A 54,218-nucleotide genomic window follows, 5' to 3' on the forward strand; every position below is an offset into this window, starting at 1 on the left:
TAGTCGAAGCGACGGTCCACCTGCAGGCGAAGCTCGTGAATGTGGGTGCGCAGCGCGCCGCTGTCCGGTGGCGCATCGCCCCAGACCAGGTATTCCATTTCCTGCTTGCGCACCACGGCCGGGGCCGCGCGCACCAGCGATACCAGCAGCTTGTGCGCGGTGGGTGTGAGGCTTATGGCCTCGCCCTTCCGCCAAGCCTGTGGCGACCGCGTATCCACCTTCAGTTCCTGCCAGGTGATGACGGTCTCTACCTGGCGGCCCTGCGCACGGCGCACCAGTGCCTTGATACGGGCATCCAGCTCAACCAGTGAAAACGGCTTGACCAGATAATCATCGGCGCCGTTGGCCAGCCCTTGCACACGGTCCTCCACCTGGTCGCGTGCGGTCAGCATCAGAATAGGCACCGGGTTCTGGAATTCCTGCCGCAGCTTCTGGCACAGCGCCATGCCATCCAGCCGCGGCAGCATCAGGTCCAGCAGAATCGCGTCGTAGTCGTTCTCTGCAGCACGGCGCAGCCCGGTGGCTCCGTTGCGTGCATCATCCAGCACATACCCCAGCGGCTCGAAGAACGCATAGAGATTTGCCACCAGATCAGGGTTGTCTTCAATGATGAGCAGGCGTGTCATGGCATGCACGGGGAATCACGAAGCCCGAACTGTGGCCGATCACCCGCCATTTGCCAAGGCGGTGGGGCATCGCCAGCAGGGCTTGGCCCCAACACGCACTTCGCAGCCGCCGTCGCCGCCAGTCACTGAACCTCGCGGGCCGTGCCGCGGTCCAGCGCCCGCTCATAATCCGCGGCAATGGCCGTGGGCAGCATCATGTGCCCCGCCAGCGAGCGCCAGAACAGCGACTCGTCGTAGGCCTCGAAATCCGTGCGCACAATGATGGGCGAGGGCAGGCCATGCTGCCGCAACCCCTGGCGGATGCGCGACACTTCCTGCGTGCAGCCCGTACCGAACAGCACCAGCTGCGCCTGCGCATCGCGCAGCACGAAGGTCTGCTCCAGGCGCTGGGCCAGCCCCTGCAGCAGGAAGGTGCCGACCAGATCGTAGGTGCGCCATTCCAGCACCGACAGGCCGCCCTCCACGCTGTAGACCGATTCGGTCCGTATCAGCCCGCGCCGTCCAATGGTGCGGGCAATCCTTTGCCGGACAGCATCCTGCCCGCCCATGATGAGCATCCTGAGCAAACCGCAATTCCTTCTGGGGGATCCAGAAGAAATGGTCGGGCGCGCACGGCGCGGGTGAAATCAGACAGTTCCGAAACATCTGCACATCTGCACATCTGCGCTACCCTCGCCGGGTATCGACCACCTACGGAGTTCGGATGGACCTGCCCTCTGGCCGTTATCGCATCCTGGCCTACCGCGATTTCCACGATGTGCCCCGGTTGATGCACGTGGCCGACGGCGCAGCGCGGCACTGGATTCTCGATTGCCCCTTTGATGATGCGCGCGACGCGTACCCAGAGGCGTACCGCGTCTACCCCGTGTACGCAGACGCCGAAGGCACCGTGCACGCCCTGGAACAGCACACGCTGGAACGGCTGCCCGCGAGCGGCAGCCTGCCCGTGGACAGGCTGCTGTTCGACCCAACACGCCGCGCGTGGTTCGACCTGCCCTGACCAACCGTAGCGCCGGGCCAGCTCGACGGCGCCGCTGCGACGCCTACCCTGTTCACCTCACCCCTGGCCATGCCGCCGCGCGCCCGCCAGGCAGCGCTGCTCATCCGGTACCGACCCGGTAGACGCGTGCAGCCGTACTTCAAGCCACGTAGGCTCACTGCGCGACACCAGCATCCAGGGCGCCGCGCGGCCGTAATCCAGCCGCTGCTGCAGGCCCAAACGCAGGTGCCGGATACCCGGCGCCCGCCACAGCGCATCGGCAGGCATGCGAATGACCAAACGCGTGGGGCCGCTTTCCACATGCATTACCCGAACGCCCTTGCAGAGCACCTCGAACGCCGGGCCTTCGCCATGCCACTGGTGCAGTGCCAACCCCTGGCTGGCATTGGCAGCCACATAGCCCTGCGCATCGCCCAGCAGCCGCTGGTAGCCCTCGCCGGGCAGTGCCTCGTAAGCCCATACGCGGTCGCTGGCGGTGTTGGGCCAGCACAGCCACACCACCCCGGCCAACATGGCGCACAACGCCACACTGGCGGCAATACGTTTCTTCATTGCCTCACCCCCGTACACCGGAACACAACAGACCCACAGGCGTAGCGTCAGCCCAGCGGGCGCACCCGTTCCTGGATGAACGCGGTAAGCGCCAGGGAAGCCATGGCCAGGCCTTCCATCACCCGTTCGCCTACGAACTGGTCGGGGTCACCGTTCTGGCGCGCGCGTTCGGCCGCCAGCAGGATTTCCTGCACGATGCGCTGGCCCGTCAGGGCGCAATCGGCATCGGCCAGGGCCATCTGCCGGCTGCGCAGGTGCTGGCGTTCCGGCCAGGGCTGGCCATCGGACGCAGCCCCGCCGCCGATGCTGTGCAGGATGGCGATGAGGCTGTTGGGATCCAGCGCGGGGGCGGGAGAGGGCGCTTCCTGGATGGGGCGCGGGGGAGGGGAATGCGGCTTGGTCATGGCTGGCTCCTTGCGTGCAGGCAGAAGCCGCCACCGATAAAGGTGGCGGACGATGCGTGGCTCGAAAACCGGATCACTGATATGGCCGGCGGGTACAAGACCCCCACGCACCGCCCGCCATAGCCGGCAGACGGATTGCCAGCCGGCACCACGCAGGGTGGTACCGGCTGGCAAGCGTAAACAACATCAGTGAATCGGGTTTTCGACGCCCGGCCACCCGTTGTCGGTGGCGATGCCAGAGTTGCCTGATGTTGTTAGGAGTGACAAGAGATTAGGGGCAATGCCGTCACAACCCAATGCTTTTTCGTATTTTTCTTATGGGGTGCGGAGTGAGCAGCCCACTGGTAGGCAGGGGGTTTGGCGCTTTTGCGACGAGTGCCGTAGATTGCCGATTGGGACGGCAGGATGTGGCAGATGCGACACGGCAATGGAGAAGGAAGGCCTCGGCGAACAGCATTCCTGAGCGGGATTGGGGCTGACTGCTTCTGGCCGTTAGCGGACGCAGTCTCCAACACCAGTTTCTGGCAAGCCGCCGCCTGGGTACCTCGCCTATGCAGTAACGGCGGGCCCGCGTTGATCGGCAGCACAGCCGCTGAGCATCAAGTGCCTGTAGCCCCAGCCGCGCGGGCCAACGCAGCCGCAACCTCGTCACCTTTGCGTTCGCTGTACCGGTCCACCAGGTAGTCTGAACGCCCTCGCGTCAGCAGAGTGAACTTCACCAGCTCCTCAACTACGTCCACTACACGGTCGTAGTACGGAGAAGGTTTCATTCGCCCATCGTCATCGAACTCCTGCCAGGCCTTCGCCACCGATGACTGGTTGGGAATGGTCAACATGCGCATCCAGCGGCCGAGCACCCGCAGGGTGTTGACCGTATTGAACGATTGGGAGCCACCGCTCACCTGCATCACCGCCAGCGTCCGGCCCTGCGTGGGGCGCACACTGCCATCCTCCAACGGCAACCAGTCGATCTGGTTCTTGAACACGCCAGTGACGGTTCCATGTCGCTCTGGCGAAACCCAGACCTGTCCCTCGGACCACAGTGACCATTCCCGCAGCCGCTGAACTTCGGGGTGGCTCTTGTCCACGCTGTCCAGCATAGGCAGCCCATGGGCATCGAACACACGGGTGTCGCAGCCCATGTGGCGCAGAAGCCGCTCGGCTTCCAGGGCCAGCTTTCGGCTGAACGACTGCGGCCTCAGCGAGCCGTATAGCAGCAGGATCCTGGGCGGGCCCTGGTCTGCGGCAGCAAGAAGACGGTGGTCGGGCCGGGGTAGCGAGGCCGCCGCCAGGTTCGGTAGTTCGGCACTTGTGATTGGCTCTTTCATTCGATTATTCTAGAAATATGGAAACATCAAATGCAATCTCTGCTCTGACCGCCTTGGGTCATACCACTAGGCTGGCCGCCTTCCGTCTGCTGGTGGAAGCTGGAACAGCGGGGCGCATGGCTGGCGACATCGCTACGGCCCTGCAGGTACCGCCGGCAACACTGAGCTTCCACTTGAAAGAGTTGGTACAGGCCGGCCTGGTGGAGAGCGAGAGCCAAGGTCGGAATGTTTGCTACCGCGCCAACTTTGCTGCCATGACTGGCTTGATCGAGTACCTCACGCACAACTGCTGTGCAGGCTCGCCGAGCGAGCACTGCGTACCGACTGTTCCCGAGTGCAACTGCTGAAACCGCACGTTCCCTTCTTACCAAAGCGATTGCGCGATGAAACGTAACGTCTTGTTTCTCTGTACAGGCAATAGTGCGCGAAGCGTCCTTGCTGAAGCCACGCTACGCGCGTGGGGCGGCCAGGAGTTCAGCGCGTTCAGCGCCGGCAGCCATCCTACGGGCTGCATCAATCAGTTTGCCCTCGCACAGCTGCAGGCCGAGGGGATACCCGTCGATGGTCTGCGCAGCAAGTCATGGGATGAGTTCGTGGATACCGCGCCAATGGACCTGGTGATCACTGTATGCGATTCAGCTGCAGCAGAATCCTGCCCTGTAGCCTTCGGGGATTTCATCCGCAGCCACTGGGGCTTGCAGGATCCGGCTGCGGTAGAAGGCAGTGATAGTGAGAAGGCTGCAGCGTTTGCACGGGCTCACACCATCGTGAAGATTCGCCTGCGTGCTCTACTCGCGTTGCCAGAAACGCTATGGAAGGATCGCTTGGCGCTTCAAGGCGCGCTGGACCAGATCGGCCAGTTGCAGCCGGTAAACGCCTCACCGTGAAGCCGTCTCCAGCCATGGGCCTGTTCGAGCGCTACCTGACTCTGTGGGTGGCGCTGTGCATTGCGGCCGGGACCTTGCTTGGACATTTCCTGCCTGGCGCCTTTGCCACGCTTGCATCGGCGGAGGTGGCCGAGGTCAACCTGCCGATCGCGGTGCTGATCTGGTTGATGATCATCCCGATGCTGCTGAGGGTGGATTTCGGTGCGATGCGCCAGCTGCAGCAGCATTGGAAAGGTATCGGGGTTACGTTGTTCATCAACTGGGCTGTTAAGCCCTTTTCGATGGCACTGCTGGGGTGGGTGTTTCTTCGCTACGTCTTCGCAGATTGGTTGCCTGCTGGGCAGACTGACAGCTACATCGCTGGCCTGATCCTGCTGGCAGCTGCGCCTTGCACTGCGATGGTGTTCGTGTGGAGTAATCTCTGCCGCGGCGATGCGAATTTTACGCTGAGTCAGGTTGCGCTGAACGACGCGATCATGGTCGTTGCCTATGCACCCGTAGTTGCGTTGCTGTTGGGGATTTCCGCGATCACTGTGCCATGGGATACGCTGCTGCTGTCTGTCGGCATGTACATTGTCGCGCCTGTAGTGGTGGCTGCGCTGCTACGGCAGTGGATGCTCTCGCGCAGCGGGGACACTGGTCTGCAGGTTGTGCTGCACCGGCTCGGGCCAGCTTCGCTGTCTGCCCTGCTGCTTACCCTGGTGCTGCTGTTCGGCTTCCAAGGGCAGCAGATCGTCAAACAGCCCCTGGTTATCGCACTGATCGCTGTCCCCATCCTGATCCAGGTTTACTTCACCTCGGGCCTGGCCTATCTCCTCAACCGTCGCCTGGGTGTAGCTCACTGCGTTGCTGGACCATCCGCACTGATTGGAGCGAGCAACTTCTTTGAGCTGGCGGTGGCGACGGCCGTGGGACTTTTCGGAGTGCATTCCGGAGCCGCACTGGCTACGATGGTGGGCGTATTGATCGAGGTGCCGGTAATGCTCTCGGTGGTTCGCATCGTCAACCGGACTCAAGACTGGTATGAGGCTCGGAACGGGATCTGACAGAACAACACTCTCAATGCAACGTCCGCTTCTGGCCGGAAGCGGACACTGCGCCAGTGGTCGATTTCCTGCCACCAGGAAGATGACGTTGCGGATGAATTCTCACGGGTCTAGATCCGCATATTTAGTCCCATCGGATACAACGTGGAAGTCTTGATCAGTTGCCTTTCGATCATTTTGGCTGAGGCCTCAGGGATCCCATAAGCCGAGATGTCGTGCACACAGATCACGTTCTGGCCCTGCATCCCCCGCATAGCCTCGTGAAAGCGGCGGTTCGAGTTCTTTTCCAGCGCTTCTTCAACGTGCTCCATGTATCTTTGCTGCCACGAGCGCCGAGATCGGCCGACATAGCTCATGCCTTTGATCGTCTCGTAGCCGATACGGCTTTTGGTGAAAACAAACGCCTTAACTTGCTCTTCTGCAGTTCCACTCTTTTTAATTCTCTCAAGCTCTTCTTGAGTGAACAGTGGCCGTTTGTAGGTATGCCGATAGACGATGTGATCACCGGTAGGTGTGTACTCCGTCGAGCAGTAAAGCAGGGGCACGCACACCAGTGTGCTGCCTCCGAACAAGCGATGTTTGCTTTCAGCGAAAAAACTGACCCCGCTCATATGACCGGGCTCCAGCATCAAAGTGAAAATCGAAGACCCGGTGTCCACGTCGTGATGGCCGATAAGCCGGATACCCGTGTGCGGGACACCTGTGGTCGCTGAATCACGAAGTTCGCCTTTGAGGACATTCACGCCTTGGTACCGCATGACCGCGTCCATGGCGACATCCACGTCGAAATGGGGGCCGAAGAAGAGACGCAGAACGTCAGGGTTGAGAAAGCTCGACATGTGCGAGTGAGAAGGTTACTGAGGTGAATCAAGTATGCCTGTTGCCAAATAGTATCTGTAGTATGCCTTGTCGAAAATACGTGCCTTCGAACCGAGACACTCCGAAGTGCTCAATTAACGTCCAATCATGTGACGTCACATGGATCGGAATGGGTACGAAGCGGATCCCGCCTCAGCGAACCATGGAAGCAAGGTTCTATTCGGAGTGCGGCGGATGACTCCTTGTCGTATGCACGCCAGAAGCCTTTTGTGTCGATTCCGCAACTTCCGGTAGCGCGGGCAACCAGTCTCTGTACTGATCGAACGCTTCCTTGAAATTTGCCCTGTTCTCTTCTGCCTCGATTCCGTAGATGCTGAAGAGTGCAATGGTTCCTACTGGAACACCCTTGGGAGCTCGGCCGGCTTTACGCATGTTCTCTTCGTGGAGCACGGCACGCAGGGACTCTTTGTGATCAGTCCGCAGGTAGTTCGCCAAGTTCGAGATCTCTTGGTAGACCTTGCCTGCGTAATCGAATGCTTCGCCTGTCGTTGGAATCTCGCCTTTGTGGAGCGCCGCGTTCCGGGCAGTAGCCAGTTTCTTGTCGAACTCGTAGGGCTTTCCGGTCGCAGCAAGATAGAGAAACAAGAAAGCACCGAACTGCCGCTCAGACTGCGAGGCCACCTCCTTCCACGAAGCCTCGAAGTTGCCCGGATCAACACCGCTGGACCGGGCGAAGACACGGATCGCAAGCTCGAAAAGTCGCTCGCGCGACGCAGCCAGGCATGCCACAGCTTGAAGCGTCTGATCATGGATCAATGCGTCTGCGGCAGCGGTCAGCAGCGTTTCGAACTTTGGGTTCTGGACGATGGAGAATGCTGCGTGGCCGAGCGGACATGTGGCCTCGACCGTGTGTCCATCGTAGTAGTCGCCTACAAACAGGTACGGTTGGACGCTGCTCGACTTGGTGCACTCAACGCACTGCAACAACGATTTCATCCAGGAACCTACCTCGTAGCAGAACTGATCGACACTAATTTGGGTGATCGAATCGCGTGAGCGTGCTTAGTCAAGTACACCGGCCCGGCCGATCTCGATCAGCTCGTCCGCGTCCGCTCGGTCGGCATGATGATGCCATACGATTGCTTGGAGTTCCCCCTAGAGTCTGCTTCTGGCCGAAAGCGGACGCGCCGACGCAGGAGGGTGCCACCACGGGTGCTGGCGTCTACTCTCGACCCCACCAAGCCACTCACGAAGAGCTACGAACAACTGCCCATGACCTGTTTCAGGCTCCTCGTCGGCGTCCGTGAGACTGGCGCGTACGCTGCCAAGCTGGACCCATACCACAGCATGACGGTCCTGCTCGAAGCCTTACTTTGGTCAGTGCATAAGCGGCTGGTTGATTCCCAGTCGATGAAGTGCTAAAAATGTGACGCCCATTCAGTTTTCTGCGAATGGGGCAGTGCTTAGCACGCCAGGAGAGCGACCGCAGCATGCTGCGACCGCCACCCGGACGAGGTGAGCGACAAGGCTCGACATCAGTTCGACCGCAATCGTGACCATAAGTTCCTCCGAAACGTGGCTACACAACAATCTTGTGTCTATGCGGTTAAGCGCGGTTACCGGCCGCGTGGGTAGGGTCTCCATAGATGGAACCTGTGCAGTACCAATCAGGGGGGGTAAAGGTCGCCGCAGCCTGCCTCGCCCTGTAGAAAACAGGTCAGTTCAGCATGGGTAAGGAAATCCCAAAGTCAGCTCTCGAAGCTGCATATGTGCACAGGAAGTACGTGCACTTCGACACCCCTCTCTCTCGCCTAGCGTGCAAGCAGCTTGTGTGTGACCCGGAGGCAGTTAGGCAACACTCTTTTTATCCCTTTATCCGCCATGACAATGTCAGGAACAAGTTCAAGCGGATCGGACCCGGTTTAGTAAAGAAAAGCAAGAAGGTCCGGGAGATAAGGTACGCGGCTCATGCGGATGCCGCGATTTACGCCTACTACAACTTTCTGTTGACGGAGCGCCTAGAGGTTGAGCTGAAGGCTCGAGGCCTCAGCGAGAACGTCATCGCCTTTCGTGCACTCAAGAAGTCCAATGTCGATTTCGCCCAAGAAGCGTTTGAGTGGATCGATTGCCATCGCCCGTGTACCGCGCTCGGATTTGACGTCAGGGACTTTTTTGGGTCATTGAATCACCGGCTGCTTCGGGATCAGTGGGCATCTTTGATGGGCTTCCAAAGCCTGCCCGGTGACCACTTTGCGGTGTTCAAGTCCTTAACTAGGCACGCCTCAGTCGAGCTTATAGCCGCAAGACGGGCGCTTGACTTGAGTCGCACAAGCCTAGGGCGTCTTGACCGGCTATGTGACGCTACCGCATTCCGAAATGCTATCCGTGGTGGAAATCTGATCGAAGTGAACGCGAAAGATCGAGGAATACCTCAAGGGTCGCCAATCAGTGCTGCCCTATCCAATATCTACATGCTCCCCTTCGACGAAAAGGTGAAAGCGGTGATCGAAGGTCTTGGAGGGTTGTACCGAAGGTATTGCGACGACATCTTGGTAATTGTGCCGGGCGCGGATGTTGAAGCTATTTGTAAGCTGGTTGAATCAGAGTTGGCTGCACTGGCGCTTACAATTCAAGACACTAAGACGGTCAAAAGTCATTTCGATGCAGGAAAAGGGCCGGTGCCGCTCCCGTATCTAGGCCTCACCTATGACGGCGCTCAAGTTTTTCTGCGAGCCTCAGGCATCTCCCGCTTCTATGTCAAGATGCGAAGAGGGGTTAAACAGTTTCGGGATGCCAAGAGAACCGACGGAGGCGTCGCTCTACTCGTGCAGCGGCGCAAGAATCTCTTAAATCGTTATTCCGAGCACGCGCCCAAGAATGGCCGAAGCTTCCTTAAATACGCAAAAATGGCGGCGCGCAGGACAGGATCGAACGTCATTGGCAGCCAACTGAGAGCACATCGCAAGCGCCTGAAGTCGCTGATTGAGCATTGATTCAGCTGCCGAGTGCCAGAGGCTTGGTCCAGGTCCGCAAGCGTCGGTTCGCTGAGACGCGCTGGTCCGGGCCTGCCGCCTGCATGCTTTCGCCCAAGGCAGGCGCGCGCGCACTCCTGGCAGTGGGCGCATCCTAGCGTACAGTTGGGATGCCCAATGAATTCACGCAGGCACGGCCGCTTCTGGCCGTAAACGGACACCCCAGTAGCAAGCGCAGCAAGTCTACGGAAACGGGCCCCAAACACCTCCATCGTGGAGGGCAGCTACTCCGGCAACTGCATGCGCCGACTGGCCATCATCCGTGCCATATCCTGCGACGGCGGCAATCCAAACGCGCGTGCATATTCCCGGCTGAACTGTGTGGGACTCTCATAGCCGACTTCCATCGCTGTCGTCGTAACGCCTTTGCCATGGGTCGCCAGCATCTGACGCGCTCGCAGCAGGCGCAGTTGCTTCTGGTACTGCAGAGGGCTGAGCGCCGTCGCAGCCTTGAAGTGCCGGTGGAATGCCGATTCACTCATTGCTACCTGCTGGGCGAGTGAGGCAACGCGCAACGGCTTTGAAAAGTCGTGGCGGATGCGCTGGATGGCACTGCTGATGCGGGCCAGTGCGGAGTCTGGCGTCGCCAACTGCCGCAACATGCAGCCATGCGGCCCCTGCAATACGCGATAGAGGATCTCCCGCTCGTATACCGGAGCCAGCGCCGGAATGTCGGAGCGTTGCTCCATCAGGCGCAGCATCCTCACCCATGCGTCCATCAGCTCGGGGGTTACCGCAGCGACATTGAAAGCCTCGGTCTGCGATGAAGGCACGCCGCGTCCACTGGCCTCATCGGTGGTGTCGCAGAGGAGAGTGGAAATGATGTCTGCATCCAGGGTGAGACTCACCGCCAGGTAAGGCTCCCCCGTAGGCGCCGGGTGCACCGCGCCGACGGCTGGCAGGTCCAGCGACATGATGAAGTAGGTCGCCGGGTCGTAGTGGAGGGTCTTCTCGCCCACCGTCATCGACTTGCTGCCCTGCAGGATCAGGTTGATCATCGGCTCATACACGGCGGCCAGCGCATGCTCGGGGATCTCGCCCTGAACCATGGCCACGCGGGGAATCCCGGTTTCAGTCCGGCGATTCTCGGCCTTTGCCGCCAAGCGGCGAAGCTCTTGCAGGGCGCTATCCATGCCGGCATTGGACACCCCGGGGATTGACCTTGCAAGGCAGAAAGCAGGAATAGGCAAGAATCGGGGAGGATCAGAACTGCGCCACCCGGCGCACCGGCCTAGCCTGTGCATCAACATTCATCGCACAGGATCGCTGCATGAAACACGTACTGATCACCGGCGGCAGCCGTGGCATCGGCGCCAGCGCGGCCCTCAACTGCGCGCAGCAAGGCATGGGCGTCGTGCTCACCTACAACGCCCAGCCGGACGCTGCCCAACAGCTTGTAACGCGCGTACGGGAAAACGGCGGCAGCGCCGTCGCCCTGCACCTGGATGTGGGCAAGACCGACAGCTTCGCGGCATTCGCTGCGCAGCTGGCGCAGACGCTGCAGGATACCTGGGGCGCAACCACACTTTCGGGTCTGGTCAACAACGCCGGCTTCGGTGTGTTCAATCCAATCGAGACGGTGAGTGAGGACCAGTTCGACAGCCTGTACAACGTGCATCTGAAAGGGCCGTTCTTTCTCACCCAGGCCTTGCTGCCGCTGCTGGCCACAGGTGCCAGCATCGTCAACATCACCAGCGCCACCACGCGTGTGGCAACCGCTGGGGTGGCGCCGTACGCCGCCTTCAAGGGCGGGCTGGAAGTGCTTACCCGCTACATGGCCAAGGAGTTTGGCGAAAGACGCATTCGCGTGAATGCGGTGGCACCGGGCGCGATCCGTACCGAGCTGGGCGGCGGCCTGAACGACGAATTCGAAGCATTGCTGGCTTCACAGACTGCATTGGGCAGGGTGGGTGAGCCGGACGATGTTGGTCGCGTCGTGGCCGGGCTTCTGGGTGATGGGTACGGCTGGGTAAATGCACAGACGCTGGAAGTGGCCGGTGGCTACAACATCTGACCTTCAACGGGAGACAGACATGCTGGACCATCTCTTTCTGACGGTGACAGACACCACACGGTCGGTCGCCTTCTACACTGCCGCGTTGGCGCCGTTGGGCATCGTCAACCGGCTCGACTACGACGGCCACCAGGGTCCGCCTGGTCACCCTGACCTGAAAGGCTTCGGTGGGCGTGGGCGCGTGTTCTTCTGGCTGAGGCAGGGAGTGGCCGCAGCGCAGGCCGTGCACGTCGGCTTCGTTGCCGACTCGACTGCCATGGTCGATGCCGCCTACGCCGCAGCCATCGCTGCAGGTGCTACCGAAATTCATCCCCCAGGCGCGCAGCTGCATTACGATCCACGCTACTACGCCGCGCAGGTACGTGATCCGGACGGCTACAGCCTCGAGTTCGTCTACAAGAGCTGGCAGCACGGCCATGAGTAAGGCTTCGGAGCTGCTGCCGTTGGAAGCCACCGTGAAAGCCCTCATTGTCGCGACCAATGCTTTCGATGTGGAGGCGGGCCTCGCGTTGTTCAGCGTAAACGCCGTGATCGATGACCCCTCGACCGGTCACACGTTCCGCGGACGCGCCGGCGTGCGGGACTACCTGGAACGCTACTTCGTCGGCTACCACACGGTCACCCGTCTGCTCTCGGTAACGGCATTGGGAAGGACCGGCATCCGCGCCCGCGTCGACTTCACCGGTGACTTCGGGCATGAGATCGGCCGGCTTGACCTTGCCGTGGATACGCACGGCAGGATTTCCCGCATTGATGCCGCACTTGAGTAGGGCGGCGAGGAACACACCATGAGCAGACTGATGATCTACGGTGCCGCCGGCTACACCGGGCGCATGGCAGCGGCACGCGCGAAGGCGGCCGGGCTGGACGTGGTCCTGGCGGGCCGCGACGAGGTACCGTTACGTGCCTTGGCGACCGTGCTGGGCGTCGAGTACCGCGTATTTCCCCTGGATATCGTGACCGATGTGGAGCGTGGGCTGCACGGAGTTACCGTGCTGCTCAACTGTGCCGGCCCGTTTGTGCATACAGCTGCGCCCTTGTTGGCGGCATGCCTGCGCACCGGTACCCACTATCTCGATATCGCCGCCGAGCTGGTCAGCTATGAGCTCGCTGCAGCGTTGGACCCGGATGCAGTGAAAGCAGGCGTGATGTTGATGCCGGGAAGCGGGGGCAGCGTGGCGATGCTGGGCAGCCTTGCCACGCGCGCGATGAAACAGATTGAGCGGCCGAGATCGCTTCGCATCGCGCTGCACGTCACCGGTGCGATGTCCCGGGGTTCGGCAACCAGTGCCAGCGAGCAGATCACCGCGCACTGCCTGATGCGCAGGGGCGGCGAGCTTGTTGGTCGTGACCCACGCGAGCTGCGCGATTTTGATTTTGGCAACGGTGCATCCAGCTGTTTCCCCGTGACCCTGCCTGATCTGATCACTATTGCCCGCCAAAGCGGCGTGGCCGATATCGAAACCTACGTGCACGTGTCCGGAATCGCATTCCCCGACGGGGGAAGTGAAGCATTGCCAGACGGCCCCACCGACCAGGAACGCGCCGAAAACCGCTACCACGCCGCAGTCGAAGTCATGGATGCCGACGGTTCGACCGCCTATGCCGTGCTGGATACCGTGAACGGATACAGCTTCACCCCTCTGGCCGCGATAGAGGCCGCGCGCCGTGTGCTGGCGGGTGAGGTGCGTGCGGGATTCCAGACACCGGTCGACATCTTTGGCAGTGGCTTTGCCGAATCCATCGCCGACACCCGTATCACTCTGCAGGGCGCGCGAGTGGCCACACACTCTAAGGAATCTTGAAATGTCAGTTCCCAGCACTACCGAGCATCTCGCCAGCGACAAGCAATCCGTTCTGGAGGCTCTTTACCGTTTTGCCGCAGGCATCGACCTGCGCGATCGCGCTCTGCTCGCGTCTGCGTTCGCCGAGAACGCGATCTCCGATTTCCGCCCAGCGGCCGCCAAAGCCGGATTCGAGTACCCGATCCTGCAAGGCCGGGACATCATCGTTGAAGCACTGGCGAGCTCGCTCAGCCAGGTTGATACAACCCACTCCATCAGCAACCCTCGCGTGATGATTGATGGGGACGGTGCCAGCGTAGACATGCTGGTGGAGGCCCAGCATGTGTCCCGCGACGACCCAGGCAGCCACTACCTGATGAAGAATCGCTACGACGTTGCGCTTTCCCGGAGGGGCGATGTGTGGGTGATCGAGCAGGTGACTGTAGACAACGTCTGGCGTACCGGGAACCCGCGCGCACTCGGGTTGGTCTGATGTGAGACTGCCTTGCGGCTGCGAATGGGCTCGGTTGGTCAGCCGTGGGCAATACGATGCAGTAAGTAGCTTCACACGGGGCGGTGGCGCGATGTCCGCTTCTGGCCGATGGCGGCGCCATCATCAACATCGCCACCAGCCTGACCCGGCATGCGGCAGCGAGCAGCCTTGCGTACGCGGCAATGAAGAGCGCGCTGGAGACGGCGACCCGCTATCTCGCGCTGGAGCTGAGGCCGAGGGGCATCGCGGTGAACTCCATGGCGCCTGGCGCCACCGAGACCGATTTCTTCGGCGATGCTGTGCGCGACGATGCATCTGTGAACCAATACGTGGCACAGCACACGGCGATGGGACGTACGGGGTGCCCCCACGACATCGGCAAGGCCGTGGCAATCCTGCTGGCAGGAAGTGGTCGTTGGATCACCGGCCAGCGCACGCCTGGGCTTGGAAGTTGGGCGTGATGCGACCTGAGGCGGACATCTGGAATACACCGAATATATCTTCCAGGTTCCCAGTCATGCGCGGTATCTGTTTGCTGCTGGGTACAGGTGGGCGCAGTCATCATCCGCGATTACGCAGTCTTGGTCGCCTCCTTCAACGCCGAACCTACTGCTTGGGGGCAGCAGCCACGTCGCGAAGAAGACTGCTGCAGTCAGCGCGCCCTGGCCGAGCTGTCGGCCTTGATGGAACGCTAGTCAAAACGCAGCGGATCGCTAAGGTTACTCAGGTGACGCGACAAAAAGCCTATACGGCTTCTCCCGTTCTCATTCCGAAGCCGAGCCCACCATGCCGCAATTGCTAAAGCCTGCCAAGCAGCTCAGGCCTTGGCATCACGCGGCCTGCGCTTGACCTTCGCCAGCTCGAGGCCGTGAGATCGGACTAGCCTCCGACCGGGTGACGACCCGCAATCGCTCCCATTGTGAAGGCGTATCCAGCGTCTTCCAGCATTGATCGCAGCCGCATTTCTGCTCGCCGCGGCATGGGAAGACCACGTGACGCATACAGCACATAGACAACATGACCGTCCGGGCCATGTTCCCTGCGCACGCTGCAGGTATTCGTCTCGGCGGCATCTGACCAAACGGCCTTCAGCGTCTCTGGACCGATGGACTGCCCATTCCGCAGGCGAAAGCTAAGCCAACGTACGCTTACCGGGTCGTACTTTTCTAGGTCAGCCATTGGGCACCTTCAATACGGCGATGGAGATCGTCCAACACAACCGGTTCTATCCGTGGATGCTCGTCAACACAGGACATGGGCAGATCAATCCGAGTTGATCGCCTAACCAAGGCCGGAGAAGCGCATGACAAGTCAATCCACCACCCTTCGGGAAGGCGCAAGCCCCTCCCGTTTCTGTCGTAGATGCTGATGAAGAAAGGCATATGGACGACCGAATCCCTGTAGAAGGTCAGCCATGCCCAGTCGGGGCGACGCGACTGGCGCACAGGAAGACCTGAGCCTCGTCTTGCTGAACCTTCAAGAACGAATCAAGCCAACGGACAGCGGCACCGCGATTCTCGATGATCCTTCCGAGCTCTTCAGTAAGGCAGCGTGCGCACTCCATTCCACCAGGGCTCGGGGAATGACAAGAACGGCAAAGCCCCATGGTCGTCGTAATCGCTGGGCGAGACTGATACATGATCTTGGTCATCAAACCAACCGCTTTCTCATGCAATGCCATGATCTCTGATTCCTGCTGAGCCAGAAGAAAGCCGCGCTACGCGCGGCTCCTCGTTATGCCCTAGCGGCGAGCGTTTTGCTGTTCACCTTGCTTTTCCTTGTCACTTCCCTGTTTGCCGCCCTCCTGGCTGCTCTGCTGCTGCTTCTGCGGATCCTTCTCGCCCTTTCCATCGGGGCCGCCACCGAGCTCCTCGCCATTCACTTGGCCCTGTTGTCCCTGCTGCCCAGCTCGCTTGGCATCGCTGCTGTCGTTGGCACGCGGATCCTGACCCTGATTGACATTGTTCATACGTTACTCCACTGCAGCTAAGTGCTGCCCACTCACAGTCCTCTCTCCGCCGTTACGAAGGCGTACTGCAGCGTCCCATTTATGAACGAGGGCGCAAACAGCAGAGTGACTAAGCGAGTAGAGTCGGAGCCCCGAAAGGAGAACTGCCATGGAAAGCCCAAGAAACAAAGACTACGTCGATATAGACAGAGAACTTGCTCACTGGGAATTGGCATTCAATGCCGGGGCTCTTCCTGCGCTGAACTTTCGTCACGAGGTTGCGCCCGTAATTCGACTGGCCTGCGACATATACACCAGAAATCCACATGGCACCCAGGTTGCCTGGCTACACGACCTTCAGGAGCGTTTGGCAAAGCGGCCTAGCCTGCGAGGAAATCCCGGCGCTGAAGAGATCGCCGAAGGCTGCTGGAAGCTCATTTCCGTTTCCCCATTGTAGGATAGCGAATACGTCAGCAACCTCGAGCAGGCGCGAGGGACTATCGAACATGGTCGCACTTTGCTGCACACGCCAGAAGTGATAACGAGAGAGTCGTTGGCACAGCTCGGCTTGATGCGTCCTTCATCGGATTGACGATACGATGATGGTTCCTGGCTCTTCTCCGGCGCGAAATTGTTCGCTCCCGTGTCCAGCCCTCATATGGCCGGACCCCATGACCATGTCAATGTCGTTGCGGATCCTCAGGATCCAAGCTCTGTTGCGCATCAACGGCAGCCTCAAGAGCATCGAGACTGTCATCTGCAGTTGTCGGCTCTGCGGCAGAGAGTGCCGACTGTCGGCAGGCCGGGGGCTTGAAGAAGTTCCAACCGGCGTTCAGCTCACGTGTCCGACGTGCCACAACTCTGGGGACGTGCCAACAGCGCAGTTCTCGGCACAATGGGAAGAACAGTTGCGGCGTGATCGCATTCTGATCCGAGCAGGGATCAACCCTGACGATCTATATGGCCCCTGGATCTGATATCTCGGCGCCTGATGATCGTAACTGGCAGCGGGGAGCCGGCCACCAGCGACCTCGCGGCCGCTCGTTGTGTTCAGCCAAGCCGCCTGAGATTGACCAGCTGCCAACACGTCCTCTGGTGCGAAGGTCTCCTGCCTTCCATGCAGGGCCTCGCCAGGGGCAAGCGAGGCCTCCTTCCAGCGGCTGTACCCGCGTAACCTCCCTCGCGGACGCTTCTGGCATACGCTTTCGCCACCATACGCCTCGCCTGCTGCGAGCACCCACGCAGCACCAGCTCTGTCCCTATTGCCGACCGTGCTAGCGTTGCCTTCTCGTACCCAGTAGACGGAGAGCCGCCTGTCCATGCCGACCGTAACCACCAGCTCCGGAGACGTGGAAGCAGAGGTTTCCACACACTTGGGCTGGATCAAAGCGCTCGGGTTGGGGCTGCACGCGGCAATCGCTGCGCTCCCTGCCGCGAATGTGCTATCGCTCCTTTGGGAGCAGATGCTGCCGGAGACCTCGGACTGTCACGCTTCAACTGGGCACGCTCACTTCAACACTGCTCTTCAATTTGGACTTGGGCCAGCTGGAGCGCACATCAACGAAGCAGCCTTGGGCGCGCCCAGTGATCCTGCGAGTAACTCGAAGACACGAATCTCGTTCGCAACGCTTACCTCAGCAGAGCGTACTTGACGCCCGCTTCTGGCCGGTAGCGGACTTCGGCCGGGCAGGAGATTGAGCCAACACGCACTAACCCTTTCATGCCAGGTTCTTTCGACTTTTCAAGCCGGTTGGTATAACACGTCCTTCCAGCCGATGCTGCTGCGCGGCATGGCTCAACTCAGGCGTTGGCCCCCAGGAAGGTTTCATGTCGAGCTTTGGAAGCTGCTGCAGCGATATGAGCAATGCAATGACATCTCCGCCAGAGAAGTTGCTGCGTGTTGAGGACAACGGCGTTCTGTACTTGGCAGTCGGATATATCCACACAGAACAAGGTGTCGGATGGTTTGATCAAGCTGTCATGTACTGCCCGTTCTGTGGCGCAGCGATTCAGTCACGCACGGAGATACAACGCCAGACCGACCCGCTCTTGTCGCTGTAGATGAACACTTCCGGGAAATCCAGATCCTCGAAGCTGCCAAGCAGCAATGCCTTCTTTCCATCCTTGGAAACGTGCATGGACTGGATGTCGAACGATGGTCCTTGCGGTCCACGCTCTGGCGGATGCGATCGGTTACCTGGTTGGTGAGCAGCGTCATCGGGGGTCCTTGTTCGTGAACTGCGAGGCGGTAGCGCGCCAGTCTAGCAACGAAGCGTGGCCGCTCTGCGGGCAGCTTTCATGGAATACCACCACCTGGTGCCGTCCAGCCACCCGCACATCTCACCGCGGCCGAAGATGATCCTCATCCAGCGTGATGATTCCCCGCTGCAACGACAGCGTGACTGCATGCGTGCGGTCACGCGCGCCCAGCTTGGCCATGGAATTCTTCATGTGCGCCTTCACCGTCTGCTCGGAAATGCCCAGCTGGTCGCCAATGCGCTTGTTGGAACAGCCGGCGGCAACAAACTTCAGTATCTCGATCTCACGCGGTGACAGCGCATCCAGGGTGACATGCGCGGCGATGTTGGTCGCTACCTCGGCCGGCAACGGAACGCGCTTGCCGGAATGCACCAGGCGGATGGTCGACAGCAGGTCGTGGCGCAGCATGTCCTTCAGCAGGTAGGCGCTGGCCCCGGCATGCAGGGCCTTCACCGCTTTCGCATCACCGCTGTAGGTGGTGAGCACGATGATGCGGGCGTCGGGTTCGGTTGCGCGGATGCGGGCAATCGCTTCGATGCCATCCATGCGGGGCATCTGCAGGTCCATCAGCACGACATCCGGGCGGTGTTCCAGGTAGGCGCTGACGGCCTGCACGCCATCGCCGGCTTCGGCCACCAGGTGCATGTCCGGGCTGCTCTGCAGCAGGGCGAGCAGGCCCTCGCGCAGCAGCGGGTGGTCATCCACCACCAGGATGCGGATGGGGGTGTTCATGTCAGCGCCTCGGCCATGGCAGCCGGCGCCACCAGGGCGCGGTGGCCCGGGCGGGGGTCAAGCGGTGGGTGGGGATGGACAGCGCGACCTCGGTGCCCAGGCCGGGGCGGGACCAGATCTTCAGGTCCGCGCCCAGGCGCAGGGCGCGTTCGCGCATGCCCTGCAGCCCCCAGTGGCCTTCGCGCACCCGGTCGGGCTCCATGCCCTGGCCATCGTCGCGGATGTGCAGCCGCAGGGTTGCGCCGTAAGCAATCTCCACTTCGATGGCCGATGCGCCTGAATGCTCGATGGCGTTGCGGATGGCTTCGCGCCCGATCAGGTAGATCTCTTCCAGTGCATCGGTGCCGATGCGCGGTGGCTCACCTTCCACGGTGATGCGAAGACGGCGGTCATCCGGCTGCGTGTCCTGGCTGAAGACTTCCGACAGGGCGGCGGCAAGATCGGCGCGGTTGTCGGCTTCCTGGCGCAGCGCGGTGACGCGGTCGCGGCCTTCGCGCAGGCTGTCCTCGGCGGCCTGCATGGCCGATTCCAGGCGTTCCTGGGCACCGGGTGGAAGGGCGGGCATCACGCTGATGGCATGCAGCCGCAGCAACAGGCCCTGGCTGCCCTGCAGCAGGGTGTCGTGCAGGTCGCGGGCGATGCGCTCGCGTTCCTGCAGGCGTTCTTCGTAGCGCGCCTTCACCAGCGCGGTGATGTTCCTGGCGCGCATGCGCGCGGCGGCGGCAATCAGCAGGATGATGGCAATGGCCACCAGGCTGCGGAACCAGAATGTCTGCGTCAGCAGCGGTTCGATGGTGAAGCTGGCGGAGGTAGGCGCGGTGCCCCATACGCCGTCTTCGCTGGCGGCGATGACATCGAAGGTGTAGGTGCCCGGGCCCAGGTTGGTGTAGTACGCCGTGGTGGCGCTGCCGGCGTCGCGCCAGTCTGCATCGACACGGGACAGCCGGTAGCGGTAGCGATTGCGCTCGGGCCGGGCCAGCGACTGGGCGATGAAATCGATCTGCAGCTGGGTGATGCCGGCGGGGAGCGTGGCGCCGTTGGCCAGCGGTTCCTGTGCATCGCCATAGTGGATGTTGCCGATGCGGGTGACCGGCGCTGCACGGCTGCGGTTGGGCTTGCGCGTATCCAGCCAGGCCAGGCCCTGGTTGGTGCCCAGCCAGAGCAGGCCATCGCGGGAAAGCTGTGCGGTGGGCAGGGGCCCGCTCTGCAGGGCAACGCCGGGCATGCCGTCGACATCATCGAACAGGCGCGGCGAAACCACGCTGCCCTGCGTGGCGCTTGCGATGGCGGTGGCCAGATCGAGGCGGACCAGGCCGCGCCCACCATTGAGCCAGAGCTGCCGCGACGGGTCGACCACGATGCCGGTGATGCCTTCCAGCGCACCGGCAATATCGACCTTCACTTCGCCGAAGGCATCTGCACCACGGCGGATGGCCAGGCCTTTTTCGCCGGCCACCAGCAGCAGGTCACCCTGGGCCAGGATGGCGGTGATCGGCCCGACGTTCAGGCCATCGGCTTTTCCCAGGGCGTGCAGTTGCCCGTTGTTGTAGAGCGCCAGCGCGCCATCGGCAAAGCCCGCAATGAGCCCGCCCTTGCCATCGGGCGCCAGTGCAATGCAGTTGTTGCGCTGCAGATCCACGGGGCTGCGCCAGGCACCATCGAGGTAATGGCTGAGGAAGGTGCCCTGCACGCAGGCCCAGGCTTCACGTGCACTGGGAAAATACAGGGCCTGCGGCTGCAGGCCTTCGGCCGCGCCCGGGAACGCGATGCGCTGCAGTTCGTGGCCGCGGCGCTGCACCAGGTTGGTCCATTCGAACTGCCAGAGCGGTGTGCGGTTGGCCAGGCCGGCGGCCTGCATCCGCGCACGCGGCAGGCCCAGTGTCTGCCGCTGCAGGGCGTAGGGCACGGTATCTTCGCCATAGCCGAACAGGTCGCCGGCCGCGTTGTGGCCCATGATGCGGTAAGGGTCGTAGGGCCCCTCGGTAAGCGTGCGTACGCTCTGGGCGCGGAAGCGGCTGAGGCCCAGGTTGGTGCCGATCCAGATGTTGCCTTCGCGATCCTCGAACACGGGCACTGCCGCTGCGGAGGTCAGCCCCTGGGCGACGTTGAAGGTTTCCACCAACACGGCGGTCTTGCCGTCGAACACCACCCGGGCCACGCCGCCGCCGCCATCCATGCCCCGCATCGGCGCCCACATCACCCCATCGGCGGTGAAGTGCATGCGGCTGGCGATGATGCCGGGCAGGCGGCGGGCCTCGCGTTCGGCTTCGGGCAGCATGCCGTGCGCATCGGCAATGGGCAGGGTGCCGCGGCCACGGTCGGCCAGCCAGATTTCGCCGGAGGGGCTTTCGGCCAGGGTGGACATCTGGGCGACGCCGATGCCGGTGGGGATGAACGTGGAGCCGCCCTTGGGGATGTACCAGACCTGCTGGCCTACCAGTGCCCAGAAGGTGCCGCGCGAATCATTCAGCAGCCAGTGGCCGCGCCGCTCGGGCACGCCCATGGAGGCCGGCAGTTTTTCCCAGCGGCCATTCCTGAAGCGGCGAAGCCCTTGTTCCACTGCGGCCCACAGCACGCCGTCGTTGTCGTAGGCGAAGCTGGCAACCACGCCGGCAGGTACGCCTTCGCTGCGCTGGTAGCTCTTGAGGGTCCTGCCGTTGGCCAGATGGCCGATGCCGGCGTGGAAGTAGCCGACCCACATGCTGCCGGGGCGATCGGCGAACAGGGTGACCATGTTCAGCGAAGGCGCATCCGTGCCTGCTCCGGCTTCCTGGCGCTGGAAGCGCTGGCCATCGAAGGTGTAGAGGCCCGAACCGGTTGCCAGCCAGAGCGTGCCGGCTTCGTCCTGCTGGATATCCCAGATATCGCCGGGTGCGCCCTGGCCTGCGCGCCAGGCGGTGTGGTTGTAACCGGTGAAACCCACATGGACCGGTGGATGCTGCCCGGCATGGCCCGTGCTGCAGACAGCCAGAAGCGCAGCCAGGAAGAGCCCCTGGAGCAAGCGGCTGATGAACGCGGGGCAGAGAGTCATGCGGGGATACGGCAGGTGGGGGACCAGACCCAGTGGGGCGTGCAGCAGCCAGCCAGCAAGGTGCGCGGCGAGCTTAGCACCCGCCTTTGCGGGGCGACCATAACGCATTGGGCGTACGCGGGCCGGGCGGGGCAGGGGTCTTCTACTACCCGAACGGGGCAGGTCGAACGCGATTTCATCGGCTACTAATGATGTCCGTAGCTCAGGGGGAGCGATCTTGCAGCGGCTATACGTGATGTTCCCTGACCGGGCCCCCGGCATCGGGCTGCTGTGGATGCGGCTGTGCCTTGCCGCCTCGCTGTGCCTGTCGATCGGCAGCGACCCGTGGCACACCGCAGGTTCGCTGGTGGTTGCGGCTCTGGTGGCGGCGGGCTGGCTGACCCTGCCGGCCGTGCTTCTGGCCACGGCCATCATGCTCTGGACCGGGCCGCTGACCGCGCTGGTGGTGCTGCCGCTGGGCCTGCTGCTGCTGGGCCCGGGGGCCTATTCGCTGGATGCGTGCTCTTTCGGGCGCCGCGTGGTCGATCTGGTGGGTGTGGGACGTAACCCTAAAGAGTAGGCCTGCAGGTCAACCAACAGGGCTACGAGGGCGCGCGCGGCACGGTCAAGCTGTGCTGCCCCCCAAGGACCATGCTGCCGATGGCCCATCGCTTGCCGCCCGACCACGTGCACCCTGCACCGGGATCCTGCCGGAGCGCGGCGTTGGACCGCGCCGTGCGCTACATCGCACGCAACCTGGACAAGCCGGTGCGGATAGAGGACGTGGCGTCCGCTGCCTGCGTCAGCCGCTTTCATCTGGCACGCCTGTTCCGGGCCGGGTTCGGCACCACCCCCAGCCGCTATATCCGCCGCACGCGCGTGCAGCAGGCCAGCCTGGAACTGCGGCACGGCCACACGCCCATGGCGCATATCGCAGCGCAGTTCGGCTTCTTCGACCAGAGCCATTTCGTGCGGTGTTTCCGCCAGGAAATGGGCTGCACCCCCACGCTTTACACCGCACGACGCACCTGAAACCCCCAAGGACACAGACATGACCCACGCTACCGCCACGCCCGCCAAGGGCCTGCTTTCGCCCACCGACCACGCCTTGGTGCTGATCGACTTCCAGTCGCAGATGGCGTTTGCCACCCACACCATCGATATCTCGGCGCTGCGTAACAACGTGTCGCTCATCAGCAAGGGTGCCAAGGGTTTCAACGTGCCGGTGGTGCTGACCACCGTGGCTGAGAAGTCCTTCTCCGGCCCGATGTTCCCGGAACTGCCGCAGATCTTCCCCGGCCAGGCCGTGTTCGATCGCACCTCGATGAACACCTGGGAAGACCAGCCGGTGATCGATGAGATCAACCGCATCGGGAAGCAGCGCCTGGTGTTGGCGGGGCTGTGGACCAGCGTGTGCATCGTCGGCCCGACCCTGTCGGCGCTGGAGCAGGGCTTCGAGGTGTATGTGATCACCGATGCCTGCGGCGATGTGAGCGAAGAGGCGCACGAGCGCGCGATCACCCGCATGGTGCAGGCCGGCGCCAAGCCGATCACCAGCGTGCAGTACCTGCTGGAGCTGCAGCGCGACTGGGCCCGCGGCGAAACCTATGGCCTGACCACCGGCATCGCCCGCGACCACGCCGGCGGCTACGGCATTGGCATCCAGTACGCCAAGACCATGTTCGGTGCGCAGGAAGGCGGCCACTGATGAAGAAGGCCGCAGAAGTGAACCTTCAACAGGATGCTGCCGTGCTCCTTCTGCGGCTCAGTGCGGGCGGCTTCCTGCTGCCGCACGGGCTGGGCAAGGTGTTTGGCTGGTTCGGCGGCCCGGGCCTGGGCGGCTTCGTGCAGGAGCTGGCGCAGTTCGGCCTGCCGGCCTACCCGGCCGTGGCCCTGGTGCTGGCCGTGGTGCAGAGCCTGTTCGGGCTGACGGTGCTGCTGGGTGCATGGACCCGCGTTTCCGCGGTGATCGCCGCCGGCTTCATTGCCACCACGGTGTGGATCGCCATTCCGCACGGCTGGTTCTGGATGGGCACGGGCGTGGAATACCCGCTGATGTGGCTGGCCGCGCTGCTGTCGATCGCGCTGCTGGGCGGCGGCCGCGTCTCCATTGATGGCCTGCGTGCCGCCCACCTGGATGCCAAGTGATGAGTGACGAACCGATCCTTCCGTCGCGCCGCAATGTGATTGTCGGTGCAGGCGCTGCCCTGGCCATGGGCTTCGTCGGCCGCAGCATCGCCAAGGTGCTTTCGCCCGAGCAGAGCAAGCGCATGAGCACGCTGGTGATCCGCAACGCGCGCATCACCACCCTGGACCCGGCCATGCCGCACGCGCAGGCCTTGGCCGTGCAGGATGGCCGCATCGTGGCGGTGGGCAGCAACGAGGAGGTCATGAAGGGCTGGGCCGCCGAGGCGACCATCCTGGATGGCCAGGGCCGCCGGCTCATTCCCGGGCTCAACGACAGCCACACCCACTTGATCCGCGGTGGCCTGAACTACAACCTGGAACTGCGCTGGGACGGCCTGCGTTCGCTGGCCGATGCCATGGCCATGTTGAAGGCGCAGGTGGACCGTACCCCGGCACCGCAGTGGGTGCGCGTGGTGGGTGGCTTCACGGCCACCCAGTTCCAGGAAAAGCGCCTGCCGACCCTGCAGGAGCTCAATGACATCGCGCCGGACACGCCGGTGTTCCTGCTGCACCTGTACGACCGTGCACTGCTGAACCGCGCGGCCCTGCGTGCGGCGGGCTACACCAAGGATACGAAGGACCCGCCGGGCGGGCAGATCGTGCGCGATTCGCTGGGCAACCCCACCGGCCTGTTGCTGGCCAAGCCCAATGCGCTGATCCTGTACGCGACGCTGGCCAAGGGCCCGCGCCTGCCGATCGAGTACCAGGCCAATTCCACCCGCCACTTCATGCGCGAGTTGAACCGCCTGGGCATCACCTCGGTGATCGATGCCGGTGGTGGCTTCCAGAACTACCCCGAGGATTACCAGGTCATCGAGCAGCTGCACCGCGATGACCAGCTGACGGTGCGCATTGCCTACAACCTGTTCACCCAGAAGCAGGGCCAGGAAATGGCCGACTTCGAGCGCTGGACGGACATGCTGACGCCGCGCCAGGGCGATGACCTGCTGCGCCACAATGGCGCCGGCGAGATGCTGGTGTTTTCCGCTGCGGACTTCGAGCTGTTCAACGAACCGCGCCCGGAACTGCCGCCGGAGCTGGAGCCGGAACTGCACGATGTGGTGAAGCTGCTGGTGCAGAAGCGCTGGCCGTTCCGCATCCATGCCACCTACGACGAGAGCATCACCCGCATACTGGATGTGTATGAGCAGGTGAACCGCGAGGTGCCGTTCGATGGCCTGCGCTGGTTCATCGACCATGCCGAGACCATCACCCCGCGCAACATCGAACGCATCCGCGCGCTGGGCGGCGGTATTGCCGTGCAGCACCGCATGGCCTACCAGGGCGAAGCCTTCGTTGAACGCTACGGCGTGCAGGCTGCGCGGCATACGCCGCCGGTCAAGCGCATGCTGTCCGAGGGCGTGCCGGTGGGCGCCGGTACCGATGCCACGCGCGTGGCCAGCTACAACCCATGGGTGGCGCTGTCGTGGCTGGTGACCGGGCGTACTGTGGGCGGCCTGGCGCTGTATGGCGAAGAGAACCTGCTGGAACGCGAACAGGCGCTGCGCCTGTGGACGCAGGGCAGTGCCTGGTTCTCTGGCGATGAAGACACCAAGGGCACGTTGAAGGTTGGCCAATTGGCGGACTTCAGCATCCTGTCGGCGGACTTCTTCCGCGTTGATGATGCGCAGATTGCCGACATCACCAGCCTGCTGACCGTGGTGGGCGGCAAGATCGTGCATTCCGATGGTGATTTCGAGGGCTTGGCCGCACCGCTGCCGCCGGCGATGCCGGACTGGTCGCCGGTGAACAGGTTTGGTGGCTACCACGTGGGTGGCAAGGCCACCGGCCTGGCCATGGCGCATCACCACCACCATGGCGCCGCCTGCGGTGCCCATGGCGCGCACGGCCACGCCGCGCTGCACGCCGCCCCGACCAATGAGCTGACCTCGTTCTGGGGCGCACTGGGGTGCTCATGCTTCGCGTTCTGACCCTGGCCCTGCTGGCCGCCCCGTCGCTGGCCCTGGCCTGTGACGGCGGCGCCTGTAAGGACGTGGGTGATGGCCAGTTGCAGCTGGATGCCTCGCTGCGCCTGCGCGGCATGTATTACGACCCGACCCGTTTCGGCATTGGCGAGCGCGAGGATGGCTATGGCCTGCTGCGCACGCTCGCTTCGGCGCGCTACCGCCAGGACCACTGGCAGGCCACGCTGCAGCTGGGCGCGCATGCCGAAGAGGGCAAGGCCGGCGGCCCGGGTAAGACCGACCGTGGCGCGCTTGATATCCAGCAGGCCTACTGGCGTTGGGAAAACAACGGCCTGCACGTGCAGCTGGGGCGGCAGGAAGCCGGCTATGGCAGCTCGCGGCTGCTGTCGGTGCGTGATGGGCCGAACATCCGCCTGGCCTTCGACGGCGCACGCATGGGCTGGAGCGGCCGCCTGGGCAAGCTGGACCTGATGGCGCTGCGCGCGGTGGAGAACCGCCCGGGTGCCTTTGATGACCGTGGCGAGCATGGCGCGCATCTGTGGGGTGCCTATGCCACCACCGCGCGCGGCCATGGCCCCGGCCAGTGGGATCTGCACCTGCTGGATTACCGCCGGGAGGCAGGCCGCTTTGCTGCGGGAAGTGGCATCGAACGCCGCCAGACCGTGGGCGCGCGCTGGTTCGGCCGTGCTGGCCGCCTGGACTGGAATACCGAGCTGGTGGCCCAGGGTGGCGAACTGCGTACCGCCGCTGCCGATCTGGACATCCGCGCTTGGACCCTCGCCACGGACACGGGTTGGCAGTGGCAGGGCCAGCCGCTGCAGCCGCGGCTGGGCCTGAAGGCGGACATCGCCAGCGGCGATGGCAACCTGCACGATGGTCGCTTGGGCACGTTCAATGCGTTGTACCCGAAGTCGGCCTACTTCAGTGAGGCCAGCCTGCTGGCACCGGCCAACCTGATGGACATCCAGCCCACCCTGGCCCTGCGCCTGCATGAAAAGGTGACCACCGAACTGGGCGTGCAGCTGGCCTGGAAGCACCGCCGCGCCGATGCGGTCTACACCACGCCGGCGCCGCTGGTGGCGCTGCCGGGTACGGCCGGTGGCCCCCGCCGCATCGGTAATCAATACAAATCCGAAACCCGCTGGCAGGCCAGCGAACACTGGCAATGGCAGCTGCAGCTGGCCTGGATGGATGCGGGCCCTGCGCTGAAGCAGGCCGGCGGCCAGGACACGATGTTCGCCTCGATCGTTGGAGCATGGCAATGGTGAACGCAACCGCGTCACAACACTCCCCCCAGGCCGGTGCCTGGTCCCCGCTGAAGATCGGCATGTTCCGATCGCTGTGGCTGGCCATCCTGGCCAGCAACATCGGCACCTGGGTCAATGACGTGGCCGCGGCCTGGGTCATGGCCGAACGCACCGGCTCGCCGCTGATGGTGGCCCTGGTGCAGTCGGCCACCACCGTGCCGATCGTGCTGCTGGCATTGGCCGCCGGCACGCTGGCCGACATCGTGGACCGCCGCAGGTACCTGATCTTCACCCAGGCCTGGATGCTGCTGGTGGCCCTGGTGATGGCCGTGCTGACCCACCTGCAGATGCTCACGCCGGAACTGCTGGTGCTGCTGACCTTCTGCATGGGCTGTGGTGCGGCCATGGCGATGCCGGCGCAGGCGGCGATCGTGTCCGAACTGGTGCCGCAGCCGATGCTGGCTTCGGCGGTGGCGCTGAACTCGATCGGCATCAACATCGCCCGTTCGATCGGCCCGGCCATCGGTGGCGTGATCGTGTCCCAGCTGGGCGCGATGTACGCCTTCGGCTTCAACGCCATCACCTTCGCCGCCATGCTGGCGGTGGTGTGGATGTGGAAGCGCGACCCCACCGCGTCCAGCCTGCCGCCGGAAGGTTTCGGTGCCGGCCTGAAGGCGGGCATCCGCTACGCCACGAAGGCGGGCAAGCTGCAGGCAGTGCTGATCAAGTCGGTTGGCTTCTTCTTCTTCGCCGCGGCCGCCAACGCACTGTTGCCGGTGGTAGTGCGCGGGCAGATGCACGGCGGGGCAGGGCAGTACGGCATGTTGCTGGGCTGCATCGGCATCGGCGCGGTGGGTGGCGCCCTGCTGCTGCCGAGGCTGCGGGCCAGGCTGGACCGCGACCTGCTGGTGCTGCTGGCCACGCTTGCGCTGGCGGGCAGCCTGGTGGGCCTGGCCCTGCTGCGCAGCTGGTACCTGCTGCCGCCAGTGATGATGATCAATGGTTTTGCCTGGATCACCGTGCTGTCCTCGCTGCAGATTGCCGCGCAGACCTCGGTGCCGGCTTGGGTGCGCGCGCGCGCGCTGGCGCTGTACATCATGATCTTCTCGCTGGGCATGGCCGCCGGTGGCTTGAGCTGGGGTGCACTGGCGCAGCGGACATCGCCGGAACTGGCGCTGATTGTGGCTGCCATCGGCGCGGTGGTGGGCGGCCTGCTGGTGTGGCGCGTGCGCATTGCCGGTACCGAAGAACTGAACCTGCGGCCGGCGGGGCATTGGCCGGCGCCAGAGCTGTCGGTGGCCGTATCGCACGACCGCGGGCCGGTGCTGGTCACCATCGAATACCGCATTGACGCCGCTGACCGCGCGGCCTTCCACACGCACATGCACCAGCTGGGCATCATCCGCCGGCGCGATGGTGCGGTGGTGTGGGGCGTGGTCGAGGATGTCGCCACGCCGGGCATCCACCTGGAGTACTTCGTTGCCGCGTCCTGGCTGGAGCACCTGCGCCAGCACGAGCGCATCACGGCCGACGACAAGCAGATCCAGGAGGCGTTGCGTGCACTTCACCGCGGTGAGCGCGCGCCGGTGGTGCGGCACTTCGTGGGTGGTGGCGATGCGCCGGTGACCCCGCTGGCACACCACCACCAGGACATCTGACAACGCTGCTGTCCTGAAGCGGCACGCAGCACGCAGCACGCAGCAACGCAGGGCGCCCCAACGGGCGCCCTGCGCACATGAGACCTTCGCGGAACCTTCCGATGGCGTACCTGGCAACAATGAAATCCACAGGCCTGACGTGCCTGGTGGACGAGGCACTGCGTTCCAGGTCGCTTCCCGATCTGCACCGCTGGGGCCAGCAACGCGGGCTGACCTGCAGCGGGTCGGTCCACCACGAAGACGCGGGCACCATCCGCGGCCGGGTGGGCGAAGGCTACTTCGAGCTGCTCTGGGAAAAGCCCGCGCTGCACGCCGGATGCCGCTGCATCTGGATGTCGTGCGCGCTGTGGGCGGCCAACCGCATCCTGGTGCTGGAGAGGGGGCGGATCGCCGCCACCGGATGCCGTGCGGCGGCCTGCGTGCGGCCCTGATCCGCACATCGGTCCAAGACGATATATCAAGTATTGAGGACCATACATCACCAATGCGCCGGGATGCCGGCGCACAGTACGTCCACCCCAACCACCCGGAACGCATCCCCATGAACACTGTCACCCGCACCCTGGCGGCCGCCGCCCTGGCCCTGTCGGTCCAGGCCGGCCTGTCCGCCCAGGCCGCCGAACCGGCCAAGCCGGCCGCTATCACCAGCATCGCGCGCACCGCCAGCACCATCACCACCGCCGATGGCGTGCAGCTGTACTACAAGGATTGGGGCCCGAAGGATGGCCCGGTGGTCACCTTCAGCCACGGCTGGCCGCTGAACTCGGACAGCTGGGAATCGCAGATGATCTTCCTGGCCAACCACGGCTACCGGGTGATCGCCCATGACCGCCGCGGCCACGGTCGTTCCAGCCAGCCCTGGGATGGCAACGACATGGATCACTACGCCGATGACCTGGCCACGGTGATCAACACCCTGGACCTGCATGACGTGACCCTGGTGGGCTTCTCCACCGGTGGCGGCGAAGTGGCGCGCTACATCGGCCGCCATGGCACCGGCCGGGTGAAGAAGGCCGTGCTGATCAGCTCGGTGCCGCCGTTCATGCTGAAGACCGCCGACAACCCCAACGGCCTGCCGATCGAAGTGTTCGATGGCATCCGCAAGGCGCAGATGGAAAACCGCGCGCAGCTGTACAAGGACATTCCGTCGGGCCCGTTCTACGGCTTCAACCGCCCGGGCGCGAAGGTGTCGCAGGGTCTGATCGATGCGTGGTGGGCGCAGGGCATGCAGGGCGGCCACAAGAACACCTACGATTCGATCGCCGCGTTTTCGGCCACCGATTTCCGTGCCGACCTGAAGAAGTTCGACGTGCCGACCCTGGTCATCCACGGTGACGACGACCAGATCGTGCCGATCGACATCTCCGGCCGCCAGTCGGCCAAGCTGATCAAGGGGGCCCGGCTGATCGTGTACCCGGGTGCGCCGCACGGCCTGACCGACACGCACAAGGACAAGGTCAACCAGGATCTGTTGGCTTTCCTGCAGGAAAAGTAAGTGTGAGGAGCCCCGGTGTTTGCCGGGGCTCCCTGCACAGCAACGCGGCCTCTTCAGGAGCAGGAAAGTGACTACTTTTCTAACCGCGTTGGTCTAGGCCACGCCGTGGCGAAGTCGGTGCGTACTGTCCGGCCAGGTCTTCCAGTTGTGGGCGATGTCTGGTCGCCCTAAGATCCCTCTTATGTAAACCAGCCACAGGTAACAGCGTCTGTCTTGCCAAGCTATTGAGGTGCGTTGGTAACAGGAGAAGGGAGCTCCAAGCATGACCAGATCGATGGATGAAAAGCTGCTTGCCAAGTACCGGGATTACGCAAGCTCTGAGGAAGCACTCGCTGTCCTCTTTGTCAAAAGACACTTGCCCGAGTCTCGTGGTCATTGGGTTGATCCGGTGGACTTCTGCCGCTACCAGCAGTCTGCGGATAGCCTCCACTTTCGGTTCGTGGTGGGTGGGTTGTATCAGCGAAAGCGCCTTCCAAAGTACCCTCCCAAATCAGATTTCACGTTCAATGGTCGGTTTGACGAACACGGGTACCTCGCGATCACCCGAGCTCTCACATGGGAGGCCGCACATACGGATATCCAGGAGCAGCAGGCTGCCGGGGTTGTCGCAGTGGAATTCGAGGTCAGGGGAGTGAGCTATGACCGTAATCGCGGCAGTACCGGGTTCTTTCGTGACGATGCACCGGAGGAGATCAAGGCGCTGGCGAGCAATCTTCAGGACCGGACCAATCCTCTATGGGATCACGCGCTGAAGTACGCCAATGCTCCCGAATTTGTCTTTGAGATTCGACGAGCTACCGTGCTTGGCGCCGGTCGTGGAAGGCGGGCGCGATGACTGGAACTGCACAGGATCGCGAATCCAACCCGGATGAACTGGCTGGCTGCTGCTGGCGGAACCAACGAAGGTCAGTCTAGGCGAGCTCGGTTTGGAGGTGAATGACCTGGCAGGTCCGTACGCCTTCAAGGGTGCATGCCTGGTCCTTGTCGATTCTCCGGACTGGCTCGAGGGCACAGCTTGCCTGGACAGGCCCTCGCGGGGCTGCACAACTCAGGAGGCCCCAATGCGCTCGGGCTTGCAATCAATGCGTCGCTGAGCGGGGCCAGATGGTTGTAGCTCCTTTACAACCGTCCGCGATATCGGGGGTAGAATTCCTCGTATCTAATTGGTGGTTCGTCTCCCTCCGCATCGGCAGCCTAGCGAAAATGTTAGGGCGGAGAGGGAGTGATGGTTCCTCTGCTCCCTTTGAACAGAGATTGTGGAGTCTCCTGAGAACAACGCCCGCGACCAACTTCAGAACGCTTAGTCGACGCTGCGATGATTCAGTCGCAACCATGCCTGCATTGGCAGAAGAGCCGTCTAAGTGACGGCCCTCCATGGCGCTGAAATGGCCCGCCCGATTGATAGGGTAGGCCCCAAGTTGGTTACTTCTTGAACTTGGCTTCAAGGAATCGGGTTAGATCGTCCCGCTTGAATGGGGCTCTACCGTTGAAATCCTCAAGTGCGGCAGCAATGATGTCTCGATTCTTGTTGCTTCTTTCGTATCCGTGAGTTTCCAGGAAGTGATCAATGAAGTACTCGACTTCATAGTCCTCTGTCATCGAGACAAAGATGCGATCGATCTTTCCGATGTACTTCTTGTTGTCGTGCTTCGACCAGTCGCCAAGCTGTTCCATTGCAAGTCTCCATGGTTGTTGAGAGCGTAAACTACTCAAATGAAATTTCGTCGAGTTCCGACCATCGGGGAAACTGATAAATCAGTGGGGCTTTGAACCGCACAAGCAACAAGTCTGTGCCCCGACGCTTCAATCTTTCTTGTGCATTAGCCGTTGCTCGGAGATAACTTGACCAACGGTAGTGGCGGATGTTGGCATCGTCGCGCTCTTGCTAATGAGATCTTTGAGTACGGCCTCAAACTGGGTTTGGCTTAATGCTCCGTTCGCGTGTAGCTGGCAGAGATAGAACATGCCAGTGTCCAAGTAGGCCGTTCTTTCGGTAGAGACGCTAAGTGCCATGACCGCGTTGCTTACGGCTAGGGAAGCCGCTGCCAATTCACTTCCACTAGCGGGTGTGGCCGGGTTCGCTAGCTTAAGGGCGGTATCCGAAAGGCTAGCGGTGGCCCCTACGGAAGTCGCTCCAGCGGTCATCGCTCGCTGCATGCATATCGGTGCGCGATCCGTGCCGCGCGGATAGGCCACTGCTGCAGAGACGTCATTGGACCAGATGAAAACGGAGCCGAGGGTTTGAGTAGTGTCTCCTCTAACCGATACAAATGATCTTTTGAATTTTGCTGGAGTACAGCCGCTTGTCCCTATGGCGATCGTAACCAATAGCGCGATAATCGAGAATCGAAACATTGGCTATCCCCCTGTGGATAGAACGTGCTGGTGAGAGTACACCACGATGGCCAAGGGCTATGCGGGCCTGCCCTGGCCACTACAGGCGGGAGATTAGATCGGGCGCAAGCATGGTGCAACCAGCAGAGCTGCTTCAGCGAGGCTGATGGCGGACCACTTCCCTCTGAGCCTGACGTGGTGATGGGGGCAGAGGTTCCGTCGGGGAGAGATAATTAACCGGCTGCCTTCGGATCGAAGGCTGAATTTCGGAGCTGTCCGCGCGTGCATTCGTTTCGAGGGCGCTTTGCTTGAATGTCCCTTGCAAGATGTTCCAATGCGTCGGGTGACCATCCTGGGGCGATTGGGCCGACGGTTCTAGTTCGTCCCCGGTTCCTTCAGCCTTTTCGATAGCTCTGTTGACAGAAAAACTGACGACCTGAGACTGCCATCGCGCACCAGCGATGCCGTGTTCGCACTATGGTGCAGCGCACGGAACGGCCGCTGCCGCCAGCGTAGGGGGCCGCCCTTCACCGCTGACCAATGCGATCGCAGCCAGCTGCAGCGCTTCGGACTCTTCGGTATCAGGCAGCTGGCTGGGCAGGCGCGAGGCCAGCAGGGTCTTGCCACTGCCAAGATTGCCGATCAGCAGCAGATGTTGGCCGCCGGCGGCCGCCACGACCAAGGCCGCCACTTCCAGGGCGCGGCGCGCATGCGCCTTCCCGGGTACGTCGGCCAGATCGACAGGGGCGGGGCGTGGCAGCCACGCGCTCCACCGGCGGCAGCAGGCGCGGACTGCCCAACCTAGCGCAGCATTCCAGTTGGCCTCCTTGGGAATATCGGCCGGGGCCAGGTTCAAGGTGATGCGCCGTTGCGGGGAATCGAAGCGCGCGCACAGCAGGGTGGCAATCACACGTTCTTGCGATTCGCGCATGCCGGCCCCAGCTCGATTGCCTGGTCACCCCGTGCGTGGCACCCAGCTTCGTGCGTGATGTGATGACCACGCAAGTGGATCGACAAGCGTGAAGTCTGCTGATCGCGCAGCGGGCAATAATCTGGCTCTCCCGCGCCCTCAGCCACTCGCTTTCCCCCGGTCCAGCTGCCGGTACCCGATCGCTTCCGCCAGATGCGCGGTCTGGATGCGCTCGCTGCCATCCAGATCGGCAATCGTCCGCGCCACCCGCAGGATGCGGTGCATGGCCCGCGCCGACAGCTGCAGGCGCTCGATGGCCTGCTCCAACAGATCCTGATCCGCTTCCGACAGCCGGGTGCACGAGCGCAGCGCCGCCGGTGCCAGGTGGGCATTGAGTGCGCCCCGCGCGCGCTGCCGTGCATGCGCGGCCTCCACCCGCGCCCGCACGACGGCGCTGGGTTCGCCCAGGGGCGTACTCTCGCGCAGTTCCACTGCATCCATGCGGGCCACGCTGATATGCAGGTCGATGCGGTCCAGTAGCGGCCCTGATACCCGCGCGCGATAGCGGGTGATGCGTTCATCGGTGCACAGGCAGCGGTTGCTTCGATCCCCCGCCCAGCCGCACGGACAGGGGTTCATCGCCGCCACCATCTGGAAGCGCGCCGGGTACTGCACGCTGCGCGCGGCGCGGGCAATGCGGATGTGGCCCGATTCCAGCGGTTCGCGCAGGGTCTCCAGCGCGTTGCGGTTCCATTCGGGTAATTCATCCAGGAACAGTACGCCGTGGTGGGCCAGTGATATCTCGCCGGGGCAGGGCGGATTGCCGCCGCCCACCAGCGCCGCCGCGCTCGCACTGTGGTGCGGCGCGCGGAACGGGCGCTGCCGCCAGCGCTGGGGGTCCAGCCCTTCGCCGCTGACCGATGCGATCGCTGCCAGCTGCAGCGCTTCGGACTCTTCGGTATCTGGCAGCAGGCTGGGCAGGCGCGAGGCCAGCAGGGTCTTGCCGCAGCCAGGGCTGCCGATCAGCAGCAGATGATGGCCACCGGCGGCCGCCACTTCCAGGGCGCGGCGCGCATGCGCCTGCCCGCGTACGTCAGCCAGATCGGGCAGGGGCAGGGGCGTGGTCGCCACGCGCTCCACCGGTGGCAGCAGGCGCGGGTTGCCCAACCCGGCGCAGCATTCCAGCAGGGTGCGGGCCACCCGCACATCGGCATGTTCAGCCAGGGCGGCTTCGGCGGCATTGCCCGGTGGCACCACCAGGATGCGCCCGGCCTCGGCGGCGGCAATCGCGGCCGGCAGCGCGCCGCAGACCGGCCGCAGTTCGCCGGTCAGGCCCAGCTCGCCCAGGAATTCGTACTGCAGCAGCGATTGCGGATCGACCTGGCCACTGGCCGCCAGGATGCCCAGGGCAATGGCCAGATCGTAGCGGCCGCCCTCCTTGGGCAGGTCGGCCGGAGCCAGGTTCAAGGTGATGCGCCGCTGCGGGAAATCGAAGCGCGCGCAGAGCAGGGCGGCCCGCACGCGTTCGCGTGACTCGCGCACGCTGGCTTCGGCCAGGCCGACAATCTGGGTGACCGGCAGGCCGCCGGACAGATGTACTTCCACCCGCACCAGCGGGGCGTCGACCCCGGCGCGGGCGCGGCTGTGGACCAGCGCCAGGCTCATGTGTGGATTCCTGCGGAGGGGCGCTTGATGGTGCGGCAGGTGGGTTGTGGACGACCATCGGGTTATGCAGGCGCGCCGCCTAGGGGTATCCCGACCCATGGCATGATGGCGCCGGCCGGGCTGGGCTTCGGCCCCATGCAGGGATGAGCGGTTCAACCGGGAAGGAGGTACGCATGGCGGTGCCACGCATCTGGTGCTTCAAGACCGCTCGCAGCACGCTGACCTGCGTCTGCATGCTGGCGATACTGGCAGCGTTGGCGTCATGCGCCACTACCCGCAAACGCCCACCGGCGGACAGCTTCCGCCTGGAGATTGCCGACCGGGCAGACGCGCGCCGTGTTGAGGTGTCGTTGACCTCGTTGGACGTGCGTGCGATGTGCATTCCCGTCGAGCAATGGCCGGGCCCCCAAGGGGGCTTTGCTTTCCCGCAGAACGACACCTACCTGCAGGTCGATGCACAGATGCTGCCCGCAAGCAGCAGCCTCTTCAGCGCGTTCTGCCCCGGTGGCTGCGGCGAGCTTCGCATTGCACCGAAGACCACGCTGCGTGGCGTCATCAACTATGCAACCTTCGGCGATGCCGAAGCGATTGCCGCCGCATCGCAGAAGGAACTGCACTTCATCGCAACGCCCTACTACTGCCGCTGACCGCGCGCGTGCTTCAGAGCGCCACGGGATGATCCCAGTAGCACCCGCCGCCCACGTTCGGTCCGAAGTGCGATAGCGCCGCATCCAGCGCCTTCTGGTCGCGTGGCCCTTCGTTGCTGGCCACCGGTGCGCCGATACCGGCCAATACCCTGTCCGAGAGCTGGATCAGGGTGATCCTGCGGTCGGCAGGGCAGTACCGCATGACCATGAAGTTGGGCCGGTTGAGACGGTCCATCCACTCGAACAGCCGCGGATACACGGCAGCGCGGCGCAGGAACGCATCCTGCCGCTCGATGCTGGCCTGGATGGCCTTGCGCCCTTCTGCGGTGACACTGCGCCCGCGTTTCAGGCGGGGCACCATGCCGCCGTGGAAGAGCACGACGCTGGCAGGCATGACATGGCGCGTGTGCGCGGCCAGGAACAGGTAATTGGCGCAGGAAGACGCGCACATCTGGTACGCGTGGACACTGGCCTTGCGGTCCAGGATGGCGTCGCCCATGTCCATGCCCAGGTCCACATCGCCGCCCAGTGAGCGCACGATCACCTGCGGCGTCAGGCCAGCGGGAATGCGCGCCATCTGTGCCAGGAACGCATCGCGACTGTCTGCTGTGAGGTCGCTGGTGAAGTCCGCACAGAGCGTGTCCGGGGCGACCGTGCGGACCTCGGCCGGCGCGCGCGAGTCGCGTGTTTTCATCCACGCCAGACAACGCTCGCGGGCCGCCGGGTCCAGGCTGTCGTTGGCCATCGCGGCGCTGGGCAGGGCCAGCGCGAACAGCAGGAGAAGGTATCGCAGCATGATCGTGACTCCTGTCGGGACCGGGTGCGCGCCGTGCGGTGCAGGGCGGTCAGGCCTTGGGCGCGGTCACAGACCGCGCAGCGGCAAGCGCTGGATGATGTCCGTTCCCGCCGATCAACGGGCGATCTTCATGATGCGCAGGGCTGATTGTATCGAGTCCTGGTTCATGCCCGGATGCTTCGCTTGATAGGCAAGCAGCAGGGCACCCGCGCGGGGATCGCCTGCGTCACCGGCAGCCATGATGCCGGCCGCTGCGGCTTCCGGCGATGGCGGGTAGGACAGCGTGGAGCAGGTTGCACCGAGCAGGTAGCCGGTAAAACTGCTCCTGTGTGCAACCCGTACCTGGGGCGCGTACTGATACGCCTGGAGGACGTAGGACGCTGCGGGGCTTGCGTCATAGGCGGTGTCATCCGTGCCGCGCAAGTGCAGATACGGCGTAGCGCGTTCGATCATTCTGTCCATGTAGAACGCCATCGCTTTGCCGTCGCCCATGGCTGCCTGCTGCTGCAATTGGCTGTCGCTCATTGTTCGCGCGTGCATCCATTCTTCAATCGTCGGGAACCCGGCCTCCTCCAGTTCACGCCGCTCCTGTTCGTTGCCATAGGCCACTGCGCCGAAATAGCGCTGCTTGATGCCTTCCAGATACGCGGCGTGCTCCCGGGGCATGAGCCTCACCTGCTGGTCCCACGAGCTGGGGAGGGAGCGGGTCACGGTGGCCTCGGCAGGTTCTGCCGAGGGCGGCGATGCCGGTACCGGCTTGCCGGTGGGCGCCTGTGTGGCGATGGGGCGGTCATTCGAAGCAGGTGCATCCGCGCCTGCACACCCGCAGAGCAACAGGGACGTACCCAGCATCAACAGCGTGATCGTATGGAACCCCATGCACACTCTCCCTGCCAGTTGTTGAACGGAGGCGACGCTGAGGCCTGCAGTCTACGCGGCCTCAGTCTCCACCGCAGGCGGTGATGGCGTCGCACCGGCTGCGTCCAGGCGCTATGCTCCGGGCGGACCGCAGGCAACGGGCGTTGCGGACTCCGTCTCGCGCGGGGACGCGCGCCAGGGAAGAGGCCAGGGAGGACGATGATCATGAAATCAACGTTTGCAACTTTCGTGCTGGTCGTGCTGTTGTCCGCATGCGCGCCTCGGGCCGCGACCGCAGTCGTTGTAGAGCGGCACGACCCGTTGCTGTGCGCCATCGCGGACAACCCCGGCAACTACGATGGAAAAGAGGTTGTGTTGAGCGCCGGCTACCGGACCGACAACCGCCATTTCGAGACACTGCACAATCCGAATTGCAATGGGGGCGAGCGCATTCTCGATATTGGCAGGCATGGCGGGTCTGCTCCGGTCGCGCGGTTCTACGCCGAACAGAAGCGACTCTGCCTCAAGCGCGGCGCGTCGGCGCTGTGCAACACCGCTGCCGTTGTGGAGGTCTCTGGGCGGGTACGGTTGAAACCCGAGGGCGGCGTCTTCTTCGACCTTGAGGACGTGCGGTCGTTCCGGTTCGAAGAGTGAGCTGCCGCTGTACCCGAAGGTGCGACTGAACCGAGCGTGCCAGGGGTGACATGACAAGGCCCGCAGATGCGGGCCTTGTTGTCTGCGGTCGCAAGCGCGGGAAACTCACTCCGCGCCCGAGCGCCCCTGCTCCAGCTCACGCACAGCCGCATCCAGCGCATCCAGCTTTTCGCGGGTCTTCAACAACACCGCACGCTGCACTTCAAATTCCTCGCGGGTCACCAGATCCAGCTTGGCCAGTCCGGCCTGCAGCGCGGTCTTGAAGGTGGCCTGCAGTTCCTCGCGCGATTCGCGCAGGCCCGGCGGGACCAGGTCGCTCAGGCGGCGGGCGAGGTCATCAAGGTGGTTCAGGTCGATCATGGGGGACTCCGTGGCCCGGCAGGCCGTTCATGCATAAGGATACTGCCGCCCCGCCTGCCCGCACAGGCGCCGCTGGTTTCGCGCCCGATGCGTTCAGGCGCTATCCTCCACGCCGGAATACAGGAGATCGACGATGAAGATGGTCATGGCGGTGATCAAGCCGTTCAAGCTCGACGACGTGCGCGAAGCGCTGGCCGAGCGTGGGGTTACCGGTATTACGGTGACCGAGGTGAAGGGCTTTGGCCGGCAGAAGGGCCACACCGAGCTGTACCGTGGCGCTGAGTACGTGGTCGACTTCCTGCCCAAGGTGAAGCTGGAAGTGGCCGTGACCGATGACCAGGTGGAACTGGTGGTGGAGGCGATCGTGAAGGCCGCCGGCACCGGCAAGATCGGCGATGGCAAGGTGTTCGTGTACGACCTGGGCAGCGTGGTGCGGATCCGTACCGGCGAACTGGACGCGGACGCGCTGTAAGCCGTTTCTGTGGAGCCGAGCCCACGCTCGGCTGCCATTTCGCCGTTATGTAGAGTCGAGCCATGCTCGACTGCATTTCGCGTGATGGCGGCAGAGCAGTCGAGCATGGCTCGACTCTACAAAAGCGCTCAGCGCTGCTTGGCCCACTTGTAGAACCGCTTCCAGCCCTGGCGCACGGCGGCCACCCAGCCCGGGTCGGCCACCAGTGCGGCCTGTGCGGCGCTGGGTGCCTGGCCGGTCACGCGCTGGCGGATCTTCAGCAGGTTCTTCATGTCGCTGCGGCGCATCTGCCGGCTGAGCGGGGTGCGGCGCAGCCAGCGCGGGGCGCGCCAGGCCGAGGTGAAATCCAGCAGTACCGGCACGCCGGCGCTGACCACCACGTTGGTGCCGTGCAGGTCGTTGTGGGTGATGCCGGCGGCATGCAGGCGGCTGAGCGCGTGCTGCAGCTGGTCGAACACTTCATTGCCCACGGCCTGCGCGGTGCTGAGCGTCTGCCCCGGGATGAATTCCATGCCCAGCGCCAGCCCGCCCAGAGTGCCGAGCAGGGCCGGCGCATGCTTCCAGCCGCCCAGGCGCTGCAGGATGCGCGCTTCACGGCGCACCATCAGGCGCGCAATGAGCGAAACCGGGGTGCCGCGGTAGCGGGAATAGTCCTTCACCACCGCCGGACGGCCGTCCAGGCAGGTGCGGTAGACATCGGGGGCCAGGAAGCGTTCGCCGCGCTTGAGCAGCAGCGGAGCCACGGCGTCATCGCCGCAGGACGGGGAGGGGGAAACAGAGGAAGTCATGGCGGGGTCTCGGACGACGACCCGGTGGGTGGCGCTGCAGCGTCAAGCGAACCGGTACGACTGGGGGGAGGTAGCTAAACTTTCGTTAAGTGAATTTTAGTACCGCCAAGTTCGCTATTCCACGATTTGTCGGAGAAATGTCGGGGCCGTGGCTGGAACAGTTCGTCGCGCCTGATCGGACAATTCTGTCTCACTTGTCCCGTTGCGCCTTTTCAATCAATGGCTTGCCAGCGGCCTGCGCTGCAATGCGCTGCACGAACGGCAGCAGTGCGTCACGCAGCTGGTCCAGCCCGGGCTGTTCGATGGGGAAGTGGCCGCATTCGTCCAACAGCACCCGCTGCCTGGGCGCGGCCAGGCGCTGGAAGAAGCGGTCGCTGATCGCCACCGGGGTCCAGTCGTCGCAGGCCGGGTGCAGCATCAGTACCGGGCAGCGCCGGAACTGTCCGGGTTCCACTGCCGGGGTGGTGTCGAACAGGGAGGCCAGCAGCCCCAGCGGCACGCGGTTGCCGCCGCCCAGCGGGTCGGCGCAGACCAGCGCGGTCAGGGCCGGGTCGCGTGACATGCGCTGCATGTGGGTGAACCAGCGCACCGGCACGCGCAGGCCGCGGGTGAGGCGGCTGAAGGGGCGCAGCATAGGCAGCAGGGCGCGCATCCACGGCTGGCGTACCAGCGCGGTCTGCACCACCGGGTCACGCGGGTCAGCCAGGGTGGTGGCCGCCAGACCCTGCACCCACGGCGATTCGGCCGCCACCAGATAGGCCAGGTAGCCGCCGATGCTGGCCCCGAGCAGCACGATAGGGCGCGGCCGGCGCGCGTGTTCGGCCTCGATGAGGGCCAGCAGGGCCTGCTTCCAGGCGCCGTAATCGATGGATTGCCAAGGGGCGGCGCTCAGACCATAGCCGGGCAGATCCGGGGCCAGCACTTCATGCCCGGCGGCGGCCAGGCCGGCCGCCAGCGGTGCGAACATGCGGCCATATCCGCCGGCGCCATGCACCAGCACCACGGTCACGGGGGCATCCACCGGGCCGTGACGGTCCAGGCGCAGCGCGCCGCCCGCCCAGCCGAAGGCCTCGCTGCGTGGCGTGGCGGCGGGCTGCCCCGGGAAGAATTCCGCGTAACGGGCGCTGAGCGCGGGGTAGGGTGCAGGATCGGCGGCAGGCATTGCGCCAGTGTAGGCCGGTTGTTCAGCCAGGTGATGCTGAACAGGGCGCACAGGCCGCTTGACCCAGGCGCGTCGGCTGCCGACCATAAGCTGTTAACCCGCGACATCGGCGGCCGCCCCCACCCGGCACGTCACCGTCCCCTGCCGCGTCCCCACCTGGTGCAGGCCGCGCGGCCGCATCGTTCGTTTCCCTGTCCGGCGCCCGCTGGAGGAAAGTGCTTTGATCATCAAGATTGTCCTGGCAGCGCTGTTCGTGGCCTGCGTGCTGTACATCCATTTCCGCGGCAAGGTCCGTGCGCGCTGGTCGCGCCAGTTGCTGGACCACTCCAGCTTCATGGCCCCGATCAACGTGATCATGTACCTGTTTTCCAAGGTGCCGACCACGCCGTTCCTGGACCCGGGCAAGGAGCTTCCGCAGCTGGAGCCGCTGCGGCAGAACTGGCAGGTGATCCGCGATGAGGCGCTGGCACTGCGCGATGCGCAGAAGATCGCCGCCTCAAGCAGCTACAACGATGCCGGCTTCAATTCGTTCTTCCGCCGTGGCTGGAAGCGCTTCTACCTGAAGTGGTATGGCCCGTCGCACCCGTCGGCCAAGGCCATGTGCCCGAAGACCGTGGCACTGATCGAATCGATTCCCGACGTGCGCGCGGCGATGTTCGCGCAGCTGCCGCCGGGCAGCGAGCTGCGCCCGCACCGCGATCCCTTCGCCGGTTCGCTGCGCCTGCACCTGGGCCTGAGCACGCCCAACGACGATGGCTGCTACATCGTGGTGGACGGGGTCAAGAAGAGCTGGCGCGATGGCGAATGGATGATGTTCGACGAGACCTACATCCACCATGCGCACAACGAGACCGACCAGGACCGCGTGATCCTGTTCTGCGATATCGCCCGCCCGCTGCGCTTCGGCCTGCCGGGCCTGTTCAACCGCGCGGTGGCGGCCACGCTGCTGGCCGGCGGTGCTTCGCCGAACCTGCCGGGTGACCCGACCGGTGGCGTCAACAAGGCTTTCGGTGGCGTGTACAAGGTGCGCCTGAAGGCCAAGGCCCTGCGCGAGCGCAGCGTGGTGGCCTACCAGATCATCAAGTGGGGCCTGGTGGCGGCGGTGATTGCCGGTATCTGGGCGATCTGATCGAACCGCCGCCGGGTCGCGCGCGGGGGATGTTGTAGAGCCGAGCCCATGCTCGGCTGCTTCTGCGCGAAATGCAGCCGAGCATGGGCTCGGCTCTACAGAAAGCAAAGAACCCGCGCTGTCGCCAGCGCGGTTTTTTTGTTGGGTACGCCTTACTTCAGTGCAGCCTGCACGAACGGCGGGGTCACCAGCACGCCGGTGTGCAGCGCGGCGGTGTAGTACAGGGTGTTGAAGGTCTTGGCGGCCGAATCTGCCTGGCGGAAGTCGAAGCTGCTGTCGCCCTTGCGCGCCATGGTCACGCTCCACCAGCCGGTGGGGTAGCACGGCTGCGGGAACGGCAGGGTCTTGAACGAGCCGAAGCCGGCCTTGCCCATTTCGGTGCGCATCTCGTTGATCAGGTCCAGCTGCATCAGCGGCGATTCGGACTGCTGCACCAGGATGCCGTCGTCCTTCAGGGCCTTGAAGCAGCTTTCGTAGAAGGCCTTGTTGAACAGGCCTTCACCCGGGCCGACCGGGTCGGTCGAATCGACGATCACCACGTCCACGCTGCCGGCCGGGCAGTTGGCCATGTAGGCCACGCCGTCGTCGAACAGCAGTTCGGCGCGGGCGTCATCGTTGGAATCGCACAGTTCCGGGAAGTGCTTGCGCGCCATCACGGTGACCTGCTCGTCGATATCGCACTGGGTCACGCTCTCCACGCCCTTGTGCTTGAGCACTTCGCGCAGGGTGCCGCAGTCGCCGCCACCGATGATGACCACGCGCTTGGGCGCGGCGTGGGTGAACAGCACCGGGTGGCTGATCATCTCGTGGTAGAAGAAGTTGTCCTTGCTGGTCAGCATGATGGCCCCGTCGATGGTCATCAGGTTGCCCCAGTCGGTGGTCTGGAAGATTTCGATCTTCTGGAACGGCGACTGCACTTCGTCCAGCTTGCCGGTGATGCGGTAGCCGATGGCCGAGCCAGTGCGTTCGAAGTGTTCGATGTACCAGTTGCTGCTGTCAGTCATGGAGATACGGTCCTGTTCGGAGGGGATGGAGCCGGGCTGACGGCGGGGTGCCTCGCTTCCGGACGGATCGGCCCGTTCAGGTTCAGACCTGCCACGGGCGCGGGCGCGCATGATAACGAACCTGTGGGCATATAGGCGTTATCATGCCCCCCCTTTTATTGCCAACAAGGCCGACTGCAATGACCGATTGGTCCCTCGACCAAGCCCGCAAGACCTACTCGATCCCGCATTGGGCGGATGGTTATTTCGATGTGGATCAGGCCGGGCACATGGTGGTGAGACCGACCGGGGCGGACGGCCCGGTGGTATCGCTGCCCAAGGTGGTGGACGCCGCGCGTGAAGGCGGCGCCAAGCTGCCGCTGCTGGTGCGCTTCCCGGACATCCTGGGCCAGCGCCTGGGCAAGCTGCAGGCGGCCTTCGCCCAGGCCCAGCAGGACTGGGACTACACCGGCGGCTACACCGCTGTGTACCCGATCAAGGTGAACCAGCACCGCGGCGTGGCCGGCACCCTGGCCAGCCACCACGGTGAAGGCTTCGGCCTGGAAGCGGGCAGCAAGCCCGAACTGATGGCCGTGCTGGCGCTGTCGCGCCCGGGTGGCCTGATCGTCTGCAACGGCTACAAGGACCGCGAGTACATCCGCCTGGCCCTGATCGGCCGCAAGCTGGGCCTGCAGACCTTCATCGTGATCGAGAAGCCGTCCGAGCTGAAGCTGGTGCTGGAGGAATCCAAGGCACTGGACGTGAAGCCGGGCCTGGGCGTGCGCATGCGCCTGGCCTCGCTGGGCGCCGGCAAGTGGCAGAACAGCGGTGGCGACAAGGCCAAGTTCGGTCTGTCCCCGCGCCAGCTGCTGGACCTGTGGAAGTCGTTGCGCGATACCGAGTACGCCGACTGTCTGAACCTGCTGCACTTCCACATGGGGTCGCAGATTTCCAACGTGCGCGACATCGCCAACGGCATGCGCGAGGCCACCCGCTATTTCGTCGAGCTGTCACAGCTGGGTGCGAAGATCACCCACGTGGACGTGGGCGGCGGCCTGGGCGTGGATTACGAAGGCACCCGTTCGCGCAGTTTCTGCTCGATCAACTACGGCCTGCATTCCTACGCCAGCAACATCGTGCAGCCGCTGGCCAATGCCTGCGAAGAACACGGCCTGACCCCGCCGCGCATCGTGACCGAGTGCGGCCGCGCGATGACCGCGCACCACGCGGTGCTGATCGCCAATGTGTCTGAAGTGGAGCAGGCGCAGGAAGGCCGCGTGCCCGACGCACACGACGACGAGCCGGCCTCGATCCGCCACCTGCGCGAGATCCACGAGGAACTGGACGTGCGCCCGGCAGTGGAATTGTTCCAGGAAGCGCAGCATTTCCATGCCGAAGGCCTGGCCAGCTACGCGCTGGGCCAGATCGACCTGCCGCAGCGTGCGCGCATCGACGATCTGTTCTACGCCATCGCCCACGGCGTGCGTGCGCGCCTGAGCTACGACGAAAAGAGCCACCGCCCGGCGCTGGACGAGTTGAACGAGCGCCTGGTCGACAAGTACTTCGTCAACTTCAGCGTGTTCGAATCGATTCCCGATGCGTGGGCGATCGACCAGGTGTTCCCGATCGTGCCGATCGAGCGCCTGAACGAGACCCCGGACCGGCGCGGCATCATCGCCGACATGACCTGCGATTCGGACGGCATGGTGAAGACCTATGTCGAGAACGAAAGCCTGGACACCTCGCTGCCGCTGCACGCGATGAAGCACGGCGAGAGCTACCGCATCGGTTTCTTCATGGTGGGTGCCTACCAGGAAATCCTGGGCGACATCCACAACCTGTTCGGCGATACCGACGCGGTGGAAGTGGTGGCCGATGCCGATGGCTACGCGATCACCCAGCAGCGCCGCGGTGATACCACCGACGTGATGCTGGACTACGTGGGCTACAAGCTGGACGACCTGCGTGCGGCCTACGCCCAGCGCGTGGCGGCGGCCGATCTGTCGCCGGAGCGTGCGCAGGAACTGTCCGAAGCGCTGGAAGCGGGCCTGACCGGCTACACCTACCTGTCCGACGAACCGCTGGTCTGATGTTCACGGGAACGCCGGGCCTGGCCCGGCGCTACCTGCCCTGATGAGCGCGCGCGCGATCTTCCATCTGTTCCTGCATGCCGCCGTGCCAGCCCTGCTGGCATGGCTGTTCTGGCGCAAGCGCTTTGCCTCGGCGTGGCTGTTGATGCTGCTGGGCTGGATCATCGATCTGGACCATCTGCTGGCCGACCCGATCTACGCGCCGAACCGCTGCAGCATCGGTTTCCACCCGCTGCACACCGCACCGGCGATTGCGGTGTATGCCGGCCTGTGCGTGCCGAAGAAAACCCGGCTGGTGGGTATCGGGTTGATGATCCACATCGCGCTGGACGCGATTGATTGCTGGTGGATGCATCACCGCTGACGCAGTGCCCTTGTAGAGCCGAGCCCATGCTCGGCTGCTCCAAACGGCTGCAATCGCACGCGCACCGCAGCCGAGCATGGGCTCGGCTCTACAAGATGGCGCGCGATGCGGGCAACCACACCGTGGCGCGCAGGCCGGGCTGCGCATTTGCCAGCGCCAGCCGCCCGCCGTAGCTGGCAGCGATATCCCCCACGATCGCCAGGCCCAGCCCGCTGCTGCCTTCGCGCTCGTCCAGGCGCACGCCACGCTGGGTGACCCGGGCCAGCGCATCGGCCGCCAGCCCGGGGCCGTCGTCGCGCACATCGATGCGCACCTGCCCATCCTCGGCGGTGGTACTGACCGTCACCTGCTGCCGTGCCCACTTGCCGGCGTTGTCCAGCAGGTTTCCCAGCATTTCCTCCAGGTCCGCACGCGCCCCGGCGAACTGCAGCGCTGCATCCATGCCATCGGCACTGAACACCACGCCGCGCTCGCCATGCACGCGCGCCATCAGCCCGCACATCGCCTGGGCGACGTCGGCCACGCCGGTGCGCTGGCGGTGGTCCGCGGCCAGCCCCGCGGCCAGATAGCGGTCGATGCTGGCCCGCATGCGCGTGCCCTGTTCGCGCAGGGTCTCACGCCAGTGCTGGCCGCTGCCGTCGGCTTCGGCGGCCAGCACGCTCAGCGGTGTCTTCAATGCATGCGCCAGGTCTTCGGCACTGGTGCGCGCACGCGCCACCATGCGCTGCTGGTGTTCCAGCAGCGCGTTCAGTTCTTCGCCCAGCGGCGCCACTTCGGTGCCCAGGCCGTGGGTGTCGATGCGCTGGGCCTGCCCGCGCCGCACGCGTTCCAGTTGCGCGCCCAACCGTTGCAGGGGGCGCAGGCCGAACTGCACCTGGGTGGCCAGCACGGCCAGCCACACCGCCACCAGTACGCCCAGCGCCAGTGCGCTGCGTTTGCGGAAGGCGGCCACGTCGGCGTCCAGTGCGCTGCGGTCGCTGGCCACGGTGACCACATAGGGTTCGCTGGCGCGCGGCAGGCGCACCGTCTGCACGTGCGCGCGCAGCGACTGCTGCAACGGTCCGGCCAGGTTGCGCGTGGCAGGCCCGGCGGCGGTGGCCTGCAGGCTTTCATCCCACAGCGAACGCGATTGCAGCAGCACCTTGCCGCGGCCATCGGCGATCTGCCAGTACGCGCCGGAAAACACCCGCTGGAAGCGCGCGTCGTTGGGCTCCTGGCGCAGCTGCAGCTGGCCATCGGGCGTGGTTTCCATCTGCGCTACCAGGGTCAGCAGATCCTGCTGCAGTTCATGGTCCAGGCGGTCGCGCGCGCTGCGCTTGAACAGTTCGCCCAGCAGCGCGCTGGCCAGCAGCGAGACCAGCAGCAGGCCAATGCCGCCGGCCAGCAGCAGACGGCGGCGCAGCGAGGGTTGCCGGCTCACGGCGCGGCCAGCCGCCAGCCCTGGCCGCGCACGGTCTGGATCAGGTCGCTGCCGAGCTTGCGGCGCACGCGCCCGAGCAGCACGTCCAGCGCGTTCGAATCCGGGTCCAGGCCGCCATCGAACACCTGTTCGCCCAGGCGGTCGCGGCCGATCACCTGGCCGCTGTGGTGGATGAAGTAGCTGAGCAGGCGGAATTCCTGCGGGCTGAGCGCCAGCGCCTGGCCATCCAGTTCGAAACGCCCGGCATTGACGTCCAGCTGCAGCGGGCCGCAGTGCAGGCGCGGGCTGGCATGGCCGTGGCTGCGGCGGATCAGGGCACGCAGGCGCAGCACCAGTTCGTCGGCCTGGAAGGGTTTGGTCAGGTAGTCGTCGGCACCGGCGTCGAACCCGGCCAGCTTGTCGTGCCAGCGCCCGCGCGCGGTCAGTACCAGCACCGGGAACGTGCGGCCGTTGCTGCGCCAGCGTTCGATCACGCTCAGGCCGTCCAGGCCGGGCAGGCCCAGATCGACGATGGCGGCCTGGATGTCGTCCACCTGCCCGATTTCTTCGGCCTGGCGGCCATCGGCCACCACCTGCACTACGTAGCCGGCCTGTTCCAGCAGTGGCTGCAGGCGCAGTGCCAGGGCCTCATCGTCCTCGGCCAGCAGGATGCGCATCAGTCGTCCAGCTCCGTCTTCAGCAGCTTGCCGGTGCGCGCATCATAGTCCAGCTCCACCACCACGCCGTCGCCGCGCAGGATCTCCACTTCATACACGCCATCGTCCAGCTCCACTTCCAGCAACTGGCCGGGGTGGCGCTTGAGGGCGTCGCGCACCACGCTTTCCAGCGCCACGTAGCGGCCCTGCTGCACGGCCCGGCGCGCGACATCCTGCGCCGGGTCCTGGGCGGGCCGGGCGGCGGTCACGGGGCTGGCCAGGGCCAGCAGCAGGGACAGGGCGAGCAAGGACGGCATGGTCGATTACGACATTGATGGGGGCTGGCGCGAGTGTGCCGGTGGCGGCTAACCGTTGGCTAACAGCCGCGGCTAAGGGGCTGTTAGGCGCGTCCGCCATCGTGGCGTTGCCGGGATGGTCCGGCACCGAACAGGAGAACCCCCATGTTGAAGTCCCTTACCCTGGCCACCGTTGTTGCGCTGGCTCTCGCCCCGGCCGCACAGGCCGCACCGCTGGGCATGGCCCAGGTGGAACAGACCCTGCGCAAGGCCGGCTATACCCAGATCCACGAAATCGAGCGCGATGATGGCCTGTGGGAAGCCGACGTCAGCCGCGCCGACGGCCGTTTCAGCGAGGTCTATGTGGACCCGAAGACCGGCGAGATCTTCGACGAGCACGACGGCCGCGCGCTGCTGGGCACCGACCAGGTGCTGGCCAAGGCCCAGGCCCATGGCCTGCGCGAGATCCACTCGCTGGAACGCGATGGCGCGACGTGGTCGCTGGAAGCGCGCAATGCCCGCAACCAGCGCGTGGAAGTGCGCCTGAGCGGTTATGACGGGCGGATCCTGCACAGCGAGCGGGATGGTTGGCTGGATTGAGGTCGGTAACGGCGGGCCGATGTGCAGCCGAGCGCGGGCTCGGCTCTACAAGGCAGGTGGTAGCGCCGGGCCATGCCCGGCGGGCGCGATGTGCTGCTTACCAGCCGTACGGTTGCGGGTAATCCCAGTAGCCCGGGCCGCCACCGTAGTAGCCGCCGCCGTAGGGCCCGAAGAAGCCCGGGCCCTTGCCTTCGCTCACGTGGATGTTGACGTTGACCCCGTGGGTCTTGCCTTCATCGGTGGTGTAGTTCTTGCTGAGGTTCAGCGTGGCGGCGTTGTAGTGGGTGTTGCCGTAGCCCTTGGAATAGCCGATGCCGGTGGTGAAGCTGCCGGACACCTTCACCTTGTCGTCGGTCACGTCGGCGATCTTGGCGTCGTCGTGCACGCGCGGGCCGCTCTTGTCGCCGTAGTAGGTACCCGGCGGGTCCTGCTGCAGGGCGGGGTCGTTCAGATAGCGCATCGGTGCCTGCGGCACGGACAGGTCCAGGCCCGCTGCCTGCGGCGCCGTGGCGCCCGCAGCGGACTGGGCCAGCACGGTTCCGGGCAGGCAGGCCAGGCACAGCAGCAAGGGCAGGGTGCGGATCATCACGATGCTCCAACGGGGCAGGGGCCGCGCCAAGCGCGGCGGTACAGGCCGACGCTAACAGGCGTTGCTTGAATGATGCCTGTCGCCGGCCTGTAGAGTCGAGCCATGCTCGACTGCCTTCCGTATCGGGACCAAGAGCAGTCGAGCATGGCTCGACGCTACGACACCCGGTCGAACCCGAACAGGTCCTGCAGCGGGTGCCGGCGCCGCTCGATCCGCGCCTGCAGCAGCTGCGCGCCGATCATCGAATAGGTGATGCCGTTGCCGCCGTAGGCCATCGCCAGGTGCACCCGCGGCCCCCACTGCGGGTGCGGGCCGAAGAACGGCAGGCCATCGGCGGTCTCGGCGAAGGTGCCGCCCCAGGAAAACGCCGGGGTCGGGTCCAGCTGCGGGAACCAGTGCAGCAGCTGCTTCATCAGCTGCCTGGCCTTGCCCTGCACCCGCCGGTCGCGGCGCGCGGGGATGTCGATGGCATCGTCCAGCCCGCCCACCAGCAGCCGGCGGTCGCCGGTGGCGCGCAGGTACAGGTAGGGCCGCGCGCTTTCCCAGACCATCGTGCGCTGCAGGGGGCCCAGCACCTCGGCATCGATGGGGTCGGTGATGAAGGCATAGCTGCTGCGGTTGCGGGCCACGCGCGGGTCGATCCAGTGCTGGGTGGCATAGCCCATGGCCAGCACCACATGGCGCGCGCGGATCGTGGCCCCGGCCTCGGTACGCGCCGTCACGCCCCGCGCGTTCGCGTCCAGGGCGTGCAGCACGGTGCGGTCATGCACGTGGCCGCCGCGGCGGCGCACGCGTTGCAGCAGGCCATAGCTCAGGCAGTAGGGGTCCACCCGCGCCGCCTGGCGGGTCAGCAGTGCACCGGAGGCGTCCACGCCGAAGCGTTCCTGCAGGGCCTCCGGCCCCAGCCAGCGGGCATCCAGCCCGATCTGCCGCCGTGCCGCGCCTTCGGCCATCAGCACCGGCGCGTCACGGCGGCGGCTGGCCAGGTACAAGCTGTCCATGCGCTGGAAGTCCACCTGCTTCAGGCCACGGGCCACCTCGCCCAGCGCGGGGATGGCCTCGGCACAGGCGCGGTAGGCCAGCGCTGCGGCGTCGTTGCCGTACTGCCGGGCCAGGTCCAGCAGATGGGTATCGATTTCGTACTGCAGCAGGGCGGTGCTGGCCGCCGTGCTGCCCCAGCCGATGTCGCGCTGCTCGATCACCGCCACCTCGTGGCCGTGGGCGGACAGTTCATTGGCGATCAGCGCGCCGGTGATGCCGCCACCGACCACCAGCACATCGCAGCGCAGGTCCTGTTCCAGCGGCGGGAACGCCTGGATCAGTCCATTGCGTATGGCCCACCACGGGTAGCCGCTTTTCAGGTCCATGCGTGTACCCAGGATCAGGCGGTGGGGTGGCCGGTGTGCGGGGTCTGGATCAGTTCGGACAGATCGAAGCCCTGCAGGCGCGCGGCCGCCAGATAATGTTCCTGCACGGTGGCATCCAGCCGCGGTTCGCGGGCCAGCAGCCAGAGATACCTGCGGTCCGGGCTGCCGACCAGGGCGACGCTGTAATCGGGGGCGACCTGGATCACCCAGTAGTCGCCCTTGGCGAAGGGCAGCCAGCGCAGGCCCTTGGGCAGGAAGCTGACCTCCAGCCGCGCCACGTCGTTGTCCACCGGGCAGGCTTCGCCGGTGGCTTCCTCCACCTCGCCGTCCATGCGGCAGCGGTTGGTGACGCCGACATTGCCGTTGTCCTGCAGGGTGTAGTGCGCGGTGACATCGGTGCAGCCGTCCGGCTCATGGCGCATGGGCAGGCGCGCGATCTCATACCAGGTGCCCAGGTAGCGGGGCAGCTTGAGGTCGGCAACGGTCTTCAGGGGCGGGTGGTCGGTCATCGTATTCAGCGCCGGGGGAAACGGTGTCCCACCATGCCGTCGCGCTCGCCACGGGCGGGTGAAGCCCGGGCGAGGGGCGCGTCCAGAACATTGCGTCGCCACGGCGGCGTGCCTGCTGTCACCTGCGCGGCGCTATCCTTGCGCCAGCGCCGGGTGTTGTCCTTTTACAAGCGAAGTGGAGGTGCCGATGTACCAGGTGATCCTGTTGAAGAGTGAATCTGCGTTTGCCCGCGAGCAGTGGCCGCAGGTGGACGATGTGGTGGACTACGAGGGCGTGAGCTACAGCCTGCGTGCCGGCCCGCGGCAGCCGCTGCCGACCGACCATGACTGGCACCCCATCGCGGTGTACGCGCCCGATGAGATCAGCGAAGAGGAATTCCAGGACTGGTACGCGCTGCAGCAGCCGCAGGTGGAAGAGCTGCGTCTGAAGTACTGAGGGTTTGCTGGAGTCGACCGCTGGTCGGCTCTACGCGGGCGTGACCGGCCGTGCCGTATAGTCGCGCGCAGGCGCGGTGGTCCGCGCGAACCGGTGTGGCTGGCTTGCTTTCCTTTTTCCGAACGATCCTGAAGCGTGGCCCATCGCTGGCGCTGCTGTTGTGGGGTGCGCTGCTGCTGGCCGCACCGGTGCTGGCCCAGGAGGACGACCCTACGCCGAAGCAGCAGCTGGCCAGCATCGAGGCCAGCCTGAAGGATGTGGAACGCAAGCGCGAGGATGCCGAGGCAACCGAGACCCTGGCGATGCTGTCCGAGACCGCATCGCAGGCGCGCCGCGATGCCGAGGCGCTGGACAAGAGCCTGCAGCCGCAGCTGGACCAGCTGAACGAACAGCTGACCCAGCTGGGCCCGGCGCCGGACGGCACCACCGAGCTGCCGGAACTGGCAACCCAGCGCCGCAACCTGACCCGCCAGCGTGACGCGCTGGCGTCGTCGGTGGCGCAGGCCAAGGCCAGTGCCGTGCGCGCCGGCCAGCTGGCCACCGATATCGACAAGCAACGCACCGCGCAGCGCACCGAGGAACTGGGGCAGAAGGTCGATTCGCCCTTGTCGCCGTCGCTCTGGCGCAAGGTGGCCAAACAGCTGCCGGTGGATATCGCCCGGGTCACCCCGCTGGCCGCGCAGGGCCGCGATGCCCTGGTGGCCGCACTGAACACCCATGGCTGGAGCACCCCGCTGCTGGGCCTGCTGGCCGCGCTGGTAATGATGTTCCCGCTGCGCCTGTGGCTGCGCGCGCTGGGCCGGCGCTTCGCCGCCTCTGATCGCGCGCCCGATGGACGCCTGCGCCGCTCCGGCCTGGCCATGTGGCTGCTGCTGGTCGGCACCCTGCTGCCCGGCTATGCGGTGGTGGTGTTCATCGCCTCGCTCAATGCCATTGGCGGTATCGCCCCGCGGCTGCAGAACGTGGCCGATGGCGTGCGCGACGCCACCTTCGCCGCCGCCTTCATCGCCGCGCTCAGCGCCTGCCTGCTGGTGCCCACGCGGCCCTCGTGGCGGCTGCTGAACCTGGATGACACCGCCGCGCTGAAGCTGCGCAAGTACGCCTGGGGCGCAGCCGCGCTGGCCTGGTTCAGTACGGTACTGGTGGCCATCGACCAGGCCACGCGCACCAGCGACGTGACCACCGTGGCGCTGGATGGCGTGATCGCGCTGACCTACCTGGGCCTGATCATGGCGATGCTGGTGACCCTGGCACGCCTGCACCGCCGGCAGACCGCCGAAGCCGAGGCCAAGCTGGAAGCCCAGGCCGACGGCGTAGGCGCCGCAGTGCCGGTGCGCCGCAGCAGCTGGTTGGTGCTGGCCCGCGTGGCGGGCAACATCGCCGTCACCGCCGCGATCATCGCCAGCCTGATGGGCTACGTGAACTTCGCCAAGTTCGTGAACGAGCAGCTGATCGGCGGCGCCATCGTGGTGCTGGCGACGATGCTGCTGTTCAAGTTCGTCGATGACTTCTGCACCTGGCTGCTCAACGCCGACAGCAAGGTGGGGCAGACCATCCTGCTCAGCACCGGCCTGAGCGTGTCGCGGCTGGAGCAGGCCGGCGTGCTGCTGTCGGCCATGCTGCGCACCCTGGTGGTGCTGATCGCGCTGCTGGCCCTGGCCGCGCCGTTCGGCAACATCGGCACCATCGTCGAGCGCATCGCCTCGCTGGCCAACGGCATCGAGATCAACAAGGACCTGACACTGCAGCCGGGCCGCATCGTTACCGGCGTGCTGGTGCTGCTGGTGGGCATGGGCCTGACCCAGCTGATGCAGCGCTGGCTGACCGACACCTACCTGCCCAAGACCGAACTGGACCTGGGCGCACGCAACTCGATCAGCACCATTGCCGGCTACGTGGGCATCATCCTGGTGGGCCTGTGGGCGCTGACCGCGATGGGCCTGAACCTGAAGAACCTGGCGCTGCTGGTCAGCGCGCTGTCGGTGGGTATTGGTTTCGGCCTGCAGGCGATCATCCAGAACTTCGTGTCCGGCCTGATCCTGCTGGCCGAGCGGCCGGTGAAGATTGGCGACTGGGTGAAGCTGGGTGACCAGGAAGGCGACATCCGCCGGATCAACGTACGTTCGACCGAGATCCAGGTGGGCGACAAATCGACGTTGATCGTGCCGAACTCGGAGCTGATCACCAAGACGATCCGCAACATGACGATGGGCAACAACCAGGGCCGGATCCAGATCCAGTTCGCGGTGCCCACCAGCACCGACGTCGCAGGCCTGCGGCAGGCGTTGCTGGATGCCTATGGCGCGCACCAGGCGGTGCTGAAGCAGCCCGCACCCTCGGTGTACATCGACAGCATTGCCGGTGGCCAGATCACCTTCAACAGCTTCGCCTACGTGGCCAGCCCGCGGCAGGTGTACGGCACCCGCAGCGATCTGTACTTCAGCCTGCTGCAGATACTGGCCGAACGGGATATTCCGCTGTCGACCCCGACCGACATCCACCTGGTACGCGACACCCCTCCGGAGTAGTGGGTTTTCTTTTTGCAGGGCTTGCAGCCCTGCACCCGCGGTAGTGCCGGCCGCTGGCCGGCAACCTCAAAGTCAACAGCGGGCTATCCGTGGGATGGCGGGGCGGGTCCGGTTGAGGGGGACGCCGTAAACCCGTCCATGGGGGCTTGGTCGCGGCATCCATGCCGCTCACACCCCCTC

General features: G+C 64.6%; 57 protein-coding genes and 1 pseudogene (1 of these 58 cut by a window edge). 31 read left to right on the forward strand and 27 right to left on the reverse strand.

Features of this window, described 5'->3' with window-relative positions:
• On the reverse strand, positions 1-626 hold the 5' portion of the coding sequence (locus ACM2ZB_RS16650; protein ID WP_416056275.1) for a response regulator transcription factor. Its footprint begins 70 nt before the window's first position; 626 of the gene's 696 nt are visible here — the first part of the coding sequence; its start codon is at positions 624-626; its stop codon lies off the left edge, out of view.
• A gap of 122 nt (positions 627-748) precedes the next feature.
• A complete protein-coding gene (locus ACM2ZB_RS16655) occupies positions 749-1,192 on the reverse strand; it encodes a hypothetical protein (protein ID WP_416056276.1) in 444 nt (147 codons plus the stop codon).
• 137 nt (positions 1,193-1,329) lie between these two features.
• Between ACM2ZB_RS16655 and ACM2ZB_RS16660 the strand changes: the two genes are divergently transcribed.
• The gene (locus ACM2ZB_RS16660) at positions 1,330-1,626 is read left to right on the forward strand and encodes a hypothetical protein (protein ID WP_416056277.1); all 297 of its coding nucleotides are present in this window, start codon (positions 1,330-1,332) and stop codon (positions 1,624-1,626) included.
• 57 nt (positions 1,627-1,683) lie between these two features.
• Here the strand turns inward: ACM2ZB_RS16660 and ACM2ZB_RS16665 are convergent, their stop codons facing one another.
• The 3 genes from ACM2ZB_RS16665 to arsH form a co-directional block, all read right to left on the reverse strand.
• Complete coding sequence (locus tag ACM2ZB_RS16665; protein ID WP_416056278.1) at positions 1,684-2,178, reverse strand: cold-shock protein; 495 nt, start codon at positions 2,176-2,178, stop codon at positions 1,684-1,686.
• 47 nt (positions 2,179-2,225) lie between these two features.
• Entirely contained in the window at positions 2,226-2,582 is a 357-nt protein-coding gene (locus ACM2ZB_RS16670; protein WP_416056279.1) for a hypothetical protein, read from the reverse strand.
• Positions 2,583-3,181: 599 nt separating this feature from the next.
• A complete protein-coding gene (arsH, locus tag ACM2ZB_RS16675) occupies positions 3,182-3,910 on the reverse strand; it encodes an arsenical resistance protein ArsH (protein ID WP_416056280.1) in 729 nt (242 codons plus the stop codon).
• Between the two features lie 17 nt (positions 3,911-3,927).
• Between arsH and ACM2ZB_RS16680 the strand changes: the two genes are divergently transcribed.
• Genes ACM2ZB_RS16680 through arsB form a run of 3 tightly spaced genes read left to right on the forward strand, consistent with a single transcriptional unit; the run spans position 3,928 to position 5,843 of the window.
• Entirely contained in the window at positions 3,928-4,257 is a 330-nt protein-coding gene (locus ACM2ZB_RS16680; RefSeq protein WP_416058568.1) for an ArsR/SmtB family transcription factor, read from the forward strand.
• A gap of 36 nt (positions 4,258-4,293) precedes the next feature.
• The gene (locus tag ACM2ZB_RS16685) at positions 4,294-4,797 is read left to right on the forward strand and encodes an arsenate reductase ArsC (RefSeq protein WP_416056281.1); all 504 of its coding nucleotides are present in this window, start codon (positions 4,294-4,296) and stop codon (positions 4,795-4,797) included.
• Positions 4,798-4,811: 14 nt separating this feature from the next.
• Positions 4,812-5,843: an ACR3 family arsenite efflux transporter gene (arsB, locus tag ACM2ZB_RS16690; protein WP_416056282.1), complete on the forward strand. Its 1,032-nt coding sequence runs from the start codon at positions 4,812-4,814 to the stop codon at positions 5,841-5,843.
• A gap of 110 nt (positions 5,844-5,953) precedes the next feature.
• Here the strand turns inward: arsB and ACM2ZB_RS16695 are convergent, their stop codons facing one another.
• Positions 5,954-6,682: a hypothetical protein gene (locus tag ACM2ZB_RS16695; RefSeq protein ID WP_416056283.1), complete on the reverse strand. Its 729-nt coding sequence runs from the start codon at positions 6,680-6,682 to the stop codon at positions 5,954-5,956.
• A gap of 196 nt (positions 6,683-6,878) precedes the next feature.
• Positions 6,879-7,658, reverse strand: a complete 780-nt coding sequence (locus ACM2ZB_RS16700; RefSeq protein ID WP_416056284.1) for a hypothetical protein — start codon at positions 7,656-7,658, stop codon at positions 6,879-6,881.
• Between the two features lie 731 nt (positions 7,659-8,389).
• Here ACM2ZB_RS16700 and drt2 point away from each other — a divergent pair.
• The gene (gene drt2 / locus ACM2ZB_RS16705) at positions 8,390-9,655 is read left to right on the forward strand and encodes an antiviral reverse transcriptase Drt2 (RefSeq protein ID WP_197581950.1); all 1,266 of its coding nucleotides are present in this window, start codon (positions 8,390-8,392) and stop codon (positions 9,653-9,655) included.
• Positions 9,656-9,918: 263 nt separating this feature from the next.
• Here drt2 and ACM2ZB_RS16710 read toward each other — a convergent pair whose 3' ends face one another.
• On the reverse strand, positions 9,919-10,743 hold the full coding sequence (locus ACM2ZB_RS16710) for an AraC family transcriptional regulator N-terminal domain-containing protein (RefSeq protein ID WP_416058569.1): 825 nt from the start codon (positions 10,741-10,743) through the stop codon (positions 9,919-9,921).
• A 221-nt stretch (positions 10,744-10,964) separates the two neighbouring features.
• On the opposite strand from ACM2ZB_RS16710, the gene ACM2ZB_RS16715 reads away from it, so the two are divergent.
• The 6 genes from ACM2ZB_RS16715 to ACM2ZB_RS16740 all read left to right on the forward strand — a co-directional run bounded on the left by ACM2ZB_RS16715 (position 10,965) and on the right by ACM2ZB_RS16740 (position 14,446).
• On the forward strand, positions 10,965-11,708 hold the full coding sequence (locus ACM2ZB_RS16715) for an SDR family NAD(P)-dependent oxidoreductase (RefSeq protein WP_416056285.1): 744 nt from the start codon (positions 10,965-10,967) through the stop codon (positions 11,706-11,708).
• Positions 11,709-11,727: 19 nt separating this feature from the next.
• The gene (locus ACM2ZB_RS16720; protein WP_416056286.1) at positions 11,728-12,132 is read left to right on the forward strand and encodes a VOC family protein; all 405 of its coding nucleotides are present in this window, start codon (positions 11,728-11,730) and stop codon (positions 12,130-12,132) included.
• Positions 12,125-12,478, forward strand: a complete 354-nt coding sequence (locus ACM2ZB_RS16725; RefSeq protein ID WP_416056287.1) for a nuclear transport factor 2 family protein — start codon at positions 12,125-12,127, stop codon at positions 12,476-12,478. The genes ACM2ZB_RS16720 and ACM2ZB_RS16725 overlap by 8 nt, the downstream gene beginning before the upstream one ends.
• 18 nt (positions 12,479-12,496) lie before the next feature.
• A complete protein-coding gene (locus ACM2ZB_RS16730; RefSeq protein WP_416056288.1) occupies positions 12,497-13,513 on the forward strand; it encodes a saccharopine dehydrogenase NADP-binding domain-containing protein in 1,017 nt (338 codons plus the stop codon).
• 1 nt (position 13,514) lies between these two features.
• Positions 13,515-13,985, forward strand: coding sequence for a nuclear transport factor 2 family protein (locus ACM2ZB_RS16735; protein WP_416056289.1), 471 nt, complete (start codon positions 13,515-13,517; stop codon positions 13,983-13,985).
• A gap of 83 nt (positions 13,986-14,068) precedes the next feature.
• Positions 14,069-14,446 (forward strand): SDR family oxidoreductase, encoded by a 378-nt coding sequence (locus ACM2ZB_RS16740; RefSeq protein WP_416056290.1) that lies wholly within the window; start codon positions 14,069-14,071, stop codon positions 14,444-14,446.
• 1,280 nt (positions 14,447-15,726) lie between these two features.
• Here the strand turns inward: ACM2ZB_RS16740 and ACM2ZB_RS16745 are convergent.
• Positions 15,727-15,954, reverse strand: a complete 228-nt coding sequence (locus ACM2ZB_RS16745; protein WP_416056291.1) for a hypothetical protein — start codon at positions 15,952-15,954, stop codon at positions 15,727-15,729.
• Positions 15,955-16,102: 148 nt separating this feature from the next.
• Here ACM2ZB_RS16745 and ACM2ZB_RS16750 point away from each other — a divergent pair, with 148 nt between their 5' ends.
• Entirely contained in the window at positions 16,103-16,390 is a 288-nt protein-coding gene (locus tag ACM2ZB_RS16750; RefSeq protein WP_100049924.1) for a hypothetical protein, read from the forward strand.
• 1,552 nt (positions 16,391-17,942) lie between these two features.
• On the opposite strand, the gene ACM2ZB_RS16755 is transcribed toward ACM2ZB_RS16750, so the two are convergent.
• The 3 genes from ACM2ZB_RS16755 to ACM2ZB_RS16765 form a co-directional block, all read right to left on the reverse strand.
• Complete coding sequence (locus ACM2ZB_RS16755) at positions 17,943-18,071, reverse strand: hypothetical protein (protein WP_416056292.1); 129 nt, start codon at positions 18,069-18,071, stop codon at positions 17,943-17,945.
• A gap of 202 nt (positions 18,072-18,273) precedes the next feature.
• A complete protein-coding gene (locus ACM2ZB_RS16760; protein WP_416056293.1) occupies positions 18,274-18,924 on the reverse strand; it encodes a response regulator in 651 nt (216 codons plus the stop codon).
• Between the two features lies 1 nt (position 18,925).
• Positions 18,926-21,847, reverse strand: a complete 2,922-nt coding sequence (locus ACM2ZB_RS16765; RefSeq protein ID WP_416056294.1) for a triple tyrosine motif-containing protein — start codon at positions 21,845-21,847, stop codon at positions 18,926-18,928.
• Positions 21,848-22,190: 343 nt separating this feature from the next.
• Here ACM2ZB_RS16765 and ACM2ZB_RS16770 point away from each other — a divergent pair, with 343 nt between their 5' ends.
• From ACM2ZB_RS16770 to ACM2ZB_RS16815, 10 genes are all read left to right on the forward strand, one after another.
• Positions 22,191-22,514, forward strand: a complete 324-nt coding sequence (locus tag ACM2ZB_RS16770) for a hypothetical protein (protein WP_313437101.1) — start codon at positions 22,191-22,193, stop codon at positions 22,512-22,514.
• A gap of 143 nt (positions 22,515-22,657) precedes the next feature.
• The gene (locus ACM2ZB_RS16775) at positions 22,658-22,966 is read left to right on the forward strand and encodes an AraC family transcriptional regulator (RefSeq protein WP_313437104.1); all 309 of its coding nucleotides are present in this window, start codon (positions 22,658-22,660) and stop codon (positions 22,964-22,966) included.
• A 19-nt stretch (positions 22,967-22,985) separates the two neighbouring features.
• Entirely contained in the window at positions 22,986-23,642 is a 657-nt protein-coding gene (locus ACM2ZB_RS16780; RefSeq protein ID WP_313437107.1) for a hydrolase, read from the forward strand.
• A complete protein-coding gene (locus tag ACM2ZB_RS16785) occupies positions 23,642-24,082 on the forward strand; it encodes a DoxX family protein (RefSeq protein ID WP_416056295.1) in 441 nt (146 codons plus the stop codon). Before ACM2ZB_RS16780 ends, ACM2ZB_RS16785 begins: the two co-directional genes overlap by 1 nt.
• 122 nt (positions 24,083-24,204) lie before the next feature.
• A complete protein-coding gene (locus tag ACM2ZB_RS16790) occupies positions 24,205-26,052 on the forward strand; it encodes an amidohydrolase (RefSeq protein WP_416058570.1) in 1,848 nt (615 codons plus the stop codon).
• A complete protein-coding gene (locus ACM2ZB_RS16795) occupies positions 26,031-27,314 on the forward strand; it encodes an alginate export family protein (protein WP_416056296.1) in 1,284 nt (427 codons plus the stop codon). The genes ACM2ZB_RS16790 and ACM2ZB_RS16795 overlap by 22 nt, the downstream gene beginning before the upstream one ends.
• The gene (locus tag ACM2ZB_RS16800; protein ID WP_416056297.1) at positions 27,308-28,951 is read left to right on the forward strand and encodes an MFS transporter; all 1,644 of its coding nucleotides are present in this window, start codon (positions 27,308-27,310) and stop codon (positions 28,949-28,951) included. The genes ACM2ZB_RS16795 and ACM2ZB_RS16800 overlap by 7 nt, the downstream gene beginning before the upstream one ends.
• Before the next feature lie 101 nt (positions 28,952-29,052).
• A complete protein-coding gene (locus tag ACM2ZB_RS16805) occupies positions 29,053-29,382 on the forward strand; it encodes a hypothetical protein (protein ID WP_416056298.1) in 330 nt (109 codons plus the stop codon).
• Positions 29,383-29,492: 110 nt separating this feature from the next.
• A complete protein-coding gene (locus ACM2ZB_RS16810; RefSeq protein ID WP_416056299.1) occupies positions 29,493-30,446 on the forward strand; it encodes an alpha/beta fold hydrolase in 954 nt (317 codons plus the stop codon).
• 262 nt (positions 30,447-30,708) lie between these two features.
• Positions 30,709-31,281, forward strand: coding sequence for a hypothetical protein (locus ACM2ZB_RS16815; protein WP_416056300.1), 573 nt, complete (start codon positions 30,709-30,711; stop codon positions 31,279-31,281).
• Between the two features lie 587 nt (positions 31,282-31,868).
• Here the strand turns inward: ACM2ZB_RS16815 and ACM2ZB_RS16820 are convergent.
• From ACM2ZB_RS16820 to ACM2ZB_RS16830, 3 genes and pseudogenes are all read right to left on the reverse strand, one after another.
• Positions 31,869-32,120 carry a hypothetical protein gene (locus tag ACM2ZB_RS16820; RefSeq protein WP_416056301.1) on the reverse strand — a complete coding sequence of 84 codons (252 nt, stop codon included), beginning with the start codon at positions 32,118-32,120 and terminating at the stop codon, positions 31,869-31,871.
• A gap of 1,101 nt (positions 32,121-33,221) precedes the next feature.
• A pseudogene (locus tag ACM2ZB_RS16825) lies at positions 33,222-33,717 on the reverse strand (ATP-binding protein); the annotation flags it as partial.
• A 132-nt stretch (positions 33,718-33,849) separates the two neighbouring features.
• A complete protein-coding gene (locus ACM2ZB_RS16830; RefSeq protein WP_416056302.1) occupies positions 33,850-35,355 on the reverse strand; it encodes a YifB family Mg chelatase-like AAA ATPase in 1,506 nt (501 codons plus the stop codon).
• A 173-nt stretch (positions 35,356-35,528) separates the two neighbouring features.
• Between ACM2ZB_RS16830 and ACM2ZB_RS16835 the strand changes: the two genes are divergently transcribed.
• Positions 35,529-36,002: a hypothetical protein gene (locus ACM2ZB_RS16835; protein ID WP_416056303.1), complete on the forward strand. Its 474-nt coding sequence runs from the start codon at positions 35,529-35,531 to the stop codon at positions 36,000-36,002.
• A gap of 13 nt (positions 36,003-36,015) precedes the next feature.
• On the opposite strand, the gene ACM2ZB_RS16840 is transcribed toward ACM2ZB_RS16835, so the two are convergent.
• Positions 36,016-36,798, reverse strand: a complete 783-nt coding sequence (locus ACM2ZB_RS16840) for a hypothetical protein (RefSeq protein WP_416056304.1) — start codon at positions 36,796-36,798, stop codon at positions 36,016-36,018.
• A gap of 114 nt (positions 36,799-36,912) precedes the next feature.
• Positions 36,913-37,677: a hypothetical protein gene (locus ACM2ZB_RS16845; protein ID WP_416056305.1), complete on the reverse strand. Its 765-nt coding sequence runs from the start codon at positions 37,675-37,677 to the stop codon at positions 36,913-36,915.
• A gap of 204 nt (positions 37,678-37,881) precedes the next feature.
• Between ACM2ZB_RS16845 and ACM2ZB_RS16850 the strand changes: the two genes are divergently transcribed.
• Positions 37,882-38,310: a hypothetical protein gene (locus ACM2ZB_RS16850; protein WP_416056306.1), complete on the forward strand. Its 429-nt coding sequence runs from the start codon at positions 37,882-37,884 to the stop codon at positions 38,308-38,310.
• 105 nt (positions 38,311-38,415) lie between these two features.
• Here ACM2ZB_RS16850 and ubiK read toward each other — a convergent pair whose 3' ends face one another.
• Positions 38,416-38,670, reverse strand: coding sequence for a ubiquinone biosynthesis accessory factor UbiK (gene ubiK, locus ACM2ZB_RS16855; protein WP_416056307.1), 255 nt, complete (start codon positions 38,668-38,670; stop codon positions 38,416-38,418).
• A gap of 133 nt (positions 38,671-38,803) precedes the next feature.
• On the opposite strand from ubiK, the gene ACM2ZB_RS16860 reads away from it, so the two are divergent.
• Positions 38,804-39,142 (forward strand): P-II family nitrogen regulator, encoded by a 339-nt coding sequence (locus ACM2ZB_RS16860; RefSeq protein WP_079223976.1) that lies wholly within the window; start codon positions 38,804-38,806, stop codon positions 39,140-39,142.
• 128 nt (positions 39,143-39,270) lie between these two features.
• Here the strand turns inward: ACM2ZB_RS16860 and ACM2ZB_RS16865 are convergent, their stop codons facing one another.
• The gene (locus ACM2ZB_RS16865; RefSeq protein ID WP_313437142.1) at positions 39,271-39,930 is read right to left on the reverse strand and encodes an RIO1 family regulatory kinase/ATPase; all 660 of its coding nucleotides are present in this window, start codon (positions 39,928-39,930) and stop codon (positions 39,271-39,273) included.
• A gap of 190 nt (positions 39,931-40,120) precedes the next feature.
• Complete coding sequence (locus ACM2ZB_RS16870) at positions 40,121-41,092, reverse strand: alpha/beta fold hydrolase (RefSeq protein WP_416056308.1); 972 nt, start codon at positions 41,090-41,092, stop codon at positions 40,121-40,123.
• Positions 41,093-41,315: 223 nt separating this feature from the next.
• Here ACM2ZB_RS16870 and ACM2ZB_RS16875 point away from each other — a divergent pair, with 223 nt between their 5' ends.
• Entirely contained in the window at positions 41,316-42,221 is a 906-nt protein-coding gene (locus ACM2ZB_RS16875) for an aspartyl/asparaginyl beta-hydroxylase domain-containing protein (RefSeq protein WP_313437195.1), read from the forward strand.
• A 152-nt stretch (positions 42,222-42,373) separates the two neighbouring features.
• Here the strand turns inward: ACM2ZB_RS16875 and speE are convergent, their stop codons facing one another.
• Complete coding sequence (gene speE, locus ACM2ZB_RS16880) at positions 42,374-43,225, reverse strand: polyamine aminopropyltransferase (protein WP_313437147.1); 852 nt, start codon at positions 43,223-43,225, stop codon at positions 42,374-42,376.
• 179 nt (positions 43,226-43,404) lie between these two features.
• Here speE and speA point away from each other — a divergent pair, with 179 nt between their 5' ends.
• On the forward strand, positions 43,405-45,294 hold the full coding sequence (gene speA / locus ACM2ZB_RS16885) for an arginine decarboxylase (RefSeq protein ID WP_416056309.1): 1,890 nt from the start codon (positions 43,405-43,407) through the stop codon (positions 45,292-45,294).
• 43 nt (positions 45,295-45,337) lie between these two features.
• On the forward strand, positions 45,338-45,658 hold the full coding sequence (locus ACM2ZB_RS16890) for a DUF6122 family protein (protein ID WP_094001223.1): 321 nt from the start codon (positions 45,338-45,340) through the stop codon (positions 45,656-45,658).
• Positions 45,659-45,746: 88 nt separating this feature from the next.
• Here ACM2ZB_RS16890 and ACM2ZB_RS16895 read toward each other — a convergent pair whose 3' ends face one another.
• The 3 genes from ACM2ZB_RS16895 to ACM2ZB_RS16905 are packed head-to-tail and all read right to left on the reverse strand — an operon-like array spanning position 45,747 to position 48,030.
• Positions 45,747-47,078, reverse strand: a complete 1,332-nt coding sequence (locus tag ACM2ZB_RS16895) for a sensor histidine kinase (protein ID WP_416056310.1) — start codon at positions 47,076-47,078, stop codon at positions 45,747-45,749.
• A complete protein-coding gene (locus ACM2ZB_RS16900) occupies positions 47,075-47,734 on the reverse strand; it encodes a response regulator transcription factor (RefSeq protein WP_416056311.1) in 660 nt (219 codons plus the stop codon). The genes ACM2ZB_RS16895 and ACM2ZB_RS16900 overlap by 4 nt, the downstream gene beginning before the upstream one ends.
• Entirely contained in the window at positions 47,734-48,030 is a 297-nt protein-coding gene (locus tag ACM2ZB_RS16905) for a PepSY domain-containing protein (RefSeq protein WP_416056312.1), read from the reverse strand. The genes ACM2ZB_RS16900 and ACM2ZB_RS16905 overlap by 1 nt, the downstream gene beginning before the upstream one ends.
• 144 nt (positions 48,031-48,174) lie before the next feature.
• Between ACM2ZB_RS16905 and ACM2ZB_RS16910 the strand changes: the two genes are divergently transcribed.
• A complete protein-coding gene (locus tag ACM2ZB_RS16910; RefSeq protein ID WP_416056313.1) occupies positions 48,175-48,609 on the forward strand; it encodes a PepSY domain-containing protein in 435 nt (144 codons plus the stop codon).
• A gap of 97 nt (positions 48,610-48,706) precedes the next feature.
• On the opposite strand, the gene ACM2ZB_RS16915 is transcribed toward ACM2ZB_RS16910, so the two are convergent.
• The 3 genes from ACM2ZB_RS16915 to ACM2ZB_RS16925 form a co-directional block, all read right to left on the reverse strand.
• Positions 48,707-49,195, reverse strand: coding sequence for a hypothetical protein (locus ACM2ZB_RS16915; protein WP_313437162.1), 489 nt, complete (start codon positions 49,193-49,195; stop codon positions 48,707-48,709).
• Positions 49,196-49,353: 158 nt separating this feature from the next.
• Positions 49,354-50,565 carry an NAD(P)/FAD-dependent oxidoreductase gene (locus ACM2ZB_RS16920; protein WP_416056314.1) on the reverse strand — a complete coding sequence of 404 codons (1,212 nt, stop codon included), beginning with the start codon at positions 50,563-50,565 and terminating at the stop codon, positions 49,354-49,356.
• Positions 50,566-50,579: 14 nt separating this feature from the next.
• Positions 50,580-51,074 (reverse strand): lipocalin family protein, encoded by a 495-nt coding sequence (locus ACM2ZB_RS16925; protein WP_313437167.1) that lies wholly within the window; start codon positions 51,072-51,074, stop codon positions 50,580-50,582.
• 187 nt (positions 51,075-51,261) lie between these two features.
• Here ACM2ZB_RS16925 and ACM2ZB_RS16930 point away from each other — a divergent pair, with 187 nt between their 5' ends.
• On the forward strand, positions 51,262-51,510 hold the full coding sequence (locus tag ACM2ZB_RS16930) for a hypothetical protein (RefSeq protein WP_313437170.1): 249 nt from the start codon (positions 51,262-51,264) through the stop codon (positions 51,508-51,510).
• A 95-nt stretch (positions 51,511-51,605) separates the two neighbouring features.
• A complete protein-coding gene (locus ACM2ZB_RS16935; RefSeq protein WP_416056315.1) occupies positions 51,606-54,038 on the forward strand; it encodes a DUF3772 domain-containing protein in 2,433 nt (810 codons plus the stop codon).
• Positions 54,039-54,218: the final 180 nt, after the last annotated feature.

The sequence above is a fragment of the Stenotrophomonas maltophilia genome, from assembly GCF_047782825.1.
Taxonomy (GTDB): Bacteria; Pseudomonadota; Gammaproteobacteria; order Xanthomonadales; family Xanthomonadaceae; genus Stenotrophomonas.

What these genes read in the sequence shown, in the direction of transcription:
- ACM2ZB_RS16660 (WP_416056277.1), top strand. Translation starts at nt 1,330, where the DNA reads ATGGACCTGCCCTCTGGCCGTTATCGCATCCTGGCCTACCGCGATTTC.
- ACM2ZB_RS16665 (WP_416056278.1), bottom strand. Translation starts at nt 2,178, where the DNA reads ATGAAGAAACGTATTGCCGCCAGTGTGGCGTTGTGCGCCATGTTGGCC.
- ACM2ZB_RS16670 (WP_416056279.1), bottom strand. Translation starts at nt 2,582, where the DNA reads ATGACCAAGCCGCATTCCCCTCCCCCGCGCCCCATCCAGGAAGCGCCC.
- arsH (WP_416056280.1), bottom strand. Translation starts at nt 3,910, where the DNA reads ATGAAAGAGCCAATCACAAGTGCCGAACTACCGAACCTGGCGGCGGCC.
- ACM2ZB_RS16680 (WP_416058568.1), top strand. Translation starts at nt 3,928, where the DNA reads ATGGAAACATCAAATGCAATCTCTGCTCTGACCGCCTTGGGTCATACC.
- ACM2ZB_RS16685 (WP_416056281.1), top strand. Translation starts at nt 4,294, where the DNA reads ATGAAACGTAACGTCTTGTTTCTCTGTACAGGCAATAGTGCGCGAAGC.
- arsB (WP_416056282.1), top strand. Translation starts at nt 4,812, where the DNA reads ATGGGCCTGTTCGAGCGCTACCTGACTCTGTGGGTGGCGCTGTGCATT.
- ACM2ZB_RS16695 (WP_416056283.1), bottom strand. Translation starts at nt 6,682, where the DNA reads ATGTCGAGCTTTCTCAACCCTGACGTTCTGCGTCTCTTCTTCGGCCCC.
- ACM2ZB_RS16700 (WP_416056284.1), bottom strand. Translation starts at nt 7,658, where the DNA reads ATGAAATCGTTGTTGCAGTGCGTTGAGTGCACCAAGTCGAGCAGCGTC.
- drt2 (WP_197581950.1), top strand. Translation starts at nt 8,390, where the DNA reads ATGGGTAAGGAAATCCCAAAGTCAGCTCTCGAAGCTGCATATGTGCAC.
- ACM2ZB_RS16710 (WP_416058569.1), bottom strand. Translation starts at nt 10,743, where the DNA reads ATGGTTCAGGGCGAGATCCCCGAGCATGCGCTGGCCGCCGTGTATGAG.
- ACM2ZB_RS16715 (WP_416056285.1), top strand. Translation starts at nt 10,965, where the DNA reads ATGAAACACGTACTGATCACCGGCGGCAGCCGTGGCATCGGCGCCAGC.
- ACM2ZB_RS16720 (WP_416056286.1), top strand. Translation starts at nt 11,728, where the DNA reads ATGCTGGACCATCTCTTTCTGACGGTGACAGACACCACACGGTCGGTC.
- ACM2ZB_RS16725 (WP_416056287.1), top strand. Translation starts at nt 12,125, where the DNA reads ATGAGTAAGGCTTCGGAGCTGCTGCCGTTGGAAGCCACCGTGAAAGCC.
- ACM2ZB_RS16730 (WP_416056288.1), top strand. Translation starts at nt 12,497, where the DNA reads ATGAGCAGACTGATGATCTACGGTGCCGCCGGCTACACCGGGCGCATG.
- ACM2ZB_RS16735 (WP_416056289.1), top strand. Translation starts at nt 13,515, where the DNA reads ATGTCAGTTCCCAGCACTACCGAGCATCTCGCCAGCGACAAGCAATCC.
- ACM2ZB_RS16745 (WP_416056291.1), bottom strand. Translation starts at nt 15,954, where the DNA reads ATGAACAATGTCAATCAGGGTCAGGATCCGCGTGCCAACGACAGCAGC.
- ACM2ZB_RS16750 (WP_100049924.1), top strand. Translation starts at nt 16,103, where the DNA reads ATGGAAAGCCCAAGAAACAAAGACTACGTCGATATAGACAGAGAACTT.
- ACM2ZB_RS16755 (WP_416056292.1), bottom strand. Translation starts at nt 18,071, where the DNA reads ATGCACGTTTCCAAGGATGGAAAGAAGGCATTGCTGCTTGGCAGCTTC.
- ACM2ZB_RS16760 (WP_416056293.1), bottom strand. Translation starts at nt 18,924, where the DNA reads ATGAACACCCCCATCCGCATCCTGGTGGTGGATGACCACCCGCTGCTG.
- ACM2ZB_RS16770 (WP_313437101.1), top strand. Translation starts at nt 22,191, where the DNA reads ATGTTCCCTGACCGGGCCCCCGGCATCGGGCTGCTGTGGATGCGGCTG.
- ACM2ZB_RS16780 (WP_313437107.1), top strand. Translation starts at nt 22,986, where the DNA reads ATGACCCACGCTACCGCCACGCCCGCCAAGGGCCTGCTTTCGCCCACC.
- ACM2ZB_RS16785 (WP_416056295.1), top strand. Translation starts at nt 23,642, where the DNA reads ATGAAGAAGGCCGCAGAAGTGAACCTTCAACAGGATGCTGCCGTGCTC.
- ACM2ZB_RS16790 (WP_416058570.1), top strand. Translation starts at nt 24,205, where the DNA reads ATGAGCACGCTGGTGATCCGCAACGCGCGCATCACCACCCTGGACCCG.
- ACM2ZB_RS16800 (WP_416056297.1), top strand. Translation starts at nt 27,308, where the DNA reads ATGGTGAACGCAACCGCGTCACAACACTCCCCCCAGGCCGGTGCCTGG.
- ACM2ZB_RS16805 (WP_416056298.1), top strand. Translation starts at nt 29,053, where the DNA reads ATGGCGTACCTGGCAACAATGAAATCCACAGGCCTGACGTGCCTGGTG.
- ACM2ZB_RS16810 (WP_416056299.1), top strand. Translation starts at nt 29,493, where the DNA reads ATGAACACTGTCACCCGCACCCTGGCGGCCGCCGCCCTGGCCCTGTCG.
- ACM2ZB_RS16815 (WP_416056300.1), top strand. Translation starts at nt 30,709, where the DNA reads ATGACCAGATCGATGGATGAAAAGCTGCTTGCCAAGTACCGGGATTAC.
- ACM2ZB_RS16820 (WP_416056301.1), bottom strand. Translation starts at nt 32,120, where the DNA reads ATGGAACAGCTTGGCGACTGGTCGAAGCACGACAACAAGAAGTACATC.
- ACM2ZB_RS16830 (WP_416056302.1), bottom strand. Translation starts at nt 35,355, where the DNA reads ATGAGCCTGGCGCTGGTCCACAGCCGCGCCCGCGCCGGGGTCGACGCC.
- ACM2ZB_RS16835 (WP_416056303.1), top strand. Translation starts at nt 35,529, where the DNA reads ATGGCGGTGCCACGCATCTGGTGCTTCAAGACCGCTCGCAGCACGCTG.
- ACM2ZB_RS16840 (WP_416056304.1), bottom strand. Translation starts at nt 36,798, where the DNA reads ATGCTGCGATACCTTCTCCTGCTGTTCGCGCTGGCCCTGCCCAGCGCC.
- ACM2ZB_RS16845 (WP_416056305.1), bottom strand. Translation starts at nt 37,677, where the DNA reads ATGGGGTTCCATACGATCACGCTGTTGATGCTGGGTACGTCCCTGTTG.
- ACM2ZB_RS16850 (WP_416056306.1), top strand. Translation starts at nt 37,882, where the DNA reads ATGAAATCAACGTTTGCAACTTTCGTGCTGGTCGTGCTGTTGTCCGCA.
- ubiK (WP_416056307.1), bottom strand. Translation starts at nt 38,670, where the DNA reads ATGATCGACCTGAACCACCTTGATGACCTCGCCCGCCGCCTGAGCGAC.
- ACM2ZB_RS16860 (WP_079223976.1), top strand. Translation starts at nt 38,804, where the DNA reads ATGAAGATGGTCATGGCGGTGATCAAGCCGTTCAAGCTCGACGACGTG.
- ACM2ZB_RS16865 (WP_313437142.1), bottom strand. Translation starts at nt 39,930, where the DNA reads ATGACTTCCTCTGTTTCCCCCTCCCCGTCCTGCGGCGATGACGCCGTG.
- ACM2ZB_RS16870 (WP_416056308.1), bottom strand. Translation starts at nt 41,092, where the DNA reads ATGCCTGCCGCCGATCCTGCACCCTACCCCGCGCTCAGCGCCCGTTAC.
- speE (WP_313437147.1), bottom strand. Translation starts at nt 43,225, where the DNA reads ATGACTGACAGCAGCAACTGGTACATCGAACACTTCGAACGCACTGGC.
- speA (WP_416056309.1), top strand. Translation starts at nt 43,405, where the DNA reads ATGACCGATTGGTCCCTCGACCAAGCCCGCAAGACCTACTCGATCCCG.
- ACM2ZB_RS16890 (WP_094001223.1), top strand. Translation starts at nt 45,338, where the DNA reads ATGAGCGCGCGCGCGATCTTCCATCTGTTCCTGCATGCCGCCGTGCCA.
- ACM2ZB_RS16900 (WP_416056311.1), bottom strand. Translation starts at nt 47,734, where the DNA reads ATGCGCATCCTGCTGGCCGAGGACGATGAGGCCCTGGCACTGCGCCTG.
- ACM2ZB_RS16905 (WP_416056312.1), bottom strand. Translation starts at nt 48,030, where the DNA reads ATGCCGTCCTTGCTCGCCCTGTCCCTGCTGCTGGCCCTGGCCAGCCCC.
- ACM2ZB_RS16910 (WP_416056313.1), top strand. Translation starts at nt 48,175, where the DNA reads ATGTTGAAGTCCCTTACCCTGGCCACCGTTGTTGCGCTGGCTCTCGCC.
- ACM2ZB_RS16915 (WP_313437162.1), bottom strand. Translation starts at nt 49,195, where the DNA reads ATGATCCGCACCCTGCCCTTGCTGCTGTGCCTGGCCTGCCTGCCCGGA.
- ACM2ZB_RS16920 (WP_416056314.1), bottom strand. Translation starts at nt 50,565, where the DNA reads ATGGACCTGAAAAGCGGCTACCCGTGGTGGGCCATACGCAATGGACTG.
- ACM2ZB_RS16925 (WP_313437167.1), bottom strand. Translation starts at nt 51,074, where the DNA reads ATGACCGACCACCCGCCCCTGAAGACCGTTGCCGACCTCAAGCTGCCC.
- ACM2ZB_RS16930 (WP_313437170.1), top strand. Translation starts at nt 51,262, where the DNA reads ATGTACCAGGTGATCCTGTTGAAGAGTGAATCTGCGTTTGCCCGCGAG.